The sequence below is a fragment of the Bacillus sp. ISL-46 genome (genome assembly GCF_018613205.1).
On the sequence record NZ_JAGGQR010000041.1, the window covers coordinates 1 to 57,671 of the forward strand.

Here is a 57,671-nt window from a genome sequence, read left to right on the forward strand (position 1 = left end):
CTTTACGGGGTCACTTCATTACTGGGAATCGGCTTTTTTGCTTTATGTAGGGAAATACGAAATAAAAGTAAGTTTTTCTAACATGTATTAAATCGCTTTTATAAAATTTATGTTAGAAACCATTCCACATTTACAGAAAAACTCAAAAAGGTATGCAATACTGACGTTAGAGAAATTAATTATGACCCCATTTATAAAAAAATGGGTGATTAGATTTAAAACCGGGGGGTGAGCCGAATGGTTCGTACTATTGCTCAGTTTCTCACAATATTAGTAATATATTTGATTGGTACAAGGCTCGTTACTTGGCTGGATCTTCCTGTCCCAGGAAGTATTGTTGGTATGGCGCTCTTATTCATTGCATTGCTGTCAGGTGTTTGTAAGCTTAATTGGGTCGAAGCAGCCGCCCAGCTCCATATTAAACATATAACACTTCTATTTATTCCATTTATAGTAGGTGTTTGGCATTTTGCAGGGATTTTTAGAGTAGAAGGTATAAAATTAGCAATCATCCTAGCAGCAAGCAGCCTGGTTGTTCTTCTTGTTACAGCATTTATTGCTGAGTATTTAGAAACTAAAAGAAAAAGGAGTAAACAAAATGGGAACCATGATTTCTAATATATTGTTATGTACCAGCATTACTTTAATGAGTTATGCAGTAGGAAATAAGGTGTTTAAAACTTATAACAAGGCATGGTTAAATCCGTTATATACTGTAACAGTCTTCATCATTTGTTTATTGACGCTTTCTCATGTACAAGTGGCCCAATATTCATCTGGAACAGGAATATTTTCACTTTTATTAGGGACTGCCACTGTGTCACTGGCTGTTCCCTTATATAAACATGTGAGAATTATTAGAAAAAATTTCTTAATTATTTTCGGGGCGGTCATGCCAGGCACATTAACTGGTGTAATTTCAATTGTCTTGTTGACGAAGTATTTGCACATGAATAAGGAAATTATGTTGTCGCTTATTCCAAAATCAGTCACTGCTCCAATTGCCTTATCCGTATCCCAGTCATTAGGGGGAATTCCGTCACTTACGATTTTATTTGTTTGTATTTCTGCGGTTTTTTCTTTAATGGTTGGGCCAATTCTTTTAAATTTTACTCGAATTAGAAGTAGAATTGCTAAGGGATTAGCGTTAGGAACCTCTGCTCAGGCAATTGGTGCCAACCGTGCATTTGAATGGGGAGAAATAGAAGGGGTCATGGGGAGCATAGCGATGATTACCTCCGCATTGATCATGTCTATTATGATACCTCTATTATTGCAACTTTCCTTTATTAAATAACTCTTAATCATAATTAATAAATTCATTACCGTCTTCTTAAAACATTTTAATGAAAATGAAATATTTCTATCTGAAACCAAAAATACCCATCCGTCGTCAAATTAAATAGAAGCAGATAAATAAGGAGGCGAACGGGTGGAGGGGATAAGAAAAATGGCTGTTATCCTATTGATCGTTTTGGTCATAGGATTTGGTCTAGTTTTCAGCAGTTTTGGTTCTGCGATTTTTCAGGAGGGAAATCCATTACCATTAATTATTTCTGCAATGAAGCTTCACTTTTCCGATTCTGAATTTGAGCTGTTCTCAAAAACAGATAAACGAAGCAGATACTTATCCGAAAGTAGTCAAGATAGCAGCTATAATGTTGCAAAAAAATATATGAAATCAAAAGGATGGAAGTTTCAAGAACAAATGGGTTCAGGGTTAATATTTACAAAAAATGGTAAGGATGCAATCGTGGTGGTAAAACAATATTCAAGGAATTACTTTATTTGGGAAATTCAGCAACGCTTATCAAATAATAAAAGCCTTACATACACAAAACAAACCCCTAATCCTTAGATTAGGGGTTTGTTTCTTCCGACTCTGTCACACTATAAAAAGCCTCGATCAATTCATTAAGCTGCCCTAGTTCTTTTTTCCAAAGTGATTCGGGGTTTTGCGTTAATGATAATAGGGCACTTTGAATAAGAAACTTTCTTGGTGATTTTGTATGGATGATTTCCTCATGAATAAAATCCAGAAGTTCATTGTATTTGCTTTGTTCTTCTACATCTTGAATGCTTTTCGTTATCGATGCCCTTAACGTTACCGCTATTTTCATCAGTTGAGTGATTATCTCATGATTGTTTTTTTGGCAGCCAGGGACCCATTTTTCTATAGTTTTAGGCTCTATTAATTGATCCCCTGATTCAGAAACCTCATCCACCATTTTAACCAAACGCGCTACACTGTAGCGGACAACACTGTTTACTTTTTCACCAGATTCATGGGCCATTCTATTGTATTGAACATTATATTGTAATATCCCTTGAAACATAATCGCACAATCTAGCAGGAATGGTTTTTTCTCTTCGCCGAAGATGTCGATAAACCGATTGTAATACCAACGAAGTGAATTTAAACGACACCGTTGGATAAATTGTTTAAGGTCAGCATCATTAGAGGACAATACTTCCTCGTAAAGGGCAATTAATTTATTTTTCCTATTAGAAATCATTTGCATTTCCACTTGCTTTATAAAAATCTCAATACTAGAAGGGTTTTGACCGATTAATAAATCGTTTCGATCCTTTTCGAGCCTATTAAAAATTGTTTTATAAATCGCGATTAATAATTCGCTTTTAGATGAAAAATAATTATAAAACGTTCCTTTAGAAATCCCGCTATAGTCTAAAATATCTTGAATAGATGTCGCTTGGAATCCTTTTTCGATGAATAATTGATGAGCCATATTTACTACATGCTGCTTTCGGTCATTCATAAAATCACCTTTATTTCCATTTGTACTATCAGTATAAAAATATAGTACATTATTTAAAGCATTATTACAAATCCATAATTTTGTAGGTTTTTTTAATTGCAAAAATTAAACTGAGCGTATATTATTATGTAAGTGTGAAACAGGGGTATAAAAAATTGAACATATATTATAGGGGGAAATTTAATGGATCAAACCATAAAAAAGACAGCTGGCCCACCGTATGGCGTTCTTGCCATACTGATTATCGGAGCTTTTATTGCATTCTTAAATAACACATTATTAAATATCGCACTGCCTTCGATCATGACTGACTTAAAAATTGACCCATCAACTGGTCAGTGGTTGATAACCGGTTTTATGTTAGTAAATGGAATTCTGATTCCATTATCAGCATTTTTAATTCAAAAATTTTCTGTTCGGCAATTATTCCTAGCAGCCATGCTTTTATTTACGTTAGGAACTGTATTAGCAGGCTTTGCTCATGCCTTTCCTCTATTGTTATCTGGTCGGATGATTCAGGCTTCTGGGTCAGCGATTATGATGCCCTTGTTAATGAATGTAATGTTAACAAGTTTTCCAGTTGAAAAACGGGGATTAGCAATGGGGGTTTTCGGGTTAGTATTAATGTTTGCTCCGGCAATTGGACCGACTTTATCCGGTTGGATTATCGAACACTATGACTGGAGAATGCTCTTCCATTTTGTCACACCAATAGCGATTCTCGTCGTTTTGCTTGGCTTTTTCTTACTTAAAGATAAAAAAGGTAAGGTTGATATTCGTCTTGATTTCTTATCTGTGGTGTTATCAAGCGTAGGTTTCGGCGGAATACTTTATGGATTTAGTTCAGCTGGAAAAGAAGGATGGGATAGTCCGCAGGTTTATGGTACTCTTGCTGTTGGGCTCATTTCATTGGTAATATTTATTTTGCGTCAATTAAGTCAAGAACGGCCACTTCTTAACTTCCGGATTTATAAATATCCAATGTTTGCTTTATCTTCTTCTATTTCCATGGTAGTTACAATGGCGATGTTTTCAGGAATGCTTCTTCTGCCAATTTATGTTCAAAATATTCGCGGGATTTCCCCGATAGATGCGGGTTTAATGCTGTTGCCAGGGGCAATTCTAATGGCCATTATGATGCCGATTACAGGTAAACTTTTTGATAAGTTCGGTGGTCGTGCTTTAGCTATTATTGGTTTATCGATTACAGTAATAACAAGTTATTTATTAAGTAAATTAACACTGGAAACCACTTATACTCATTTAATTGTTTTATACACGATCCGTATGTTTGGTTTTTCGATGGTAAATATGCCAGTTACGACCAATGGCTTAAACCAATTACCGGCACGGTTTTATCCTCATGGCACGGCGATGAATAATACGATGTCGCAGGTATCTGGTGCCATTGGTACAGCGTTGTTGGTGACGATTATGACAACTCGTGCGAAAACACATGCAACTGAAATAGTTGAGGCTGCAAAGAAGGTTGTACCTAACCCGTCAATAAAGGTTACAGAAGCCATGAAACTAAAAATGCAACATCAAATTGAGATGCAAGCTCTGTTGGAAGGAATTAATGATGCTTTCTTTGTAAGTGTATTTATCGCTGGTCTCGCTTTAGTTCTTGCCTTATTTATTAAACGGGCAAAACAAGCAGAAGATCCAGGTGAGGTAAAGCAGTCCTCTCAAAAGGTAAAAACGAAATTAGCGGAAAATTAAATAGCAATTAGAGGGGTGGCTTTTATATAGTCACCTCTTTTTTTTGCAAAATAACATTATCACATTTGCTTTTTTACACATAAACACTCAATATTAAAATAGAAAAGTGAATCATAGGAGGACATTCCTGATGTTAAAAGACCAAATCAAACAGTACATATCTGAACAGCAAAATAACCCAAACGGCAATAGTATTACCATTTTTAAAGAAGAAAAAGAGTATCTCGAAAAAAATCAGCTGGGTGATAATATCCAATTTGCGGAGAAGGATGTTAGTGTGCGCTTTGCAGACGCCTACATTGAACGTTGTGATAAAGAAACAGAAAATATGCTAAAGAATGAATCGTCTTCATTCTTGACTCAGCCTCTCGATTACTTAAAAATGCATAAAAATGAATTTATTTATTTAGAGTCCAATTGGTTTGATTTAATTGGTGTCGAGGCTGTTTCATTAGAAGCGGATGATGTATTTGGGACATACGATGTAATGTTGGGATTAAAACTACAAAAGAAATTTGAAAAAGCGTTAAAGGAAAATTTAAATACCCAATTACACGGGGATGAAGCAAAATTCGACTTAATGTTCAGCTTGGAAGATGGATTATGGAATTTGAATTTTGCCCTAAACTATGTGGAAGGTTTTAACGAAGAGATATCCATAGGTGAGGCGTTCCAGCTCATTTATAGCTTTCTATTTCAGTTGGTTGAGGCCGTAGAAGGGGAAAGGAAATAAAAATACCCAAAAGCGCATGGATGATATTCCATCCATGCGTTTTATGATTCTTTTGCTATAGCTAAAATGAGAGGAGAGATGGTAGATCATGCGAGTCATTTCCTTGTGCCCTAGTAATACCGAAGTCATGGAATATCTGGGTTTAACACACTTATTAGTAGGGGTGGATGACTTTTCCGATTGGCCCGCCTCAATCGAAAGTCTGCCTAAGTTAGGTCCCGATTTATCGATTAACATGGATTTGGTTGAACACCTTGAGCCAGATATGGTCCTGGCCTCCTTAAGTGTTCCAGGGATGGAAAAAAATGTTGAAGCTCTAAAGAAACGAGGAATCCCCCATCTTGTTTTAAATCCACAATCACTAACAGATATTGAAAACGATTTAATCACAACGGCTGAAGTTCTTGGCGAACGTGAACGGGGAGTGGAGGTGGCACGGCAATTTCGTTCCCGGCTTGAAAAAGTAAAAAAGCAGAGTGCAAATCAAAGTTACCGACCACGTTTGTACTGGGAATGGTGGCCAAAGCCGATTTTCACACCAGGAAAAATAAACTGGCTCACGGAGATTTCCGAAGCTGCTGGGGCAATGAACATTTTTGAGAATGTTGAATTGGCCAGTGTTCAAACGGAATGGGAAGATGTAATAAGTCGCAAGCCCGATTTTATTTGTCTTGCTTGGGTAGGAGTGAGGAAAGATAAGATTCAAAAAAGCCTTGTAAAAAAGAGAACGGGATTTGAAGAACTAGGATTTAAAAGTGATGACCAAATTCTCATTCTTGAGGAAGAACTGTACTGCCGCCCCTCACCAAGACTGCTCGATGGATTAGAAAGGTTAGTAGATTTGATTCATAGATTTAAATGACCACAGAAGCACTTTTTTTATTTTTGGGTAAATGAAAAGACTTCCATTTACCAAGGGATCGTAAATTTTCTCTGTACGGTAAATGAAAAGGGAGGGTTTTACCCCCTCCCTAAAAATCAACTAAAATCCCGCTCTGTAATCGAAATGGCTGAACCCGTTGATGTGTGCTGGTTTACCCAGCCTAGCGATGTTTCCGAGACATTAGTCCAATTGGGTATTTCTTCCTTATGTTGTTCAACCCAACTCATGCAGTACTGTGGGTCAATATTATAATCGAGGCACTGGGCTAGGAAAGATTGAATCGTTTCTTCGTTGCAATTCTCCCATGAACCACAAGTATTACTCCACACATTCTCCATTTTTGTTTGCAGCGATACATCATTAATAAAATTACTAAATTGGAAATCGTTAGTCATCCATGTTCCTCCTTAAAAAATTTTTCACATCCTCAGTATGTCCAAGGAAAAAATAATTGAACAAAAATAATCTATTATATTGACAACTTTATCGTGATCTTCCATATTTACCTCATTGAATTTTGTATCTTCCTTTTAGAGTAAGATACAGAGTCAAAATTATACATCTAAGGATTAATATTCTTCATTATTCACGAGGATTGTGTAATAATCTTAATGATACCGATATAAATAATATCTTATCTCTTTTGTTAAAGAAATTTTGAGATAAATGGTTGGATAGAAAGGGGATATATTGTGAGTATCGGAAATAAAACGGCACTTGTTCTAGGTGCTAGCGGACTAGTAGGAAATGAATTAGTAAAAACCCTCATCCAACAAAATAATTATGAAAAAATCCATTTGTTAGTACGAAGACCGATTGAATTCAATGATCCATCATGTGAAGAACATATTGTTGATTTTGATCAGCTGCATAAATACCAAGAATTGTTTCAGGTAACAGATGTTTTTTGCTGTATAGGAACTACTATTAAAAAGGCAAAAAGCAAGGAAGCTTTTCGAAAAGTAGACTATAAATATCCGGTCGAGGCAGCAAAAATATCATCAAAAAGTGGTGTAGAGAAATTTCTCATAATAACAGCGATGGGGTCAAATTCTAAATCATTGATTTTCTACAATCAAGTGAAGGGACAAGTGGAGGAAGCTCTACGTAAGTTAATTATACCATCAGTTCATATTTTCAAGCCATCACTATTGTTAGGAGAGCGGACAGAGTTTCGTTTTGGGGAAAGAATTGCGGAAAAAGCAAGTGCCATTTTAAATTTACTTATGATTGGCCCATTACGGCCTTATAAAGCGATTGAAGCAAGGAACGTCGCTGCAGCAATGGCAGCCGTGGCCCAGACTGATAAAAGTGGCGTGAACATTTATCCTTCACATGAGATTGAACGAATCGCAAGAGAAAAAAAATAATAAGAATTGAGAGGTTAGTGCAATGGAAAAGGGTTTAACTGGAAAGCGAGTCGTCATTTGCGGTTCGCGAAAAATAGAAGAAATAAGTACGATAATTGGAAAACAAGGAGGTGTTCCTCTAGTCCGTACCCTGCAAGGGACTGTATTTTTAGCAGAAAAGGAAGTGGAACCTGATTTACGCGAATTTGTACAGAAAGGTGCCGATTGGGTGATCTTCACAACGGGGATTGGTTTTGAGACACTTGTGGATTTAGCAACAAAGCTTGGATTAAAAGAGTCCTTTTTAAAGAACCTTCGTGAAGCAAAGATAGCATCTAGAGGCTATAAAACACTATCTGCATTAAAGAAATATGAGATTAAACCAATCGTTGTCGATGAGGATGGAACAACAAAGGGATTAGCTCAATCACTCGAAACCGTAGATCTCTCTGGAAAAAGAGTTATGTTACAACTTCACGGGGAAACAGCACCAGCATTAACAAAATTTCTCAAAGATCGCGGTGCCACTGTCCAGAAGTTACTCCCATACCAGCATATAGCACCTGAAAAAGAGATAGTGGCAAAGTTATGTAATGAACTTCAGTCCGAGGAATGTGACGCGGTATGCTTTACTACGGCAACCCAGGTTCACTCGCTTTTTGATTATGCAAGAGAACATGAAATCTTGACAGACATCATTGATTCCTTCAAACAAAAAACAGTAGCTGCAGCCGTTGGAAAAGTAACCGCAGCAGCATTAAAAGAGCAAGGGGTAGAACGGATCCTTGTTCCTGAAAATGAGAGAATGGGAGCAATGGTTATCGAGTTGTCTAAATATTTTCAGAGTTAAACATGGCTGGGTGTACCTTCAATAAATGGTTGGTACACTTTTTTTTATAAAAAAGGTGTAGATTCCTCCACTTTCGTAGAAAATGTCGAGAAGTTTTTTAAGATTGTTTCATTAGAAGCCAGTGGTCCTTAGAAGGATGATGTATTGTTAGGTAAGTAATACTTTACGGATTAGACTTTAGAAACTGAACAAATAAAGCATGTAAGAAAGATTGACAATTCGATTTCTTTTTACAATATTTTTGGTATCATTGTGTTAAATTGAAAAAGAATTCAGAAAAGTGTACAAGAAATCTGCCCGCTGATAAAACTATATCCAAAATTCTTTATCATTTCCAATTTTCATCTGACAACAATACTCCCCTTGGGTTGCATTCATAGTAAACTACTTTCTTTTTACATAATGATTAATTAAATGCTTGCATCAATTTACAGATTGTTAGGTGAAATGTCTAAAATCAGTCTGTATAATTATAATAAGATGCAGAATTTTCTGCAAAATAGATAATTGACTAAAGGAGTTGGTCCTTTTTTGGTAATATCAGTTTATTAAAGCGCTTACATTTTAAAGATCAGCACTTAAATAATTTATTTATTCCATATGTATTGGCCGTAAACCATTCATATAAGAAGGAGGGCTTCTCTTTGGCGAATGAAAAAATGCAGCGTATTTCCTTATCCAATCTTGATCAGAACTTTCTAGAGGTGGAGCAGGGACTGACAAACCAAGAAGCTGTTGAAGAATCCAATCGATGCCTCTATTGCTATGATGCTCCATGTATAAAGGCCTGCCCGACAGGTATTGATATTCCAACCTTTATTAAAAAAATTGCCTCAGGAAACTTACTAGGTTCTGCTAAAACAATCATGTCCTCAAATCCAGTTGGTGCAAGCTGTTCTAGGGTTTGTCCAACGGATGAACTATGTGAAGGAGCTTGCGTCCTAAATCATTCAACCAAGCCGATTATGATAGGCAATTTACAAAGATATGCTACGGATTGGGCAATGACAAATGATCAAGTACTTTTTCGACCAGGTCAAGCGAATGAACGAACAGTTGCTGTCATCGGCGGTGGTCCGGCTGGACTATCGGCGGCAAGGGAACTGGCGAGATTGGGTTACGAGGTTACGATATTTGAGGGGGCCGAGAAAGCAGGCGGCTTAAATACGTATGGAATTGTCTCTTTCCGTTTACCTCAAAGAATTTCCTTCTGGGAAGTAGAGCAGGTTGAGAAATTGAATGTAACCATTAAAACGAACACAATGGTCGGCAAGGATATTTCAGCGGAAGAAATTACTGAAAATTTTGATTATGTAGTATTGGCAGTAGGTATGGCACATGTTCCAAACCTGGGAGTTGAAGGCGAAAACTTAGCGGGTGTATTTGATGCGATTGAATTTGTCAAGGCAACAAAAAGTGGCCAGTTATCCGAAGAGTTTGTTGGAAAACGGGTTGTCGTAATTGGTGCTGGGAATACCGCGATTGATGGTGCGACTTGTTCCGTTCGGTTAGGAGCTGAAAACGTCAAAATCTTATACCGGAGAACGGAAGAAGAAATGACGGCCTATGAATTTGAATATGATTTTGCCAAACAAGACGGTGTGGAATTCCGCTGGTTAACAGCACCAAAAAGGATTATCGGTGATGAAACCGGGAAGGTAACCGGAATAGAGTGTATCAAAATGAAACTGGGGGACCCAGAAAAAGATGGACGGCGCAGACCTGTAGCAATCGAGGGATCCGAATATGTGCTTCCTGTCGATGCTGTGGTAAAAGCAATCGGGCAAACCAGACACCTGAAATTAATTGAAGGGTTCGATCTTAGCCATGATGGCGGGGTTGTCAAGGTAGATAAAGAAACCTTCCAAACCTCTAATCCCAAAGTGTTTGCATGCGGCGATGTTGTGTTTGGTAAAGGGAATGGGGACGCCATGGTCGTAACCGCTGCGCAACAGGGAAAAGATGTGGCCTATTCCATTCATAAACAATATTCTTATGTCGGAACGGCAAAATAACTTCTTATTTGATAAAAAGGGGAGAAAAATAGATGGCTGATTTACGTATTAATCTTGCAGGGATTAAATCTCCTAACCCGTTCTGGCTGGCATCAGCACCGCCTACCAACTCTGGCTATCAGGTACAGAGAGCCTTTGAAGCTGGTTGGGGTGGGGCAGTCTGGAAAACATTGGGCGATCCTATTTTGAATGTATCATCAAGGTTTGCTGCAATTAGTTTTAACGGACAAAGGGTGGCCGGTTTCAATAATATTGAACTAATCACCGACCGACCTTTAGATGTCAACTTAAAAGAAATCTATGAAACCAAAAAGCGATTTCCTAACCATGCGATCATTGCTTCGTTAATGGTGGAACCAAAGCAGGAAAAGTGGCATGAAATCGTTAAACGTGTGGAGGATGTCGGTGTTGATGGACTTGAGTTGAATTTTGGATGTCCCCACGGGATGGCAGAGCGCGGCATGGGTTCGGCTTCGGGCCAGGTCCCTGCACTTGTTGAGCGTCAGACTTTTTGGGTGAAAGAAGTTGCTAAGACACCTGTTATTGTAAAATTAACGCCAAATATCACTGATATTACTGCAACAGCTGAAGCTGCTTGCAACGGTGGTGCTGATGCGATCAGTATGATTAATACGATTAATAGCCTCATGGGCGTCGACCTAGATTCTTGGAATACCATTCCACATGTGGCTGGGAAGGGAGCACACGGCGGCTATTGCGGACCTGCAGTTAAGCCGATTGCCTTAAATATGGTCGCTGAATGTGCTAGACATCCGCATATTAACGTGCCAATTTCGGGGATTGGCGGTATTTCCAATTGGAGGGATGCCGTTGAATTTATGTTGATGGGAGCGACAGGCGTTCAAATTTGTACGGCCGCCATGCACCATGGTTTCCGAATTGTTGAGGACATGATTGAAGGATTAAGCAATTATCTAGATAGTAAAGGGATTGATTCTGTTTCTGAAATCATTGGGAAATCCGTCCCTAAATACTCCGATTGGGGCAACTTGGATTTAAATTACAATATCGTCGCAAAAATCAATACCGAGGTTTGTATCAATTGCAATAAGTGCCATATCGCCTGCGAAGATACCTCGCATCAATGTATCGATATGTTGACGGACGCAAATGGAAAGAGCTTCCTCAAAGTGAGGGAAGAGGATTGTGTCGGTTGTAATTTATGTTCGATCGTATGTCCTGTAGATGGGGCGATTGATATGGTCGAAGCAGCAAGAGAACTGCCGCCGATGACTTGGAATGAACGACAGGCTGCCTTAAGTGGAGTTGTAGAATGTAAAGCAGATCTAACCAAGTAGAAGATTTGGAGGGAATTATTGATGAAAAAAATTATCAAAAACGGGACCATTGTCACGGCTACAGACACATACCAAGCAGAAATATTAATCGAAGATGGTAAAATATCACTAATCGGGACGAATCTATCAGTGACTGGCGCGGAAATAATCGATGCGAAAGGCTGTTTTGTTTTTCCAGGAGGGATCGATCCACACACCCATCTCGATATGCCATTTGGTGGAACGGTGACAAAGGATGATTTCGAATCAGGGACCATTGCTGCTGCCTTTGGCGGAACGACAACGGTTATTGATTTTTGCTTAACCAATAAGGGGGAGCCGCTGAAAAATGCGATTCAAACATGGCATGATAAATCAGGAGAAAAAGCTGTTATTGATTATGGTTTCCACTTAATGATCTCAGAAATCAACGAGAATGTTCTCAGTGAGCTCCCTCAAGTTATTACTGAAGAAGGAATTACCTCTTTTAAGGTATTTATGGCTTACAAAAATGTATTTCAAGCGGATGATGAAACATTGTTCAAGACACTTATCTCTGCAAAAGAACACGGAGCCTTGGTCATGGTCCATGCAGAAAATGGGGATGTCATTGATTACTTAACGAAAAAAGCCCTTGATGAAGGGAAAACGGCCCCGATTTATCACGCACTAACGAGACCGCAGGAATTAGAGGGCGAAGCTACAGGGCGTGCAGCAAAATTCACGGGACTTGCCAATTCACAGCTATATGTAGTACATGTCTCCTGTGCAGATGCAGTGGAACAAATAGCGATAGCCCGAAGCAAGGGCTTTGATGTCTGGGGAGAAACCTGTCCTCAATATTTAGTCCTTGATCAAAGCTATTTAGAAAAGCCTAATTTTGAAGGGGCTAAATATGTTTGGTCACCGCCATTAAGAGAGAAGTGGAATCAGGATGTTCTTTGGAATGCTTTGAAGAGTGGTCAATTGCAAACAATTGGTTCTGACCAATGTTCCTTTGATTTTAAAGGGCAAAAGGATTTAGGAAGAGATGATTTTACTAAAATACCGAACGGCGGTCCAATTATTGAAGATCGTTTGTCGGTTTTATTCTCTGAGGGGGTGAAGAAGGGACGGATTAGTCTGAATCAATTTGTTGATATTACCTCAACCCGCAGCGCAAAGCTTTTTGGATTATTCCCGAAAAAAGGGACAATCACCATCGGTGCAGATGCAGACCTTGTTATCTTTGATCCGAATATCGAACGTGTGATTTCGGCCGAAACACATCATATGGCTGTTGACTACAATGCGTTTGAAGGTATGAAGGTAACCGGCGAGCCTGTTTCGGTGTTGTCTCGTGGGGAATTTGTTGTTCGCGACAAGCAATTTGTTGGAAAACCAGGTTCTGGCCAATATTTGAAGAGGGCAAAATATAATAAAAATACACTAGTAAACCAAAGTGAAACACTATCTATCTAGCTAATTATCTTAGTTTCACTCAAACACTAATCGAACTACTCCTATTTGCAATTGCTCAGATTTGCTGAGCAATTGCCTTATTAATTGTTTGTTGACCGTTTGTTGAATTTGTCTAGGATTCTAGAAAATCAAACCGAAAACAAGGAGTGTTCACATGAAAAAAAGCCACTTAAAATCACCAGATTTATTACCGATTCACCATAAGGACAGGACAATCACTAAATTAGGTTACTCGTTTATGTGGGTAGGAATGGTGGTCGTACTTGCCACCTTTGCGATTGGTGGAGCAGGGGTTAAGAGTTTATCTTTACCATGGGTCATTCTGGCAACGATCATTGGAAGTCTTGCGATTGGATTTTTCATTTCATTGATCTCAGATATCGGAATTGAACATGGCTTGTCCTTCCCTGTTTATATGAGAGCACCGTTTGGAACAATCGGAACCCATATCCCTTCTATTACCCGAGGAATAACGGCATCGATGTGGTTCGGCGTAAATACTTACTTTGGCTCGACGGCGATGAATGGTATCTTAAATATTTTATTTGGCTTTGATAATTGGTTTGTTTGCTTTCTAATCTTTGCAGCGGTTCAACTGATTAATACTGCACTTGGTATAAAATCGATTGAGCGATTTGCCGATTTAGCCGCACCTATTATTCTGATTATTTCACTATGGATGTATGTGTCATTATCAGATCAGGCAACAGCTGCAGGCAGAGAGGTCTGGAGTTGGGTCGAGTCCCCTGTAACCGGCGGCGCTGCTTTTTCAGCCTTTTTAGTTGTTATTTTTAGTAATATGGGTTTTTGGGCGACATTAAGTGCAGATATTCCCACTATTTCACGCTTCATCAAGGCACCAAAAAATGAAAAGAACTGGTTTAAGCGAAATAGAGCTTCTTTAATGGGGAACCTTGTCGCAATGCCACTTACACAAACATTTATGATTGTCATTGGTGCGGTTTCCTATATTGCCGTATTAAACGCTGATCCAGTGGTCGCACTCCAAAAGGCAGCAAGCGGCTTTATCCTTGCTATATTACTGTTAATGATTGTCCTAGCCCAGTGGTCGACCAATACGGCAGCAAATGTTGTGCCAGCAGCAACCATTTTTTCAAACGTGGGCGGTCCGAAGTTCCCATTTTGGGCAGGGGTCATCACTGCTGGAATTGTCGGAACTATTGTTCAGCCATGGCAGTTGTTTGATGTTATTATTCAAGTTCTTCTCTTTGTCGGAGGTATTCTAGCAGCAATAGTCGGTATATTGTTTGCTGATTATTATCTGCTTCGGAAAAGACGTGTAAATGTAACAGAATTATACGAGAACCATGGCCAATTTAAATATATGGGCGGAGTAAATTTAGCTGGATTTATTGCCTGGATTATTGGGGCAGTAGCAGCTTACTTTGTTCCGAATTATGGGTTTTTAGTTGGTTTTATCATTGGTGCTGGGGTGTATTATGTGCTCGCCAAATACTGGTGGTTCCAAAAGTATCCTCAGGCAGAAATCGTGGATCCGAGCGACGAGAAATATTTAGGTATTTCCGTTGGCCGGGATTGGGTAATTGAAGAAAACGCATTTGAAACAGTAATGGAGGAAATTCCAAATAATGTAGATTTATATTAAACAAAACAGGATATAACAAATAGTTTATGAAATTAAAAGGGGGAGATTGGATGTCAGATTATCAGCAATTTCTAGATGAAAGAGACAAAATTGATTTCTTTATTCAGAAAGGCTATCGAATTAATGGGGTTAAAGAACATTTAAATGGGGCTACTGTTGAATTTTTACATCCCAAAGGAAATGTATTTGAAACACTTTTGATTGGAACAGCAAATGCACGAAAATATTTTACTAGTCTTTTATTGAAACAGAATCACACAAGTTCGTGAGTGCTAAGTGTTAAAAGATAATATTAGGGGTGGGAAGTTTGGAATTCTATTTAAGATCAAAGGATAATGCGTACCCTTGTGTAGTCACAATAGATGAAGACAATGGACGTTATACGATACGAAAATCTGATTCTAGCGGTGAGTACTTCAACTCTCCTAAAGAATTAGTGGCCTGGATCATGGAAAATTGGCAGTCTGAAGACTTTCTAGATCGTAATGAATTTGAGTCAATGCTTAGTGAAATAAAAGTATACTTCCCGATAATACTCTAGAAATATAGTGAAAGGATTGGTTGCAGGACCAATCCTTTTTCACCTATTATTCTGTTTTCACTTTTGCGAGGAGAGCCAAATGATGAAAGAACATTTTCAATTAACGGTGGCAGATATTTTAAATCGAAAGCATTTTGAACATGCACGGGTTATCGCTGGGGAAGACGGTATTCATCGATTCGTCAAATGGGTTCATATCGTCGAGGTCACCAGTATTCGAAATCTTCTTAATGGAGATGAACTTATTCTAGCAACAGGTGTTGCCTGGAAAGATAATACCGATTTATTTGTTTCGATGGTAATGGAATTTCTTGAAAACAATGCAGCTGGTTTATGTATTGAAATGGGGACATACATGACAGCCATCCCAGCGGAAGTCATAGATATTGCTAATGAACATCAATTTCCGATTATTATTTTTACACAGGAAGTTCCGTTTGTGAAAATTACTCAAGACATCCACTCAATCATTATTAACCAGCAATACCAGAAGATTTCAGATTTAGAGCATTACTCGCAAAGCTTAAATAAACGACTTCTAACGATGGAGAGTTATGGTGATATTCTTCAATGCATTTTTTCTGCATTGGATTTACAAATTATTTTCCGCTTAAAGAATCTGGACTATGAATTTGTCCCGGAAATTAGTCAAGCAGAACAAAAAAAACTAATGACCCAGCTTGAAGGGACCGAAATACACCCATGTGATCATATAGCGTCTGCCCCTATATTCTTATTTGGTCAAGAATATGCAGAGTTATTTATTTATTCAGAGGATATCCCTATCAGTGAATACGATTTATTGATTTTGGATCGTACCGCAACAGCACTGGCCCAGCATTTATTAAGGGAAATGTATGTCGAAGAAAAAAAGCGCGTCGAGGAGTTTGAGTGGCTTTACGGCTGGCTTGAGGGTGAACATTCACTCGAAAGCATTAGTGAATATTTTACACAGAACGGGATTAAAACAAAAACGAATGATGCAGTGGTCTTAATCACAAAGCTTATTCCTCTAAAAGAAAGAATAACCCAAGATGTTACCTATTTAAAGTTATTATTTCGCTCGGTATTTGAACAGAATGGCTTCACTGTGTTTCCTGTTGAAAAAAGGAATGAGCTAACATTCATTCTTGTAAATAATCGGACGAAAAAGAATGTAAAGGAACGGATTAAGAAGGCAATTGAATCCATTACCGAATCAGAGTTTATTAGAAAACAGTGCTCAGCAAAAATCTTGATTGCGGTAGGAAATTTTATTGGAAATTTTAATGAAGTACATAGAAGTTATCTCACAGCGAAGGAAACTCAGCGAATACAGCAAAAGATGACCAATAAAGCGACCTATTATTTTTATGAGGATCTGCATTTATATCGTCTTATTTCACAAATGAGTAAACACGTTAACCTAAAAGAGATTGCAGCAGAGTATTTACAGCCTGTTATTCAATATGATCAAAAATATAATGGCAAGCTGCTAGAGACATTAAAGGTCTATTTAGAATGTAATGGATCAAAACAAGAAGCCGCAAGCAAGCTTTTTATTGTCAGGCAAACACTGTACCATCGCCTGCAAAAGCTTGAAAACATTCTGGGAGAAGACTTTATGGATCATGAAAAACGAGTAGCTATCGAATTCATGCTTCTTGTCCAAGATTACTTATCAGCTTCCCAACAAAATACAAGCAATACCAGTTTCAGAAAAACAGAATAAATGTCCAATTACTATTCAAATCGTCAAAGAATTGTTTCGCCTCAATTAACATTTTGTCTAATGAAAGCATGGTTTAGATACGAGATAATGAGATTATAAGGCTATCAAGGTAGAAAATTCAAAACACTATATTAAAAAAATTAGGAGGTTATATATATGAATGTAATAAAAAAAGATACGGCCATTTTAAAGAATTTCATTAACGGTGAATGGGTGAACTCGAACAGCGTCCAAACACTAGATGTACCCAATCCTGCTACGAATGAGCTGTTAACAAAGGTACCTGTGTCAACGAAAGAGGATGTAAATCTAGCAGTAGCAGCGGCTAAGGCTGCTTTTAAGGAGTGGAAAAATGTCCCGGTTCCAAAAAGAGCCAGAATTCTTTTTAAATACCACCATCTGTTAACTGAAAACCATAAAGAATTAGCAAGATTAATTGTGCTAGAAAATGGAAAGGCATACAAAGAAGCTTACGGTGAGGTCCAGCGCGGGATTGAGTGTGTTGAATTTGCATCAGGTGCTCCAACCTTAATGATGGGAGAAACGTTATCAGGTATTGCTGAAGATATTGATTCCGAAATGTTCCGATACCCTGTAGGGATTGTCGGCGGGATTACACCCTTTAACTTCCCGATGATGGTCCCGCTATGGATGTTCCCGCTAGCGATCGCTTGTGGTAATACGTTTGTGCTAAAGCCATCTGAACGCACACCAATATTAGCTAATAGATTAGCAGAGTTGTTCATGGAAGCTGGTGCACCAAAAGGCGTGTTAAATGTGGTCCACGGTGCTCATGATGTTGTCAATGGCTTACTCGAGCATAAGGACATTGCGGCCATTTCATTTGTTGGCTCACAACCTGTTGCAAAGTATGTTTATCAGCGAGCTGCTGCAGAAGGAAAGAGAGTTCAAGCCCTATCTGGAGCTAAAAATCATCATATTGTCATGCCTGATGCAGATATGGATAAGGCTGTCCAACATGTGATAACTTCTACGTTTGGAAGTGCGGGACAACGTTGTATGGCCTGCAGTGCAGTTGTTGTTGTCGGTGATAATGAGCCGTTTGTAGCCGCATTAAAGAAAAAGGCAGATGAACTAATCATTGGTAACGGAATGGATGATGAAGTGTTATTAACACCGATTATCCGGAGGGAACACCGTGAAAAAGTACTTGGCTATATTGAAAATGGGCTTGCGGAAGGCGCTGATTTGATTAGGGATGGACGCAGAGAAATGGATGAGCTCCCAGAAGGAAATTTCTTGGGACCTACTATTTTTGATCACGTCACACCTGAAATGACAATTGCCAAGGAGGAACTCTTTGCCCCGGTATTAAGTCTCCTACGTGCCAATGATTTAGACGAAGGGTTGGAATATATTCGAAAGTCCAGGTATGGCAACGGCGCAACCATCTATACGAACAATGCGAAAGCGATCCGTCAATTCCGTGAAGAAGCAGAAGCAGGTATGCTTGGCATAAATGTTGGCGTACCAGCAACAATGGCATTCTTCCCATTTTCGGGCTGGAAGGATTCCTTTTATGGTGACATGCATGTAAACGGGAAAGACGGCTTAAATTTCTATACGCGCAAAAAAATGATTACCTCTCGTTTTGACGGTTAAGCAAGTGGCAATATTACTTTTGGTGTCAGGCACCATAATTTGAAATGGAGGGAAGCACGATGGTTCAAACAAGTCGTCCTCAGGAAACTTTATTGGAACAGGATGATAAATATGTATGGCACTCAATGAAGCCTTATAACCCTAAAGCCACAATCGTTGCAGCCAAGGCTGAAGGGTCATGGGTGACTGATGCCGACGGGAAACGTTACTTAGATGCGATGGCAGGCCTTTGGTGTGTGAACGTCGGTTATGGCAGGACCGAGCTTGCCGAAGCGGCCTATGAACAACTGAAGGAAATGGCCTATTTTCCACTTTCACAAAGCCATGTTCCAGCAATTAAACTAGCAGAAAAGCTGAATCAGATGTTAGGTGATGAATATGTCATCTTTTTCTCAAACAGCGGCTCTGAGGCAAACGAAACCGCCTTTAAAATAGTAAGACAATACCATCAGCAACAGGGTGAACATAATCGTTACAAAATTGTCTCCCGCTATCGAGCGTATCACGGGAATTCTATGGGGGCCTTGGCTGCCACCGGGCAGGCGCAAAGAAAATACAAGTACGAACCGCTTGCACCAGGTTTTATTCATGTCTCACCACCGGATTCCTACCGGGATGATACGAATGTAGGAGATCCGAAGGAATTGTCTTCCGTCAAAGAAATTGACCGGACCATGACATGGGAGTTAAGTGAAACAATTGCGGCAATGATTATGGAACCGATTATTACCGGAGGTGGTGTCCTCATTCCGCCCGATGGCTATATGAAAGCGGCAAAAGAGGTATGTGAAAAACACGGGGCACTGCTCATTGTCGATGAGGTTATTTGTGGCTTCGGCCGTACAGGAAAGCCATTCGGGTATATGAACTATGGCGTGAAGCCAGACATCATAACGATGGCAAAAGGGATTACCAGTGCGTACCTGCCCCTTTCCGCTACAGCTGTCCGTAAAGACATTTACGAAGCATTTAAAGGCACAGAGGAGTATGATTACTTCCGCCATGTCAATACGTTTGGAGGAAATCCAGCTGCTTGTGCGCTCGCCTTAAAAAACCTTGAAATTATGGAAAATGAAAAATTATTTGATCGTTCCCGTGATTTAGGGGAGCAACTCTTAAATGATTTGAAGAATCTTTTACAAGATCACCCCCATGTTGGCGATGTTCGTGGAAAAGGGTTATTGATCGGAATTGAATTAGTAAAGGATAAGCGGACCAAGGAACCATTGGAGAATGACCTTGTCAATCAGGTTATCGCCAATTGTAAGCAGGAAGGAATTATCATCGGAAAAAATGGCGCAACAGTAGCAGGATATAACAATGTATTAACATTGGCACCGCCATTAACGATTAAGCAGGTAGATTTAACCTTCCTGATCAAAACACTTACGGAGTCACTTCAGAAAATTAGATAAAAATAAAAAAAGAACCCATGTATTTACAAATGTAAATTTCATGGGTTCTTTTTTTCAGAGGTTATCTATTTTTTCTCCTTCTAGGTCGAAACCGGAAATCGTCACTACTTTCATAATCGGTAAAGGTATTAACAACTGGGGCAGCATCCACAAAATTATTTTTCACTTTTTTAGGCATCACAGGCGCCACTTTAACCTCCTTAACTACATCAGCTACTACCACTTCAATATCCTGGTGCGGCTTTTTGTTCTTAGCATTTCCAGTTTCATCTTGGACACCTTCAACATCAATACTCAAATTTTCTAGATCAGTACTAAAAGTTTTAACCTCAGTACTTAGAGTTTCAACCTCAGTACTTAGAGTTTCGACATCAGGACTTAGAGTTTTAAATTCAGTATTAAAAGCTTTTAATTCAGTATTAAAAGTTTTTAATTCAGAACTATTAGTTCTAACTTCAGGTACTTCCTCTTTAATTTCATCCATTACTTCGATCACCTCAACCACCACTTCTTCATCGGCAACATTGTCCTCAATTTCATTACTTAATTCCGCTTCATCCTCAGTTACTTCAATCATTTCGTCATCTTCGATTAAAGGTTGTTGTTTTACTTTTATAATTTTTCCAAGTGCATTTGTTCTCTTAACAGCGATACCAATTATTTCATCAATTAGAGCAGTGAATTGATCAAAGTCCACATAATTTTCACCGCTAGTTTGGATGACTTTTAGAAAATCCTGATGAAATAGATTAAATTCTTGTTCGAACTGTTCGCGGTCCATTTCTCTAAAAGATGTTCCTTTAATACGAATAAATCCATAAATTAATTTACTCAATACCTTAGAAACGGCTTGCAATTCCTCCTCACTTAAATCAGAATCATTCGTTAGATAATAATGGACATCCCGTAGGGTTTGATAATAACTCTTAAAATTCCGGCTTATTTGTAGAAAATCAAAATTACTCATAAGAAATATCCCTCCATATATATTTAATGTATAATATTCGGAAGCAGCGCAATGGTCTTTTTTATTAAAGATATGTAGGGAATATGCATATAGAAGGGATTATTTTTATGAAAGTGATAAATTTTATTAAAGAGTGGCAGCAGGCACTTCAAAATGAAATATTCCATTTAAAAAAATTTGGCAGTAATAAATTTCAAGTTTCAAATGGCAGGTTGCTTTCAACGGAAGGTTCCTATACATACTACTTTGATACCGCTATTTCTATCCGTATACCGATTGGGTCTCAGGTTCGACTTGAATGGGGAAGCATGAAACTGAGTGGACGAGTCCTTTCTTCAGAAGGTAAAGGAGCGATGCTCTCCTTGGAGCAATCTTTCGGAGATTTAATCCATGAAGCGCAGCTTTTTCACGATCCTTGGGAGCTCCTAGAACAGCTCATTGAACGTCTCGATGAGATGAAAAAAAATAAGCAAAAACGAATCAGAGTGAAACGGTTGATGGACCCTTCGATGCCTGCTAAGCATCCGATGGAAAAAAGTAAAAGCAATGTTCATGAGTTAGTTTTACGTTCCAAATACAACCCCGTTACCTTCGTTTGGGGCCCACCTGGAACAGGTAAAACCTACACCTTGGCTCGTGTAGCTGCTAATAAGTATTTTCAGGAAAAAAAAGTGTTGATTTTATCACACAGTAACCAAGCAGTTGATGTTCTAATTAGTGAGATTTCGACCTTTATTAATAAGAAGGGACGTTTCCAAGAAGGGGATGTGCTCCGCTATGGTTTCAATACAGGAGAGCAACTCGCCAATCATGAAGCGGTTACAACAAGTCAACTCCTTCTGAAAGAGGATCCTCAGCTTGCGGAAGATAAAGAAACTTTAATAGAGGAAAGACGGAAATTAAAACAGGATATCGCCCGTTCTTTTAGTAAAAGGGACACAAATCAATTGCTAGAGCTTGAGACCAAGATTGCCAGGGTCCTCGAAAAGATTCGCCATAAGGAACTTGAATTTATCAAGGATGCGTTTATTGTCGGGACAACATTGGCTAAGGCAGCGGGTGATGCAGCCATCTATGAAAAAGAATTTGAGATTGTAATCCTTGATGAGGCAAGCATGGCTTATGTTCCTCAGGCGGCATTCGCTGCTTCACTCGGAAAGCGTGTCATTATTTGTGGCGATTTTAAACAATTACCTCCAATTGCCTCCTCTCGAGATCCGATAGTCACGATGTGGCTAAAAGAGGACATCTTCCACCGGGCAGGCGTTGTCGATTGGGTAAAGAATGGGATGCTTCATCCGCACTTATTTTTATTAAAAGAGCAACGGAGAATGCACCCGGATATTTCTGCGTTTACGAATCAGACCATTTATCATTCGCTTGTGGGGGATCATGAAAGTGTTCTAAAAAGTAGAAAAAGAATCGTCGACCTTGCGCCTTTTCCAGGGATGGCAGCGGTACTTCTTGATACAAGTCATCTTGGGGCACATTGCATGACAGAAAAGGGGTCAAATTCACGGTTGAATTTGTGGCAGGTATTATTGTCTTTTCAATTAATTCATGAATCCTACCAGGCTGGGTCAAGATCGATTGGATATGCCACACCATACCGCGCTCAAGCCAATTTAATGGAGCTGATTCTATCAGATTTATATGAACAAGAACTCTTAGCAGCCGATATTATTGCTGCGACCGTACACAGATTCCAAGGCAGTGAGCGTGATGTCATGGTTTTTGACACCGTTGACAGTGAGCCACAAACACGGGCTGGGATGCTTCTAACTGGCAAGGATAGTGAACGGTTGATCAATGTTGCGATCACAAGAACGAAGGGAAAGTTCATTCATGTCAGCAATCAATCCTTTATCCGGAAGCATGTCTATAATCGTAAAACAATGCGTCAGCTTGTAGAACATCAAGAAAGAAATCAGCAAACTATCGGGACAAAGGATATTGGAAAATGGATAAAGGATCAGCACCCAAGATTGCAATGGATCCATGCACTTAAGTTAGAGAAAGTATTCAGAGACATTGATTCTGCTAGATCATCGATCATTATTTCTTTACCAGAACAAACATTTCTTTCCGCACAATGGAAGGATAAGCTGAAAAATAGGAGCCATTCTGTAAAATTAACTGTCTTTTCAGGAGAGCCTTGGACGGAGTTGCAACCAAATCAATTGCTGAACGAAAGCCTGTCGTTTCCATTTATCATGATTGATGAGCAGCTTTTGTGGTTAGGTTTACCGGTGGAGGCGGCAAAAGGAGTACAACCGCCTTATATTGCAGCCAGACTCAATTCAGAGAAGGTATGTGAGTATTTTATGGGACAGTTTCAGGCTCGGGAGTAGTTGTATTATAAGTTTGAGTGGAGGGGAGTCCCTCCACTTTTAAATAACCAGAATGATAATTTCACTAAATGAACTAATCTGTCTATAGTTTGACATAATAACCTAATTTAATTAAAATTAGATTATATAATCTAATTAATTTGGTTAAAGGGGATAAAAAATGAATTATCCTATATCTATTTTTATTCTGGATGTAAGCAATTCCTCATCAGAAAAAATGGGGGAGGAACTCACTGTATATTTGGATGAGTTAGTCGACAGGATCACTTGTTGGACAAAGAATATTGGTCCTTCCCAAATAAAGCATCGTGCTGGAGATGAAATTATTTTTGTTGGACCTGGTTATTCAACCGCTTATACGATTGCATTTTTTGTAAGCAGGGTATGGAGATACAAGGATCATATGCCTTATTTTGGCTTGGCTTTTGGTGATATTGAAAAAGAGTTAAAGGAAGTGGATCTTGAAAAATGGATCCATCCATTAGTCAAACAGGCAAGATATGCAAATGATTTAATAAAACAAGAAAAGAACAGAACGCTATTTAAGTTTGAACTGGACCAGTTTTACCCAAGTGATATGGATTACTCGTTACCTTATCACCAGTTCAGAAATGAATTTGAGAAACTGATGAATACGTTATTAAATTTGCAGCTAAAATTTATTAGGAGTCAAACGGAAATTCAGGAGCTCGTATGTTCGCTCTACCTTATTTTAAATCAGCAAAAGGCGATTGGTAAGCTTCTAGGGAGAACGGCTCCTACAATATCGAGCCATTTTAAAAAGGGAAATAGTGAAGAAATCCTAGATACTTTTTCAAAAATTATTAGTATACTGCATTCATTACAGGAAAAGGCCTACCCTGAATTTACAAACATTCCACAACAGATAAATGAAAAATTAACCAAAAGCATCCAGAATGATTTGAAGGGAAGAATAAATACACTCATTGATTCTTAGATTCCAGCATAGAGAGAGGAGAAACCATGTTATTTTTCTGTCTAGTTATTGCACACTTAATTGCTGATTTTTATTTACAAACAGATGACATGGTCATTGAAAAACGAAAGAATTTACGAAAGCATTCCGTTCACCATTTTTTCATGACTGCACTTGTCCTTATCAGTTTCTGGATTTTCCAGTTCAATGTTGAGAATGTCCTTAAAAACCTATTAATCCCCTTGATTGTTATCGTGCTGACGCATCTTTTGGTGGATTTATTAAAGATTAAACTGCTTGAAAATATAAAAATGAATAACGAAGAAAACATGAAGCGGTTAGGTTTCTTCGTTCTAGATCAGTTACTGCATCTAGGAGTAATTATTTTAGTATGTGAGTTGTGTTTTGATTTTAAAATTGAACGTTTTTTTCAGAAGCAATCGGACTTGAATTTTATTGATTCTGTGCTATTTATAGTCATCATTGTCATCTTAGCAACAAGTGTAAGCGGGCATATGATCAAAATTCTCCTAGGAACCTTACCCAACCAGCTTTTAACCTTTGAGGGGAAATATACATTTAAAAATGAACGAAATGAAGCAGAGATTGTACATAAGGGGAAAAACGGATTAACTGAGGTATACAATTATACTATTTTTAGTAAGCATGAACTTTCGCGTGGCAAATTAATCGGCTATATTGAGAGATTACTAGTTTTATTGCTAACGTTTTATAGTGCCTATCCAGCAATAGGATTTATTGTCACTGCCAAATCGATTGCACGATTTAAACAAATGGATGACAGGGACTGGGCAGAATATTTTCTGCTGGGAACACTTTCCTCAATGTTTCTAGGAATCACACTTGGTATTTTGTTAAAAGTAGTAATTACGTAAGCATTGAGTGGGTGCTTTTTTATTATTTATCGAAAGGTTTCAAAAAAGTTGACGGAAAAATCATTTAGTATTACTATTATCTCGTATTCGAGATATTTTTAAAAAAGATGAACATTTTAGGACGATTAGGAAATGACCAAGTTTCTAACAATAACTGTAAGGAAACTTTTTAGCTTGAGGAAGGGGACGGACGACGATGAAACATATTTTTCAAAAAGGGAAAGTCGCAAGCAAACCAACTTTTTTATTGCTGCATGGGACAGGCGGAACAGAATTAGATTTGATTCCTTTAGCAGGTAAAATCGATGAGGAGGCTTCTTTTCTAAGTGTGCGTGGAAATGTCCTTGAAAATGGGATGCCGCGTTTTTTCCGAAGATTAGCGGAGGGTATTTTTGATGAAGAGGATCTTATTTTTCGCACAAAAGAATTATATGAATTTCTAGATGATGCAGCTAAAAAATATGAATTTGATCGAAACAATGTCATTGCGATTGGGTATTCAAATGGTGCGAATATTGCTGCCAGTTTGTTGTTCCATTATCAAGATGCCTTAAAAGGAGCAATTCTCCATCATCCTATGGTTCCTTTAAGAGGGATTTCTTTGCCTGATTTATCAGGAACATCCGTATTTATTGGTGCTGGAACAAATGATCCTATTTGTTCACCATTGGAATCAGGTGAACTCGAAAAGATGTTGGAGCAGGCTCAGGCGAAGGTCCATCTTCATTGGGAGCATAATGGACATCAATTAACCTTTGATGAAGTTGAGGCAGCAGCGCAATGGTGTAAAAAACTCATTTAAAAGAGCTAATCTATTTAGCTCTTTTTTCAATAATTTAAAATATTCTATTGACTTTTATCCAATTTCTAAGGATAATCAAAGAAATATAAATCGAAAACAGTTTGGGATTAGTAAATCTTTGGAACGTGATAGAGAGTGAAACCCGTTGGCTGAAAGGTTTCTCACGGAAAAAAGTCTGAACCTGCCCTCACACGCTGCTTATGCAAACATAAGCCGTCACCCTCGTTACGGGATTAAAGTGGGTGCATGGCATCAATAAAGGTGGTACCGCGGAAACGACTTTCCGTCCTTTTTTTTAGGACAGAAGAGTCGTTTTTTTATTTTACAAAAAGAAAGGTTCGGAATGCTATGAAAAAACAGCTGGTGGTTGTTAAGATTGGGAGCAGCTCGCTCACAAATGCCTCAGGAACAATTTCTGAAGAGAAAATACGAGACCATGTAGAGGCACTTGCCTTTTTGAAAGAGCAAGGGCATGATGTTCTCCTTATTTCATCCGGAGCAGTTGCAGCAGGATTTGGCTCACTTGGATATCCATCTCGTCCAAAGACAGTTGCTGGTAAACAAGCGGCCGCAGCTGTGGGACAAGGGTTGTTGATGCAGAATTATATACAGTTATTTAAAGAGTTTGCGATAGTGCCAGCCCAAATCCTATTAACTCGTGAAGATTTTTACAGCCAGGTTCGGTTCCATAACCTCTTTAATACCATTCATGAGTTACTTCAAAAAGGTGTTTTACCGATCATTAATGAAAATGATTCGGTTGCGATTGAGGAATTGACTTTCGGTGACAATGATATGCTCTCAGCGCTCGTTAGTGGGTTTTTACATGCGAATGCATTGATTATTTTAACAGATGTGAATGGTTTATATGATGGCAATCCAAAATCATCGAAAGAGGCAAAAAAATATCATTTTATCCCTGAAATATCTGAAAAACTCCTCGGTGTTGCCGGAGAAAGCGGTTCTTCTGTTGGAACAGGTGGAATGAAATCAAAATTACTAGCTTCAAAAAAAGCTCTTTCCCTTGGTGTCAGTGTTTTCGTCGGCACTGGTACTGGAAAGGAAAAACTGGTTGATATTTTAACTGGTAAGGGAGATGGGACGTATATCGGCGGACCATTCCAGACGCAAATGCAAATGAGAAAGCAATGGATTGCTTACCACTCTCAGGTCGGTGGTGTGATCGAAATTGATGATGGCGCGGAAAAGGCCGTTGTGTTCCAGGGCAAAAGTTTACTTCCAGTGGGTGTCACAAATGTCATTGGCGAGTTTAACGCCTTAGATGTAGTCGTTGTCCAGAATCAAAAAGGCAAAATTGTCGGAAAAGGACAAATTTATTATTCTTCTAAGAATTTACTAAAAGTAAAAGGCTTGCCAAGTGAACAATCGAAGGATTATTCCATTAATAAAAAAGCAGAAGTCATTCATCGTGACAATTGGGTCACAATGCCAAAGGAGTGAAACGGAATGAGTGAGTTGTTAGAAAAAGCCAGTAAATTAAAAAAAGCTGCTAAACAATTGGGAATGCTGTCAGCGGAAGAAAAAAACAATGCGTTATTGATGATGGCTGACCATTTATTAACTGAAAAAGAATGGTTAATTACTGAAAATGCCAAGGATATTGAAGCGGGAAAAGAAAATGGATTGTCACCGTCCCTTTTGGATCGACTTATGTTAACAGAAGAAAGAATCGAGCAGATCGTGGATGGAGTTCGTCAGTTAATTGATTTGAAGGATCCAATTGGTGAAATAATCGAAACATGGGACCGTCCGAATGGTTTACAAATAGAGATGATCCGTGTCCCGCTCGGGGTGGTCGGAATGGTGTATGAAGCACGACCCAATGTTACCGTTGATGCGGGAAGTCTTTGCTTAAAAGCTGGAAATGCAGTTCTTTTAAGAGGGAGCTCTTCCGCCATTCATTCCAATAAGGCACTTGTCCATGTAATGCGCAAGGCACTTGCAGAAACGGCTATACCTGTCGATGCCGTACAACTATTGGAGGACACGAGCCGTGAAACAGCTTCAGACATGTTTAAATTGAATCAATACCTAGATGTTCTCATACCACGCGGCGGAGCGGGGTTAATTCAATCAGTGATCCAAAACGCTACGGTTCCAGTATTGGAGACGGGTGTAGGCAACTGTCATGTTTTCATTGATGAAACAGCAAATGAAACGATGGCAATAGATATCGCAATTAATGCAAAATTGCACCGTCCATCTGTTTGTAATGCAGCCGAAACTGTAATTATTCACAAAAAGTGGCCTTTTGCATCTGAATTATTAAGTTCGCTTCATGACCATGGGGTGGAGTTGCGTGGAGATGAAGAATTAGCTTCTGCCTATTCATTTGTAAAACAAGCAACAGAAGAAGATTGGTGCTCAGAATTTTTAGCACCAATTTTGGCGGTAAAACTGGTAAGTGATGTGAAGGAAGCAATTGACCATATTGATCAATATGGAACAAAACATTCTGAGGCAATTATCAGTGAAAATCCTGAAAATGTTGGTTTGTTTTTTCAGGCAGTTGATGCAGCGGTGTTATACCATAATGCATCGACTCGGTTTACCGATGGTGAGCAGTTTGGATATGGGGCAGAAATTGGAATCAGCACACAAAAGCTTCATGCTCGAGGACCAATGGGACTCCGTGCACTCACAACGACAAAAGCGATTGTCCGTGGCACTGGACAAATTCGGTCATAATCATTTCAAGAAAAGAACAAGTAAGGAGGCTGGTTAGTCCTTACTTGTTTTTTTATTTATGGGATGGTTACGATCCATTCAAGAGGAAAAACTGGTATAATAATAAAAGCAAACATATATTCTTATGAATGATTTTCTAGTAAGTTGGTGGTTTTAGTGTCCGACGCTATTTCTATATCAGTAAGAACGCTCGTTGAACATGTTTTCATGAGCGGCAGTATTGATTCACGTTTCCGCTCTCAATCGACGCTTCTGGATGGGACAAGGATTCATCAAAAGATTCAAAAAACGTATCAAGAAGATGATCAAAAAGAAGTGTATCTCCACGCGGAAGTCCCATTTGATGAGCTTTCCTTCTTTATTGATGGCAGGTGTGATGGGTTATTGTTTCGTGGGGATGAAGTGATCATCGACGAAATCAAATCATTTTCACAGATGTCAGAGCAGATACAAAATGGAGGGTATCCTGTGCACTGGGCGCAGGCAAAGATGTATGCCTATATGTATGCCAAGGACAAGGTGCTAGAGGAAATCTTTGTCCAACTTACCTATGTCCACGTTGAAACAGAAGTGAAAACATTTTATAAAAAGAAGTGCCCGATTTCAGAACTTGAAGCATTTGTTGGTCAGGTAATAGAAGACTATGCACCATACGCTAAGCTGCTCCATGAGAATCGGGAAAAACGAAATGGAAGCTGTAAAGAGCTAGCCTTCCCATTTGATTCCTATCGCGAGGGACAGCGGAAATTAGCTGGAGTGGTTTATAAGACGATTTTAGATGAAAAAAATCTGTTCACTAAAGCGCCAACAGGAATCGGCAAGACGATATCGACACTCTTTCCTTCGGTAAAAGCAATCGGGGAGGGGCTTCTGAATCGAGTTTTCTACCTTACGGCTAAAACGATTACCCGTACAACTGCCGAAGAGGCGTTTAAAAAAATGCGCTCTTCAGGTCTTTGTATGAACACGCTGACCATTACGGCCAAGGACAAGGTTTGTTTTAAAGAGGAAACTATTTGCCAAAAGGATTATTGTGAATTTGCAAATGGCTATTATGATCGGATCAATGACGCGATTCATGATATCCTAACACATGAAACCGGCATGACCCGTGAAGTAATTGAAATATATGCAAGGAAACATACGGTCTGTCCATTTGAATTTTCGATTGACCTTGCCTATACAGTGGACTGTATCATCTGTGACTACAATTATATTTTCGACCCGCGGGTATCGCTAAAACGTCTGTTTGAAGAGCAAAAAAAACATACCGCACTCCTAGTCGATGAGGCACATAATCTGGTGGACCGGGGGCGTGAGATGTTTTCAGCAACCTTAAACAAAGAATTATTTCTCCAATTGAAAAAGGATTTTAAGGGTGTCAATAAAGCAATATATGAGTCTGCAACCAAGCTAAATGCTTGGTTTATTTCTCTCAAAAAAGAAAATCTAGATAAAAATGAATTCACCATTGATCATTTGGATGAAGAATTAATTGAACAACTGATTCAATTTGTAGAAAGCGCAGAACAGGTTCTTCAAACAGAAACGTCACAATCTCTTTTGGAAGCATACTTTGTGGTAAATAATTTTTTAAAAATTACCGAGTTGCTTGATGAACATTATGTCGTTTATGCCGAAAAAATTAAAAACGATTTACTCGTGAAGCTTTTTTGCATTGATCCTTCAAAGCTTCTTAAACAAATGGGGAAGGGCTATCGATCAAAACTATTCTTTTCGGCCACATTGTCTCCTTTATCCTATTATCAAGAAATCCTTGGTGGGCAGGACGATGATTATGCAATATCCATCCCTTCACCATTTTCAAGCGATCAAGTCGACGTCTTTATCAATCCATTATCTACTCGTTACCGAGACCGGGAACAGACAAAGCGTTCAATTGTATCTGCAATCCAAGCCCTGATTAAAAACCGGCCTGGGAATTACTTTATCTTTTTCCCATCCTATCAGTATTTACTTATTGTTTATGACCAGTTCAAGCAACAAGACCAAGAAACCAATACGATCATCCAAGCATCAGGAATGACCGAAACTGAAAGGGAAGATTTCTTGGCGGCATTTAAACCCAATCAAACAGAAACATTACTGGGCTTCGCTGTCCTCGGCGGTATTTTTTCGGAGGGTGTCGATTTAATTGGAGATCGTTTAAATGGGGTGGTGGTGGTTGGTGTAGGATTGCCACAGCTGTGTTTTGAACGGAACCTTATTAAGGATCATTTTATTAAGAAAAACAAAAACGGTTATGACTATGCCTATGTATATCCTGGGATGAACAAGGTTTTACAGGCAGGAGGGCGCCTGATTCGCTCGGAAGAAGACCATGGAACCATCGTATTAATCGATGACCGATTCCTCCAGCGACAGTATCAAATGCTCATGCCGCTGGAATGGCAGCAGTATACGGTTGGTTCTCCACAAACACCTCTATTAAAAGGCAAATAAACCCTTATGGAAAATATCCATAAGGGCTTTTTTAGTTAAATTTTTGATAAAATCCTAGTTTCCAACACACAGAATATATTTATTTTTGCATAATAGGTGACAATTTTGGAAATTAAACATATAATGAATTAAAAGTTGCACAAGGTAAAAACTTTGAAGGAGGGGAAAGAGAGATGGATAACCCTAACATTATCAAACTGGTAAATGGTGAAAAAGGCAATTTAATTAAAATTACTTCTTTAAATCTGGACGGTGTGATGAGAAGAAGATTATTAGACTTAGGATTTGTGGCAGGTGCATTAGTTGAGGTCATGCGTAAAAGTCCGTTGGGAGACCCGATTGCCTTTCGTGTCAGTCAAACGACGATTGCTTTGAGGAGTGAAGAAAGTTCAAGAATAGAAGGGGAGCTGTTGTCAAATGGGGAATGAATTTCGAATTGCTTTAGCTGGAAATCCTAATACTGGTAAAAGCACATTGTTTAATGCCTTAACGGGACTAAGACAGCATACCGGAAATTGGGCTGGAAAAACCGTTTCACTTGCGCAAGGGACTGTTCAGCATAAAGATAAAACGTTTAATTTTATTGACCTGCCTGGCACCTATTCGCTTTTCTCGAATTCAACGGATGAAGAAGTAGCGCGAAATTATATCGTTTTTGAAAAACCAGATGTGACAGTTGTGGTACTTGATGCGACTTCATTAGAGCGGAATTTTAATCTTGCGTTGCAGGTATTAGAGATGACAAAAAATGTTGTCATTTGTATCAATTTAATTGATGTTGCGGAAGAACAAGGAATTCAGATTAATGAACGATTGTTGACCAATCGGTTGGGGGTTCCTGTTATCAAGATTTCTGCCAGGAACAAAAAGGGATTCCCTATGCTCTTAGATACCATTGATCGCATTGTGACAGGGGTGATTGAATGCAACCCGGTTCAAGTGTCCTATCCTGCTGAGATCGAAGCCAAGATTAAAATAATTGAACCTAAAGTACGTGAATTTGTTGGAGATCAACTATCCGCTCGTTGGGTTTCTTTGAGATTGCTAGATGGAGATGAAACATTACTGAATGAAATTAGTAACCGAGTTGTTACAGGAGGTGGTTTAGAGAATGAGTATTCAAAAGCTTTATGCTGAAGCTCAGGAGCTGTCGACACCAAAGCTGAGAGATGATATTGTTCAAAACCTTTACGATCGCAGTCATAAATTATGTCATGAAGGAATTTCCTATACAAAATCGAAAAGAGACACAAGGACGGAAAAGCTGGACGCGATTTTTACTTCACCTATTTTTGGTTTTCCCATCATGATTACTATGTTAGGAGTACTATTTTATTTAACAATCGCAGGAGCAAATATCCCATCCTCCATGTTAGCTGAGTTTTTTGGTTTCTTAGAAGGGTATATTACATCATTTTTTACCTTCCTGCATGCTCCTGATTGGCTTCATGGAGTTCTTGTTCTCGGATTATATCGGGGAACGACTTGGGTTATCAGCGTCATGCTGCCGCCGATGGCCATCTTTTTTCCAACCTTTTCACTTCTTGAAAATTATGGTTATCTACCTCGAGTAGCGTTTAATATGGATCGTCTCTTTAAAAGGGTTGGAGCGCATGGTAAGCAGTCGTTAACAATGGCGATGGGATTTGGCTGCAACGCTGCCGCCGTTATTTCAACAAGGATTATTGAATCTCCAAGAGAGCGGATGCTGGCCATCCTTACAAACAACTTTGTTCCATGTAATGGACGATGGGGAACTTTAATTGTTTTAGCTTCGTTATTCATGGCTGCCAATTTTACAGGTGGGGCAGCATCACTTGTTACCACAGGGGTCGTTGTCGGTATTGTTTTATTTGGTATAGTGGTTACCTTTTTTGTTTCTTGGGTTCTGTCGAAAACGGCCCTTAAAGGAGTACCAACTCACTACACTTTAGAACTACCGCCTTACCGTAAACCGAAGATATTTGATACTGTGATTCGTTCGTCTTTAACAAAGTCCTGGTCTGTGTTAGTTCGTGCCGTTAAAGTTGCCGCTCCAGCAGCGATATTAACTTGGGTATTCGCAAATATTTACATTGGTGACACAAGTATTCTCATGTATGCCGTCGAGTTTTTGGATCCGTTTGGCAAAATGCTTGGCCTTGACGGCTACATCATGATGGCATTTATTTTAGGGTTACCGGCAAACGAAATTGTGCTTCCGATTCTGTTAATGGGTTATTTATCAACAGGATCTTTAACCGAAGTTGATAGCATGGTAGATTTGAAGAAAATCTTTCTTGATCACGGTTGGACGTGGCTCACAGCATTAAATATGATGCTGTTTTCACTTCTTCATTATCCATGCGGAACGACCTTACTTAATATTTATAAAGAAACGAAGAGTAAGAAATGGACCTTCCTAGCCTTTTTAATTCCGACGGTTATCGCGATACTTGTTCCACTTATTATTACACAGACTGTGAGATACTTTGGCTTATTATAATCTTTAAAAGGGACTGACATTTTTGTCAGTCCCTTTACTCATTTTGGAAGATATTTGTTCCTTGGTTAAAAAGTAAAAGGGCTTGATGGGATTTGAACCCACAAGACACTCTGCAGTCAACAAGAAGGACTACAGGTTGCTCTACCACTTGAGCTACAAGCCCTGATTTTATTTTGACCATGTTTTTGAAAAATATCCAATTCATTTAACAAATTATTTCACAATCCCAGTTTGTTTGATATCTACCTTTACATTTACATGCACTTTTGTAGTGGGATAAAGTCGATTCCATTTTTTTTCATTAAAACTGCGAGAATGCTCTTTAAAAGTAGCACCTAAACCCAAGGGGTCCACCTTATGATTTTGAAATTTCCGAATCATTTATAGTGCTTTTTTCTAGTAATAGGAACAATGACTAGATTTGGGGAACCATCCACTGCAATGATAATTTTCCCTTCAGTTAAACCTGCAGCTACCCGATCTACTCGCTCAGTTGATATGGATTGGGGAAATAAAGAATTTGAATTGTCTTCAATCATGGAAGAAACATAGGCACTGTCCTGAATATGATCATTTTGAACATCGTTTATACTTTGAACCACCGTGTTAACATTTTCTGAATCGGCGACCCCATCCAAATATATAACCGCAATATTTGTTTTTGAAAGTTCGCCAACTTTCATTTCGATTATAAGCAGTTCAGGCACGGGTAAGCCAATTTTCCTCGTCGGATTTATGTGAATTTGTTCCCATGTCAGGTTGTTCTTCCTTAGGTGTCATTGATATCCCTCAAAATACTTTTTTCTAATTATGTGTAGAATAGGAAATTTTATGCAAATTATCCATGATCATTAAGAAAATGCAAGGAAAGATTAACAAAAGGAGGAATATCAAAAGTAAAAAATGAGAAATTAAGTATATGCAATGATTATCTTTGAGCGAATATTATTGAAAGTTGGTGAAAAGCTTGAGAATATTCATGATAATTCTATTTTCTATTTTATTAGGAGGCTGTTCAGCTGGAAATTTAAGTGACCAAAATCAAGTCCAACCCACTTCACCATCAAAAATTGAAGATAGTACAAATCAAAAAGACAAAAAAGGAACCATGAATTTTCTGTTGATTGGGAGTGATTCAAGAGGCGAACCTCATTCCTTCTCAGATGCAATCATTATAGCCCAATATGCTCCTAAAGAAGGTAATATCAAGTTAATTTCCTTAATGAGAGACAGTTATGTCAAAATTCCTGGGCATCGAAAAGGTTATGATAAGCTCAACATGGCCTATTTTATTGGCGGAAATGAATTATTAAAAAAGACTATTTATCAAAATTTCGGAATTAAAGTGGATCACTCCGTTTCCATTGATTTTGAAGGGTTTGCGAACTTCATTGACCTGATTGCTCCAGAAGGTATAACTGTGAATGTTAGTCAAAAGATGATTGACGATTTCCAAATGAACGTAAAGCCTGGAGAAAATGCACTGAAAGGAAGAGAATTGTTAAAATATGTCCGGTTTAGACATGATGACGAGAGTGATTTTGGCCGAGTGAAACGACAACAGGAAGTCATTGTCAAGGTAAAGGAACAATTAAAAAATAAGTTTAGTCATTTTGAGTCGTTAGCAGCTCTGCCAGATTTTGTGGAGGAGAGTTTAAATCATGTAGAGTCAGATATGGACAAAGGAGAGATATTATCAGTATTATCTAAATTGGTCTTTTATCCAATCAAGAATATCGATAGGTTACGGATCCCAATCCAAAATAGCTATGTAAATAAAACCTATCCTCATGCTGGAGTCGTTCTTGAAATAAACATGGAGGCAAATAGAGAGGCTTTAAAGGATTTCTTACTGAAGCCTTCACCAGTTAACAGAGAGTATCATTATTAATAACAAAAAGCAGACATAAGCTCGGTAGCATGTCTGCTTTTTTTGTTATATCAGTCGTGAAATTCTGCACAAAAACCTTTCTAATCTGCACAAAACCACCCAAAACTCACACAAATCTTATTTTCTCAGTTTGTTTATCTCCTCCGTAACAATTAAAGCCAGATCATCGTTGCCAAACAACGCTAATACACCGAGCAACGTCTGGTCACCTACTTCTCCCGCTTCTTCTTTCGAAACGGTTAGCTCAATGGCTTCTTTTAAGGCAGGATTGGAGGACTGATTCGGATAGGCTTGCAAATATAAATCTTCCGGATCCAGATCATGATTCACGCACCATTGAGCAAATACAAGAATCATCATTTTCTCTTCACCGCGATAGTTTTCGATAATCTTTTCTTCTAACTGTTTTTGATTCATATAAAATCTCCTTAAAATGCATTATGAACTAATTATATAAGATTTTTGTCGAATAAACAGTGGTAATACATTTTTTCGAATTAAACCTCTTCTTTTTAGGGGATACTATGATAAGAATATACTTTTTATATGAAAGGGGAATGTATAGATGAGTAAAGTTGAAGTAGGCGAAATTTTTACTATCAGTGATGAGAACGATGAGGAACAAGAAGTTGAAGTGCTAGGGGTAATGAATATAGAAGGAAATGACTATGTTGCAGTTGGATTTGCCGAAGATGTTAGACAAGAATCTGATGAAGATATTGATATTTTTTTTCTAAAGGTAGATGCAGATGGTGATTTTTCCGCCATTGAAAGTGATGAAGAGTTCGACAAAGTTTCAACTGCGTTTGATGAAATGATGGACGAGGAAGAAGGAATGGAAGAGTAATATACTTGGGGTCAAGTGGAGGGATTAATGAATCTCTCTTTTTATTTTCAATGACTTGAAATTGGGAAAATTATGTATGTATAGGAACTTCCATGGCATACTATTTATGATGAATACCTAAAAAGGAGCAATGTAATGTTAATAGAAGAAGGCATGAAATATCAAATTTCTCAAGGTATTAAAGGTTTTTTCAATTCCGCTGAATCTTTGACGGTCAAAAGTTATAACGGAGTCACCGTCCAATTCACTCTGGCTGATAGCAAAGGTCATGGCTCCATGCCTATAGAACACTTAAGTTATTTATTGAAAAAATCAAACTTAACGCAAATTCCAAATAAAAGAATCTTATTACATTCGGATAATTCTGAAGAGCAAATTAGCTAAAAAACTCTGGAGTGGAAACTATATGGAACTTAAGAAACTTACTCTTAATGATTCATCGATCGCATACATAGATAAAGGTGAAGGGAAACCAATTGTTCTTTTGCATGGTTTTTGTGGAGGCTCCGGATATTGGGAACATGTCATCCCTGCGCTGTCAACAGACTATCGGGTGATTGCCCCTGATCTCCCTGGACATGGACAGTCAAGTCCTCTAAAAGGTAAGAGCACGATTGAAAATATTGCGGATCAAATGAAAAAACTTTTGGATCAATTAAGCCTATCGGAAGTAACGATGTTTGGTCACTCATTAGGCGGATATATCACCCTTGCCTTCGCAGAAAAGTATGGCGGTCAATTAAACGGGTATTCGCTTATACATTCAACGGCCTTTCCAGATTCGGAAGAGGCGAAAAAAGGCAGGCAAGCCAATATTGAAAAAGTCAACCAGTCGGGAATCTATTCACTAATTGACGGTTTAGTACCAAAACTATTCTCGCCGGAAAATCAAGATGAGAATTATGTCGGAACAGCAATGGAGATAGGCTATTCTACTTCAGCAGAAGGCGCAATTGATGCACTACATGCGATGAAGGACCGGCCAGACCGCAATCGTGTTTTAGAAACTTCTGAAGTGCCGATCCTTTTAATCGCGGGAGAACAAGATCAAATTATCCCATCAGAAAAGACATTTTCGGTTAGCAAAGCCAATATTAAACATTCATTAATAAAAGATTCGGGACATATGAGTATGTATGAAAATCCTTTGGATCTTATTTCAGAGATTCAGGGATATTTATCGACTATCTAAGTCTTCTTAGAGGAACCAATTCGGTTCCTTATTTTATTTGTGTTTACCAATAAAAAACATAATTCTATATTAAAGAAAAAATAATTGACAATCTGGTTAATTACTTGTTATCCTATAAACAACAAAAGTTCATATTTAAAAACAAAAACCATTTTAATAAACATACTCGTGATAAGAAGGGATGAGGAAATTGAATTCACCGATGATTTATGAACTTCGTCGACCAGCACAAACGGAACCAGGTAAAACATATCCTGCCTTATTTCTAATGCACGGAATCGGCAGTAACGAGCAGAATATGCTGTCTTTAGTTAATGGACTAGAAGATCGCTTTTACATTTTCAGTGTTCGCGGGCATCTTTCACAACCACCAGGATTTGCGTATTTTACGATTCAAGGATATGGAAAACCACATCGAGAAGTGTTCGATGAAGGAATCAGTAAACTTACTACCTTTATTGATTATGCATGCAGTGAATACCCTATCGATGAGAGTCAATTGTTCTTACTTGGCTTCAGCCAGGGAGCAATCCTATCGATGACCCTAGGATTAACACTGGGAAATCAAATTAAGGGCATTATTGCTTTAAGTGGCTACATTCCCGCTTTTGTAAAAGAAGAATACAACATAAAGCCAGTTGATAAACTATCGTTATTTATTTCCCATGGCGAGATGGATCAGGTACTTCCATTCGAATGGGGTTTGGCAAATAATGAGTATTTTCATGAGTTGGGGGCAGATGTCACCTTTATAACTTATCAAGAAGGACATACAGTTTCATTGGAAAACCATAAGGATTTTATGAACTGGTTATTGGAAAAAGTAGAATCTTAAAAAACAACTAAGGGGAAATGAAAAATGTTAAATAAATTCGAAGCTAGTACATTAATTTTAAGAGTTATGTTAGGAATTACGTTCTTTGTTCATGGGTTAGTTAAATTCCAAGGCGGAATAGAAAATATCGTTGGCTGGTTTGACAGTATCGGGTTACCAGGAGCCTTAGCATATGTAGTTGCTTCAGTAGAAATGATCGGTGGGGCTGCATTAGTTTTAGGTTTAGGCAGTAGAATCGTTTCAGCTTTATTGGCTTTGTTAATGATTGGTGCAACAATCAAAGTGAAACTAGCTATAGGCTTTTTAGGGAATGGACAAATGGCTGGTTATGAATTAGATTTAGCTTTATTGGCAATGGCTTTGTTTATTGCGATTAATGGAAGTAAAATGTTTGCATTGGATCAACTTATTTTCAAAAGTCAAAAGGAAGAAACTAAATCTTTTTCGAAAAGTTATAATAACTAAATAAGGGGAAGCAATATGTTGCCATCTTTTTTTATTGCTCATGGAGCACCGCTATTAGCGATTGAGAATAATGAATATACGCAGTTTTTAAGTCAGCTTGGGCAAACGCTGCCCAACCCAAAGGCGATAATCTTGTTTTCGGCCCATTGGGAATCATCTATGCAAAAAGTAAGTCAGGTCGACAACTATGACACCATTTATGATTTCGGTGGATTCGACCCGGAATTATACCGGATCAAATATCCAGCTCAGGGTAATCAGCAGATTTCTCAAGAAATTAAAGATATGTTCACGGAAAACGGTGTACCATTCGAAGTTGAAACGAAACGCGGACTTGACCATGGAGCATGGGTGGTTCTTCGTCTACTTTATCCAAATGCCGATATTCCGGTTATTTCGATGTCCGTCAATCCAAAACTTAAACCAGAAGAACAATATAAAATCGGGAAGAGTTTATCTGCATTAAGAGCCAATGATATTTTAATTATTGCGAGTGGAGGAACCGTGCATAATCTCAGAGCAGTGAAATGGGCAGATAACGAAGTCGATCAATGGGCACTTGAGTTTGATGATTGGTTGGCAACCCATCTGAAGAATTGGGATTTGGATTCCTTATTTAAGTATGATTCACTTGCTCCAAATGCTGAATATGCCGTACCTCGCTATGGCAATGAACACTTCATTCCGATTTTCTATGCGATGGGAGCAGCTGACGATAGTCAAAAAGCTACTTTGCTGCATCGCAGTTTTCGATATGGAAACCTCAGTCATAGTGTTTGGCAGTTTGGGGATAAATAGCGGAAATAGCTCCTCCCTAAATTGATCGAATGTAAAACTAAAAAATTCCCAACCTAATTGGTTAGGAATTTTTTTTATTATTCCATATCGGGTGCAGGTCCAACGTAATAACCATTTACAAAAGCACGTCTTTCTATAATTCCTTCTTTATTTGTAAAAAGTACTCCAACCGCGGTAACGCCCTCAAATTGATATACTTCGATAGAATTTGCACCATTCCATTTATATCCGTCCTCTTGAAGATCTTTTTTCGCTTCCTTGAACACGTCACTGCTAATTAAATTTGCAACAATCTTATTTCTTTCTGCACCCTGAAGTGGTAAAAGATTATGACAGGTGCAATCTTCATCTGGACCTGCAGCTTTTGCCGTATTCCCAGTAGTCACAAACAATGATAATGCAATAATGATTCCACATAAAACGGTTAGCAATTTCTTCATATCTATTTCCTCCTTTATTTAACCTCCTAACTTGATTCTCTCTTTTTCGACAATCTCCTTCAAAAAGTTTGGAAAAATCTTCGACAAATACCAATATTTATTACAATTTCGTGTCAAAATGGGTGTCAGGCACCTAGTTGTTGATTATCCTTAACATGAATGTAGATTATGTGGACCAGATTTATTTTGGAAAAAATGTAGAAATTAAAACATGTATGAAAAGAATAGTAAATTCGAGTTTAGATCTGTACGAAGAGATTCCCAGGAAATTAATTCGGTTATGTGCAAAGGGAACTGCAAACTATGTGAATTTTAATTTACAGACCCAGAAATCCGAACGGATCCCGTTCATATCAAACAGGAATTAGAAAACATTTATACGTATAGAGAAGAGTTGGAATTAGAATAGTAAAAAAACTCATCATTTGGTGGTGACTGCAATGTATGAAGAAAGGGAACGAGGCAACAATCGAGGGTATAAGGGTTATTGAAGACCGAAACTATGAAAAAAGTGAAGAAAAAGTAGCCAATAGGGCTTATTGGCGACCAAAACTATGAAAAAAATGAAGAAAAAGTAGCCAATAGGGCTTATTGGCGACCGAAACTATGAAAAAAATGAAGAAAAAGTAGCCAATAGGGCTTATTGGCGACCGAAACTATGAAAAAAATGAAGAAAAAGTAGCCAATAGGCCTTATTGGCGACCGAAACTATGAAAAAATGAAGAAAAAGTAGCCAATAGAAGTTATTGGTTAATGTGGACCGGCTCCACTCCTATAAACGATTGCAAATGAAGCTCACCTTTCATGTTAAAAGGCTGTTCCCTCCAAAAATCGAGAGAACAGCCTTTTATTATTATATTAGTAACCTTTTGCTGTATAGTATTTTACTGGTTCTTTACTTGAATTCTTTAATTCTGTAAAAATTGTCCCTGTCAGACTTTGTGATCCTTGTGCATCATGACCAATTTCCCACATCATCATGCCGCCAAAGCCGTGATCGAGGGCCAGACGTGTTTTTTTTATCATCGTAACACCGCCATTATAATGGTAGGTCGTACCATTCATCTGAATAGTGTCCTTTCCAGCATTGGCAGGATTATTGTTAATTATTGCCGCAAAGGATACCTGTTTGATTTTAGGATCTTCCGGTTGGGCGTAAGACGGGACGCCCAATACTAATTTTTCCTTTGAAAGTTTCTGAGTTTCAAATAGGTTCGTCCAATAGTTTACGATTTTCTCTGTATATGGATAGGGCGATAAATTTGCGGCATTGTAACTGCCGTCATACTGACCATCATACGCCATAATATTAACATGGTCTACCGTTTTGAACATAGATGGATCATACTGAATAGCAGCTACTTCCGTTAACGTCACCGCATGAATCTTTGAATAAACAGCAATGGATAGCTCTTTCTTTTTTGGATGAAGCTGGGCACTTAACTCTTTCGCAAAAGCAGAGAGATTTTGTGCATCCTCTGTTGAACGAGGGTGTTCAAAATCGATATCAATCCCATCCAGCTTTTCACGGACTGCGACATTAGTAAGCTCTTTAACTAGCGTTGCTCTAGATTTAGGATCAGAGATCGCCGGTTTAAAATAATTATAGGATTCTCCGCCCTTGATGTGGGACCATCCACCAATCGCCAGAATCACCTTCGTGTCATGCTTTTTTGCATTTTTAACAACATCTCTAAGGTTTTTTAAAGCTGGATCACCATTAAATAAAATTCCTCCATCCTTAGTAGGATGAACAAAGGAGAAAATGACATGTGTTAATTTGGAATAATCAACCATGTTTGGATCACGAAAATCCTGAACATAGCCGATCAGCACCTTTGATGATGCCTTCTTCAATTTAGGGAGTTCTTTTGAATTTGGCTTAATGGCCGATTTAGGTGCATCTTCTAATATTTGCGTATTGGGACGATCTTGCATTTCATTATTTTTAGTGAAAATGACTCCAGTTAGTATTCCTCCAATGAAGGTAACCGCAATTACCAGACCAAGGAGGAGATGACGTTTATTCATAGATTGTGTTCCTCCTTATTATTTCTCAATATAAAAAATTGTAACAGAAAAAACGAGGAAGAACGGTTGGTAATATCAACCTATGTAGGTACAGCAGCCTTCGGAGAGTAAAATAATTTGAATTTATTTGTTGGTTTTTGCTATAATCATAAGGTTAATGTAAAAAACTAAGTATTTAATATATATAAAATTGTAAGGTGGTAACCATGAATCAAGACTATAGAGTGTTATTGTATTATAAATATGTCTCAATAGAGAATCCTGAAGAAGTGACCCAGGAACATCTTAACTACTGTAATGAACTAGGTCTCAAAGGTCGAATTATCATTGCGGGTGAAGGGATTAATGGAACGGTGTCAGGCACTATTGAACAAACTGAAGCTTACATGAAATATATGGATGAGCATCCACTTTTTGCAGGGACTATTTTTAAAATAGATGAAGCCTCCGAGCATGCCTTCAAAAAAATGAAGGTAAAATTTAGACCAGAGCTTGTTACTTTGCGTTTGGAAGATGACGTGAACCCCAATTTGCAAACCGGTAAGCATTTGAAACCAAAAGAATTCTTTACGGAAATGCAAAAGGAAGATACGGTTGTCATCGATGCCCGAAATGATTATGAATATGATTTAGGTCATTTTAGAGGGGCTGTAAGACCGGATATTCTTAACTTCCGTGACCTCCCACAATGGATAAGAGAAAATAAGCAGGAGTTTGAAGGCAAAAAGATTCTTACCTATTGTACGGGTGGCATTCGTTGTGAAAAATTCTCAGGCTGGTTATTGAAAGAAGGATTTGAGGATGTATCGCAACTAGAGGGCGGAATTGTTACCTACGGAAAAGACCCAGAAGTTAAAGGGGATTTATGGGATGGTCAGCTCTATGTTTTCGATGAGCGAATAAGTGTTCCTGTTAACCAAAAAGAGCATGTAATTGTTGGGAAGGATTATTACACTTGTGAGCCTTGCGAGCGCTACGTGAATTGTGCCAACCCAGAATGTAATCGAAAAATCCTTTGCTCTGAAGAAAACGAACATAAACACTTACGAAGCTGTTCGCATGAGTGCCGGGTTCATCCTAGCAACCGTTATGTTGCACAGCATGGTTTAAGCGAAGATGAGGTAAAGGAAAGATTAGCAGTGATTGAGAAAGAATTAACCCTATAAGTATTATTTAAGAAGTAGGTCAAAATTAATGGCCTGCTTTTTTTGTTCTTCTTTTTTAAGGTTTGCGAATAGGAATTTAAGAATAGATTTATTATGATAGAGAGTATAAGCTGATTGTAATTTTTTACATTGAGAGGAGCGGATTGGACAAATGGTAACCTATACCAATCGAAAAGAAGTCCCAGCGCATGAGAAGTGGAACTTATCTGATATCTATTCGGATATCAAGAAATGGGAAGAAGATTATCTGCTAATTGAAAAGATGGCAGCTAAGCTAAAACAATATGATGGAACCATTCAAGACGGACACTCACTTTATCAATATCTTAAGCAAAGAGAAGAGTTATCTTTTCTATTCAACAAAGTTTATGCCTATGCCATGTTGAGTGTAGATGAAAATACTAGGGATACCCAGGCACAGTCCCACTTAGACAGAGCAAAACAACTGAGTGTTAAGGTTAGTGCTGCCACCTCTTTCTTTATGCCTTATTTATTAAGCCTGGATGAAGAAACATTAAAAGCATACATATCAGCAGAAAAGGAGCTAGAATACTTTGCAGAGGATTTATGGGAGTCGTTTCGATACAAGCAGCATGTATTAACAAAGGAACAGGAAGCAGTTCTTTCCCAATTAGGTGAAGCACTCTCGGCCCCAGGTAATATCTTTGGAATGATGAATAACGCTGATATTAAGTTTGGGGAAGTAACCAGTGATAACGGGGAACGGGTGGAATTAACAAGGGGCATGTATTCAAAATTAATCGAAGAAAAAGATCGTGAAAAGCGAAGAGAGGCCTATAAAGCTTATTATCAACCATACTTGCATTTGAAAAATTCGATTGCCGCCACCCTATCCGCCGCCATTAAAAATAATGTGACAACTGCTAAAATCCGTCAATATCCTTCTGCATTAGAAAAGGCATTATTTGGGGATAAGGTACCAAAAGAGGTTTATGAGAATCTAATCAAAACAACCAAACAAAATATCGGTCCGCTCCATCAATATTCACGCATCCGCAAGGAAAAGTTGGAGCTAGATGAACTACGTCAATATGATATGAGTGTCCCGCTTGTCAGTGGAGTCAAACAGGTGATTTCATATGATGAAGCCTATGACACGATGTGTAAGGCTTTAGCTCCACTCGGAGAGGATTACATCAATATCCTGAAGGAGTTTAAAAACGCTCGTTATCTAGATGTCAGAGAAACACCCGGGAAGCGGTCAGGTGCCTACAATCTTGGTGTCTATGGGGTCCATCCCTATATCCTTTTAAATCATCAGGATGATTTGGACAGTTTATTCACGCTGGTCCATGAATGTGGGCATGGTGTCCACAGCCGGTGGAGTTCGCAGTACCAGCCACAGATTACGGCTCGTTACAGCATCTTTGTGGCCGAAGTGGCGTCAACCGTCAATGAAGTTCTGTTAATTAACTATTTACTTAACAATGAGAAAGATCCTGATGTGCGAAAACATTTAGTTAATCATTTTATCGATCAATTTAAGGGGACATTTTTCACACAAGTCATGTTTGCCGAGTTTGAGATGAAGACACATGAAATGGCTGAAAAGGGGCTGCCTTTAAATGTGGAAGTATTTAATCAAACCTATGAGACACTATTCCGGGAATACAACGGGGATGAGGTTGTCTTTGATGAGGAAGTAAAATTTGGATGGTCAAGAATCCCTCATTTCTACCGCCCTTTTTATGTTTACAAGTATGCCACAGGATTTGCATCTGCGATTCATTTGGCGACTAAGATTCTTGAAGGCGACCAAGATACGCTAACTTCCTATTTGGAATTCTTAAAGAGCGGTAGTTCAGATTATCCGCTTGAACTGTTAAAAAAGACCGGCGTCGACCTAACCACTCCATTTCCAATTGAGAATTCAATGAAACGGTTTGGTGAATTGGTAGAAGAATTCTCACGCTTGTAAAAATAACCTACTCCAAAAAAACCCATGTTGTCTTCCTAATGGAGACAAACGTGGGTTATTTTTTTATAGAGCTATGGGTGAACTTATTGTAGAATTAGGAAAGTTAAGTAAATAAAAGGGGTAATTGGTACTATGATGAGTAGAAAAGACAAAAAACGAGGAAAGTCATCCCCATGTAGTCCAAGGGATTGAAGAATATAAAGGGAAATTTATAGTCTATAGTCTAGGCAACTTCATGTTTGGCGGGAATAGAAATCCAAGTGACAAGGATACGTTTGTATTTCAACAAACCTTTCATTTGAAAAATGGAGTACTTTCAGATACAAAAGAAATTAATGTTGTTCCATTTTCGATTTCCTCGGTTTCCTCGAGAAATGATTATCAACCTACGTTATTAACTGGCTCAGAACGGGAAAGGGTCAAGCAGAGGATAATTGATGGTTCTAACAAAATCAATGGCTCTGCTTGGCTTGTATATGAAAATAAAGATCAAGTAGTGAAAAAAGAGAATTAGTCTTTTTCTAGTGGCTTAATAATAAAGTTTAAAGGGACAGTAACCACTGTCCCTTTATTTTATGGAAGATATTTTTAAGCCAACGTTCGAGTAGGTGGTATTGTAAAAAGTAAAATCACGATTCTTATATTGATATTGGTTCTTACTTTGAATGTGTTTTCTGATATTAATTTTTAAATAATCATTGAAACGTAGAAAGATAGCATAATTTGATGACGGATAATGGTTTAGTAGTTCTAAATCCAACTCTAATATCCCATTCCCACTCTTATCAACCTTCACAGGCAGGGAAGATTCAAGCAGGCCATTGTTTGTATCACGAATCAGTCCATGTGTGAGTGAATCCAGATGATCACCAAATACCTTAAATTTAAGATAATATTTATTCTTATCAACATATTCTTCTTCAAATGTCGAATGCATTGGAATTCTTATATATTTGAATGGGTCTTCTAGAAAGGGGACAACAACATAGGGAAGATTATCTTTAATGATAACATCCTTTATTTTTTCATTCTTATCCCACGCAAAAAGGTTCTCAAGTTGCTTATATTTTCGATCAGTGTACAAGTTATATACTACTTTGTTCATTGGTTGAAAGAATTCCCCTGAAAAATCATAATTTAACTTTTTCGTTGTTTTTAACACTTGATTAAACTTATAGTAATAGACGCGCTTAAGCCTTGTTTTTTGAAAATGAGGTGTAGTGAAAAATCTCGTAATTGAATCAAATTCATATAATCGATTTAAAACCATCTTCTTTTTTTCTATTTCTAAATTCTTGTTGATAATATGGTTAATCACTTTAAGATTACAATTTGTCTTTTGGATAATGTTTGTCTGATTTGACAAACGAGTGTTTTGATTATCGATTCGATTCAAATAATAAATTGGATGATGTGTCGTGGAAATTGACTGACAATGCGTTAAAACGTCAATGAAAAATTGTTTGTCTTCAGCAAATTTCATTTCAGGAAAAAAAATCTGATTGTCCTTTATTACACTCGTTTTTATCATTCGTGCCCTGGGTCCTAAATGATGAAAGATATGTGGGATCGAAAATGGTGATTCACTTCTTCTTTCTTTACATGATTCATGCTCTCCGATAATAATTGTCTTACCTTTTGCTTGAATTTGAATGGTTTTCCCAACTGCATAATCATCACTTGTTTCCTCTAAAATGGTCGATAATACTTCGAGTCCATTGGGTTCAAGCCAATCATCCGCATCCAAAAAAGTCATATATTTGGAGCTAGCCAATTGAATACCGATATTACGCGGACGGCCAGGTGTACCAGTATTTCTTTTAAGAAAAACGACAATGATGTTATCAAATTTTGAAGAGTATTCTAATAAAATATCTCTTGAGGAATCGGTAGAACCATCATCGATTAATATATATTCCAAATTTTCCATGCCAAGGGATTGATTTAGGACAGAGTTAATCGTTTTTCTTAGATATTTTTCAGCATTATAAACGGGGGTAATGACAGAAACTAATGTGGGATTCCGCTGGTTGTTTAATTTTTGATCAACGATATAATATCCTTCAGCGTTATAATTCATTATTTGCTGCTTTTGTTTCCATTTCCATAGCATGTTTTATACCTCAACTTTCTGTCCCTCTTTTTCTTACTTTTACTAATATGTAAAAAGCAAAACCATTATTTATTCTTTGACAAAAATTACAATATTATTCGAAAAACAGATCTCCTACGTAAAATTACTTTGGAAGCAGTCCATAATTTACGTTCTTTGACAACTTTTTACACTAAATATATCTGAATAATGTTAAAATAATTCTTATTGATAATTATTCTAGGAGGATATTAGCGGTGGATAAAAAGTTTTCTAGCCCAAAAGGTTTTGGAGAAATACTCGATCATACTTTTCATTTAACTAAAAATCGCTTTAAGGACTTTTTTATGATTTTACTGATTTTCATGGGACCGGTTTACTTGCTTCAAGCGATACTCCAGCTCATGGCTGGAACCAGCTTTTTTCGAGAGGTTGGCAGCGATGGTGCTTGGTTTGAGCAAATACTTACGAGCTTTGAAGAATCAGGAACCTTCGATTCCAGCAGTTTGAGCTCAGACATCGGATTAATCGTAGTTGGCTTGATTAGTGCCATTTTGGCACCTGTTGCGGAGGCGGCGATCCTATTTACTATCAATCATGTTCGAAAAAATGAAGAATATACCGTCGGTTCCGTAATTAAACAAGCCTTTTCACGATTTTGGCCGATGATTGGCAGCAGTATCTTATTCTTTCTTATTACCATGGGGATTATCATTATTCCACTCGCGATCGTCGGAGTCACCGGTGGTGTGGTTGCGACGACAGTGAATCCGGTTTTAGGGATCCTTTTAGGAGTTGTCCTATTTCTGGGGTTTGCCCTTGGAATTGGACTATTATTAACCCGCTGGAGCTTTTATTTTGGCTCTGTAGTGCTGGATAAGGATTCACCTGGTTTAGGAAGAAGCTGGAGATTGTCAAGGAAGCGTACATGGGTGTTGATGGGTCTCTATATCGTGTTTTATTTTATTATTTCAAGTATCAGCTTTGGTGTCCAAGTAACGTTTGGAATGGTTTTAGGTAATAGTGTGTTATTAACCTTGATTTCAAACCTTGTCACTTTAGTTACGACAATGATTTTCTCCGTGGGCTATGGGGTTATGTATCTTGATTTAAAAACAAGACACGATGCGGATGATATCAAAGAGATGCTAGAAGACTATAAGACTGTTCAATAAAAAACCTATTATGTTAGGTGATGATTATGTTAGATGCAAACAAGGCACGCGATGACCTTGAAGAAATATTAAAAACAAAAGAATACAAAGTTTATTACGAGTCAAAGGGTTTCATTGCAACATGGTGGGATCATGCCAAAGACTGGATCGCAGCACAGCTCGAAAAATTGTTTCCTGCCATCGATTCAGCAAGCGGAGCTTCCGGTCCGATTCTTATTTCAATCATAGTGGTTATCATCATCCTGTTAGCTTTATCTACTTTTTTTCTCATCCGTCATACTCGCCGAACTCGGCTCCTTCGCAATCAAAAGCCGCTTCAATCGATGAAGGAAATGAATTGGACGTATCAAAAACATCTGGAAGAGGCAGAAAAACAAGAGGCGTTAGGAGCATATACACTTTCCACCCGCCATTTGTTTTTAGCACTGCTTCTTTACTTTCATGAGAAGGGATTGCTGGAGGCTAGAATTTGGAAAACGAATTGGGAATATTATGATGAACTAAGTAAAGTAGATTCACAAAAGGCAGAACTCTTTTTTAAGCTTGCACACTTCTTTGAGGAAGTGACCTATGGGGAACGCAACGTACAGAAAGAAGAATACTCCCATTTTCATCATGAAGCAAGAAAAGTACTTGGCGATACAGGGGAGGAGAATATTTTATGAAATCTCTTTCCAAAATACGCACTTGGATCGGGCTGGTGATCCTGCTCAGTTTATTTCTAGTCTTCAGCTATTTTAGCTATTCGCCTAAACCGCAAGTTTTCCCAGCATATGTTACTGATTCACCTTCGCCGACTGGTGTGAAGGCATTTTATACATATTTAAAAAAAGATAAAGCAGGTAAAATCTGGAGCTATTCACCAGAATTGCTATCAGCAACTTCAGATCACCAATTGCTTGTCATGGTCGAACCTTCGTTTATTCCTGAAAAGGAAGAGATGAAGGCTTATATCAATTTTATGAAGGCCGGAAACACCATCTTGTTATTACAAAACGATCCACAAGGGATGTTTGACGTAAAAACAGAATCAGTTGACACACAAGAAACAATGAAGGTTTACACTCAAGGTCATACTTCCTACCGTGCTCAAATCGATTCAGTCATCCGTTTGCAGACCAAGAAGGAAGAGGAAGTATTAATATTTGATAAGGCTGGTCCCATTGCGGTTAAACAATCATATGGAAATGGTCATTTAATTGTAGCGATTACCCCTAGGTGGATGACAAATGGGGATCTATTAAAAAAAGACCATTTACGACTTCTTCTCTATCTGATCAATGAAGGGTCCACGGACACGATTCTGTTTGATGAATACATTCACGGTGGAGAAAATGCGTCTACTTTTTTGAATGTGTACCCGATGTGGTTTTTACTCCTTGTTTTGCAAGGGGGATTATTGATGATTCTCTGGTTATGGTCGAAGGGAAAGCGTTTCGGACCTATTTTCGTCCCAAGGGAAGAGTCGGTTCGTTTTAGTGATGAGGGAATCCAAGCAGTTGCTGCCTGGTTTCTCCGCGGCAAACGCTATCGTGATTCAATAATCATCCAAGCAGACTATGTCAAACTGCTTCTCCAGGAACGATGGCAAATTCCATATAATCGGGAATGGAAGGATTTATCGAGTTATTTTGAAAGAAAATGGACTAAAGTGCCTGCAAATGAGATTAGACCTTTTCTTATAGGGTTAGTAAACATCCTCGAAAAAGAAAAAATCACAAAACAGGAATACTTATTATGGTCGAAAAAGCTTGAGCAATTAAGGAGAGAGGTTGAAGAATGAAAACAGAATTAACATCCTTTTTGGAAAAATATGAAGAGAGGATTTTAGGTCAGAGTCTAAATTTAAGACTCCTTTTATCCGCTATTTTAGCAGGGGGGCATGTCCTGCTAGAAGGAGTGCCTGGCACCGGAAAAACTCAAATGGTACGTACTCTAGCGAATCTTTTAGGAGGCACCTTTAACCGGATCCAGTTTACACCTGACTTATTGCCAAGTGATATTACCGGAAGCACGATTTACAATATGAAGGAAAACACTTTTCAAACGTTAAAGGGACCAATTTTTACAAATATCCTTTTAGCTGATGAAATAAATCGGACACCTGCAAAGACCCAGGCTGCCCTATTAGAAGCAATGGAAGAAAAGCAGGTGACCATCCAAGGTGAAACATATCCGTTACCTGAGGTGTTTTTTGTGGTCGCTACCCAAAATCCGATTGAATTTGAAGGTACCTACCCTCTTCCAGAAGCACAGCAGGATCGATTCCTTTTTAAGCTGAAAATTGAATTTCCAAGCTATGAGGAAGAGAAAAATGTCTTAAAACAAGTAATTGAAAACAGCTTTGACGAAAAGGTTGTTTCACCCATCTTAGATATGGAAGATTTTTTAAGGATTAGAAAAGAAATCGAAAAAGTTACTGTTAGTGAGAATGTATTAGATTACATGATGAAAATTGTCAGAAAAACGCGTGATGCAGATGCCATCCGATTTGGTGCCAGTACCCGAGCAGGAATATCGATAGGAAAAGCAGCACAAGCATGGGCCTACCTTTCTGGACGGGATTATGTGACTCCAGACGATATCAAAATAGTCGCCAAACCGGCCCTGCGCCATCGCATTCAGTTATCCCCGCATGTAGAATTGGAGGGAGAAACCGTTGACCAAATCATTGAAGAGCTGGTGGGCTCGGTTCCTGTTCCAAGATAGAGGGATTTTACCAACTAAACGATTACTGCTTGTTTTCCTAATCCTATCTTTTGGATTAGTTCTCGGTACGATTTGGGAAATTTCTTGGGGTTTTGTTATTACTACTAATATCATTGTGCTTTTCATTAGTCTGACAGACTTGTTTTTTTCACCCAAAAAGAAGCAACTATTCTTTCAACGATTGATGGCGGAAGAGTTTGAAAGAGGAATTTCATATACCATAAAGATTGAGGTTCAGAATGACTCTCCTTATCCTTTTTCATACCGAATGGTCGATGGTTTGCCGCAGTCCTTCGAAAGGCCGTTTCCTATCATTGGATCAATATCAAAAAAATCAACGGTCGAAATTTCGTATAGTACGAGTGCGATAATACGAGGAAAATACGAAATCAATAAGCTTTATTTTCGATATGCGAGTTTGCTGGGTTTGTGGGAAAAGCAAATGACAGTTGAATTAGCGGATTCAGTGAAAGTCATTCCTGATTTAACCGAGACCAAGCAGTATTTAGAAAATGCACAGAAGTATTTGGTTTACGATGGGTTAAAGATTCGGAGACAGCGAAGTGGAGTTGGCGAATTTTCCAAGATTAGAAATTATGTCGTCGGGGATGATCCGCGTAAAATCAACTGGCGCCAAACAGCGAAGCTTCGTGAAGTGATGACGAATGAATATGAACCGGAGCATGGAAAGTATATTACAATCTTAATTGATTGTGGAAGAATGATGGGGGCAGAATTATCTAAGGGGAATCGTTTAGAAAAAGCATTAGAAGCGGCATTAACCGTTACAGCGGCAGCACTCCAAAATGGAGATTATGTGTCGGTACTTGCCTTTTCAAAGGACATAAAAGTCTTTGTGCCCCCTGCCAAAGGGATAGCCCATCTACAGACCATCCTTCAAGCAATCTATTCATTAAAAGTGGATGAAGCCGAGTCTAATTATGCTGCCATCCTGCAATATTTAGAAATGGTTCAAAAGAAACGAAGTCTGCTCCTATTATTTAGTGATGTCCGCACCTTTCTTCATGAGGAAAGTGCTCTTATGCTATTAAGACGTCTAAGACAACGGCATTTATTTTTAATGATTGGGATTGAGGATCAGACACTTTTAAGAAGAGTCAAAGAGGAGCCGAATACGGTCCAAGCAGCGATGCGAAAAAGTATTTCACAGCAGCAAATTCTTGTTAAGAAAAGAGAAAAAATCAAATGGGAAAAACAAGGCCTCCAAATGATTGAGGCCCGTGAGGAAAAGTTGGCGATTACAGCTGTTTCGCATTATATTGACATTATCAATCAGAATCTTTTATAACCTTTGTAAGTTTTAGATTTCCAATCACAATATAAAGGAGCAACCCGATTACCGTTAAGAAAGCAACACTATACTTTGCTTCTAATGAAATATCTGCTGGTGTGATAAACCCTTCAATGATGCCAGCAATAACAAACAAGGGAATCGTTCCAAGCAGAAGTTGAACGGAGCGCATCGCTTGCTGCTTTAATTGAAAACTCCTTGAATATTGCCCTGGGACAAACAGCTTATAGCCCATTAAAAGACCAGCTCCTCCGGCAATAAATATGGCTGTAAGCTCAATCATCCCATGGGGAACAATAAATGCCCAAAAGTCATACGATTTACTGTGATGCCAAAATAGGGCAGCGAGCGCACCAATGATGATGCCATTGTAGACCATCAAATAAACGGTCACAAGCCCAAATGTAATACCACCGGCAAAAGCAAAGATCGCGACCTTGATATTATTTGTCATAATGCTTGCCGACATGAGGGATGAGTCCACCGCATCATGGCCCTTCCCAAGTTGTTCCGGGTCCACACCTTTAGCGATTTCGGCTGGGAGAATGGAATAGATATGCAGAGGGTCATTCATGACTGAAAGAAAGCTCCCCAAAGCACCAATCATAAATAAGATCATTGCAAACATGACAAATTTCCATTGCTCTAACAAGAGCCCAATAAATTTTTCACTAAAAAAATGACGGGTTTGTTTGATGCTTGATACCTGGTCTTTATACAATAGATTATGTGATTTAGCTACAAGTCCGTTCAAATATTGGGTGACTTCATCATTAGGAAAATAAGTTTGACTGTAGGAAAGATGTTGGGCCGCCTTTTGATAGAGACGATGGTATTGAGTGATTCGGTCACCTGTTATATTATTTCTGTGCTTGCTTATCGTTGTGATTAACTGTTCGAGCTGTTTCCATTCTTCACGATGTATTTTTACAAATTGTTTTACATTCATCCTGGCACCTACTTTAATGGGGCTATGTATTAATTTTGTCTTTATTCTCCTTATTATAGTAATATTGTAGAAAAATAGAAATAGAAATAATCAACCATGTGACGGGGGAAGCTTATGAATGAAGATCATGTAGAAATAAAAACACCCGAATTCGTGTCGATTCAGTTTCAAATCGCTGGTTTAGGCAGCAGGTCTGCAGCCTTTATCATTGACCAGTTACTATTAATGGCTTTTAACATTTTGACCTTGATTGTCCTTTTTTTCATCCTGGACGGGATGTCAAAAATGGAATTTGTTTTGATCGGGAATTCACTGCCTATTGCAATAACGATTATCATGTTGTTTCTCGTTAATTGGGGCTACTTTTTTGCGTTTGAGTTTTTCTCGGGAGGGAGAACGCTTGGGAAGAAGTTAATGGGAATCCGAGTCATTCAGGAAAACGGTCATAGCATCACGTTGCTTTCCAGCTTTATCCGGAATCTGATCCGAATCATTGATTCCTTGCCGACAGCATATTTTCTAGGTATTATTATGATCTTTTTCCATTCTAAACATAAACGGCTCGGCGATCTTGTCGCTGGGACGATTGTCGTTCATGAGCGCAAGGCAAAACGGAATAAGAAACAATCACCTCTCGAAGAAGAAATCAACAACAGAGGGCTTACCAGGGAAGATCTCACGATTGATGAATGGACGCTGAAATCATTGGGAACAAAGGATTGGAAGCTCGTCAGTACATATGCCAGCCGTTTTCAGCAAATACCATTAGTTGAAAGAAAACAACTAACGGAACAAATTGCCGAACTGTTATTTCCGAAAATCGGCCTGGATCCGGCAGGGGAAAAAACTTCTGATCTCGAAAACACCCTTCTTGTCCTTTATTTAATTCTAAAGGATGAATGGGAGTTTGAACTGTGAGGATGAATATAAAACCACGAAAAAAGTAATGCATTCGTACCTGCATTGCTTTTTTTCGTGTAGTAATTTTATAGAAAAGGAGGTTCGATTTGTCAAATCCATCCGACTTGTGTCTCATTTAGTCGGTTTTAATCGAAATATTTATATTTAGGATGTATAATAGGGAATTGTGGATTGCTATGTAAAAAAGGAGGAAACTAATATGATGGAATGGACTATAATTCTGTTGATTGCGATATCAGCTGTGTTGCTAATCGTTTCAATTATATCGAATCGCAACTTAGAAAAACAAAAACATAAGGAAATTGATATGGTTCATGTTTCTGTTATGAAAGATATCAATAACGTGCACGAGCAAATTCGCAATTTGGAACTTGATATAGAAGTGGTCACAAAGGAAGCAGGCGTTCAACTGACTCCAGAAGAAATGATATTTAAGCGTGAAGTACTAGATTTATATAAACGCAAATATTCGATTGAAACCATTGCTCAGAAAAAACAAGTTTCAGAGAGTGAAATTAACCAATTCCTTGCACCTTATCTAGCAGCAAAGGATGAAAGGAGCAAAATAGCAAATGAAATTTAATGTAGTGAGCAGCTTTGCGGCCGGAATTCTTCTAGCTTCGACCATTTGTGGTGCTGTTTACTTCACTGAAGATCCTGCAGTCACAAAAGCAGCTCCCAAACCGACCAAAAGCGAGCAGAAAACAGTCGTTCAGCCAACTGAAGCAGAGATGAAAGATAAGCTTTTAACAGCTGGGTATATTGTTCAACCGAAGGCAGACTATGATAAGATAATAGAAGCAACCAAAAAAGCGGCTTCAGCAGCTTCAGCCAATAATAATTCTAAAAAGATCGTCTATCGAGCAGTTATTTCAGTAACACAAGGGATGACCAGTATCGATGTCGGTAGAATGCTTGAAAAAGCAAAAATCGTACCTGATGATTTTAAATTCTCAAGAGATGTAGAGAAAAAAGGTGTTGAGAAAAATTTGCGTCCGGGTACATTTACAGTCGATACAGAAATGTCCTATGATCAAGTCATCGCGACTATTTTTAAAAAGTAACCATCTATAAAACAAAGACGGACAGGATCTTACGATGCTGTCCGTTCTTTATTTATTATTAGTTTTTTTTAACGAATTCTTGGACCATTTCACCCGTAACGGTTTGCCTCGTTGGAATAAAGCGCAGGTTGATTTGATTAATACTTTTGGTGACTGCATTGATTTTATCGGTTGAAAAAGGTTTACCTTGTTTACATAACTCAATCGCTTCTTCGATATATTGTTCCCGTTGTTGGTCGAGCGCTAAGAATTTTTGATAGGTTTCATGTTGATTTGCCGCGTGTTTAATTAAATCTTTATGTACACTCATGATTTCACTCCTTAAATAATTAACTTATACAATCATACCATAATTGATAATTTTTATCAGTTCAATAAGATTTTATGTTGAAGCTCCAGGAGAGAAGTATGGTAAAATATTAGACTCACATCGAAAGTCAGCATCGATTACGTGGGGGTGAACAAACCCGAAGACGGAGGGAGCTAAATTAGTTTTATTAAGGATATGTTAATGTTAAAATCTAAAATAATCTTTATAAAGAATTAGGTGTACATTTTAGTAGAGGGAAGTGGAGTCGAAAATGAAACAATACAATACGCGAGCCATTATGGCGTCGCTGCTTATCTGCGGTTTCGTTGGCATGTTCAGCGAGACGGCGCTCAACATTGCGATTAGTAATTTAATGGATGTGTTCCAAATTTCAGCTGCAACCGCACAGTGGTTGACAACAGGGTTCTTACTTACACTCGGCATTCTGATGCCGATGACTGGGTTACTGCTACAATGGTTTACGACAAGGCAATTGTTTACTGGTTCTCTTACGAGCTTGATTGTCGGCACTTTAATTGCGGCGCTCGCATTCAATTTCGAAATTCTTATGGTCGCTCGTGTTTTACAAGCGGTCGGAATGGGCCTATTGATTCCGCTCATGTTCAATACGATCCTCGTCGTGTATCCACCTGAGAAACGTGGGGCGGCGATGGGGTTTGTCGGACTTGTCATCATGTTCGCACCGGCGACCGGCCCGACTGTAGCTGGTCTCCTAATTGAATACTTATCATGGCATTATATATTTTGGCTATCACTGCCATTTTTGGTGATAGGGCTTTTGGTAGGGTTGAAGTATTTGGAAAACGTCACAGAGGTGACGAAACCTCGCATTGATCTATTTTCAGTTGCATTATCAACGATCGGCTTCGGTGGCGTCGTCTTCGGCTTCAGCAAGGCAGGAGAAGGCACCGAAGGCTGGACCAGCCCGGTCGTGGTCACTTCAATTATCATCGGGCTAGTCGCACTCGTGTTGTTCACGCGGCGGCAGACGGTTATGCGTGAACCCATGATGGACTTGCGCGTCTTCAAGTACCCGATGTACAACGTGGGGCTGCTTTTGGTACTGTCATCTATGATGATCATCTTGTCTAGCATGATTATTCTGCCAATGTTTCTTCAGAATGGTATGAACCTGTCACCGTTTGCCGCTGGACTTATGCTGTTGCCGGGCAGCGCGTTGAACGGCATCCTGTCGCCGCGCATGGGGAGTTTGTTCGATAAATATGGGCCAAAGTGGCTGGTTATTCCCGGTCTCATCGTCGTCGCGATATCGATATGGTTTCTTTCCGACATATCATCTGCATCTTCGATTGCTTTTATCGTCTCGTTGCATATCGGATTAATGGTCGGTATCTCAATGGTCTGGATGCCGGCGCAGACTAACGGGCTGAACGAGCTGCCACCGGAGCTTTACCCACATGGTACGGCAGTCATGAACACACTTCAGCAGGTCGCAGGAGCAATTGGAACAGCGATTGCCATTATCATCCTTACAAGCGGTATGGATAAGTATTTGCACAACTCCCCAACGCCAACGAAACAGTCTGAGATGGCTAACGCGATGACGTTCGGCTCACAGAACGTGTTCTTGTTCACGTTGACAGTTACGCTAATCGGTCTTGCTATGGCGTTCTTCATCCGCCGCGTTGTCGTCAAACATGCGTCGATGAATTCGATCCATTAATGTTCGAAAAGGGAGCCTGGGTCAAGTAGCTGTTTCCATCGGTGTATCAGTATCAACAGCAGGAAAGCTTATTACCGCATTCGCGCTCGCCAACGTGATTGGATACTTTCTGGCATATTAAATCGGATTTAATAAAAAATGGGTTAGCCTATGTAGATTAGTGTAATTAAATATATATTAAAAAAACAATCCGTGTAAATGGTGGATTTATA

At 38.6% G+C, this 57,671-nt stretch carries 55 protein-coding genes, 1 tRNA gene and 1 pseudogene; 45 read left to right on the forward strand and 12 right to left on the reverse strand.

Features of this window, described 5'->3' with window-relative positions; translation table 11 throughout:
• The first annotated feature begins 237 nt into the window (after window positions 1-237).
• The 3 genes from J7E67_RS19340 to J7E67_RS19350 all read left to right on the forward strand — a co-directional run bounded on the left by J7E67_RS19340 (window position 238) and on the right by J7E67_RS19350 (window position 1,858).
• A complete protein-coding gene (locus J7E67_RS19340; RefSeq protein WP_214714806.1) occupies window positions 238-618 on the forward strand; it encodes a CidA/LrgA family protein in 381 nt (126 codons plus the stop codon).
• The gene (locus tag J7E67_RS19345; RefSeq protein ID WP_214714808.1) at window positions 599-1,297 is read left to right on the forward strand and encodes an LrgB family protein; all 699 of its coding nucleotides are present in this window, start codon (window positions 599-601) and stop codon (window positions 1,295-1,297) included. The genes J7E67_RS19340 and J7E67_RS19345 overlap by 20 nt, the downstream gene beginning before the upstream one ends.
• Window positions 1,298-1,432: 135 nt before the next feature.
• Window positions 1,433-1,858 carry a hypothetical protein gene (locus J7E67_RS19350; protein WP_214732671.1) on the forward strand — a complete coding sequence of 142 codons (426 nt, stop codon included), beginning with the start codon at window positions 1,433-1,435 and terminating at the stop codon, window positions 1,856-1,858.
• Between the two features lies 1 nt (window position 1,859).
• Here J7E67_RS19350 and J7E67_RS19355 read toward each other — a convergent pair whose 3' ends face one another.
• Window positions 1,860-2,780 carry a TetR/AcrR family transcriptional regulator gene (locus J7E67_RS19355; protein WP_214714811.1) on the reverse strand — a complete coding sequence of 307 codons (921 nt, stop codon included), beginning with the start codon at window positions 2,778-2,780 and terminating at the stop codon, window positions 1,860-1,862.
• A 183-nt stretch (window positions 2,781-2,963) separates the two neighbouring features.
• On the opposite strand from J7E67_RS19355, the gene J7E67_RS19360 reads away from it, so the two are divergent.
• From J7E67_RS19360 to J7E67_RS19370, 3 genes are all read left to right on the forward strand, one after another.
• Window positions 2,964-4,502 (forward strand): DHA2 family efflux MFS transporter permease subunit, encoded by a 1,539-nt coding sequence (locus J7E67_RS19360; RefSeq protein ID WP_214732672.1) that lies wholly within the window; start codon window positions 2,964-2,966, stop codon window positions 4,500-4,502.
• Window positions 4,503-4,632: 130 nt separating this feature from the next.
• Window positions 4,633-5,235, forward strand: coding sequence for a branched-chain amino acid aminotransferase (locus J7E67_RS19365; protein ID WP_214714815.1), 603 nt, complete (start codon window positions 4,633-4,635; stop codon window positions 5,233-5,235).
• A gap of 88 nt (window positions 5,236-5,323) precedes the next feature.
• Window positions 5,324-6,097 carry a cobalamin-binding protein gene (locus tag J7E67_RS19370; RefSeq protein ID WP_214714817.1) on the forward strand — a complete coding sequence of 258 codons (774 nt, stop codon included), beginning with the start codon at window positions 5,324-5,326 and terminating at the stop codon, window positions 6,095-6,097.
• 116 nt (window positions 6,098-6,213) lie between these two features.
• Here the strand turns inward: J7E67_RS19370 and J7E67_RS19375 are convergent, their stop codons facing one another.
• A complete protein-coding gene (locus J7E67_RS19375; protein WP_214732673.1) occupies window positions 6,214-6,513 on the reverse strand; it encodes a hypothetical protein in 300 nt (99 codons plus the stop codon).
• A gap of 303 nt (window positions 6,514-6,816) precedes the next feature.
• On the opposite strand from J7E67_RS19375, the gene J7E67_RS19380 reads away from it, so the two are divergent.
• The 10 genes from J7E67_RS19380 (at window position 6,817) to J7E67_RS19425 (ending at window position 20,008) form a co-directional block, all read left to right on the forward strand.
• Window positions 6,817-7,488 (forward strand): NAD-dependent epimerase/dehydratase family protein, encoded by a 672-nt coding sequence (locus tag J7E67_RS19380; protein WP_214714935.1) that lies wholly within the window; start codon window positions 6,817-6,819, stop codon window positions 7,486-7,488.
• Window positions 7,489-7,510: 22 nt separating this feature from the next.
• Window positions 7,511-8,317 (forward strand): uroporphyrinogen-III synthase, encoded by an 807-nt coding sequence (locus J7E67_RS19385; protein ID WP_214714822.1) that lies wholly within the window; start codon window positions 7,511-7,513, stop codon window positions 8,315-8,317.
• A gap of 659 nt (window positions 8,318-8,976) precedes the next feature.
• On the forward strand, window positions 8,977-10,332 hold the full coding sequence (locus J7E67_RS19390) for an NAD(P)-dependent oxidoreductase (RefSeq protein WP_214732715.1): 1,356 nt from the start codon (window positions 8,977-8,979) through the stop codon (window positions 10,330-10,332).
• A gap of 32 nt (window positions 10,333-10,364) precedes the next feature.
• Window positions 10,365-11,651: an NAD-dependent dihydropyrimidine dehydrogenase subunit PreA gene (preA, locus tag J7E67_RS19395; protein ID WP_214714824.1), complete on the forward strand. Its 1,287-nt coding sequence runs from the start codon at window positions 10,365-10,367 to the stop codon at window positions 11,649-11,651.
• A 21-nt stretch (window positions 11,652-11,672) separates the two neighbouring features.
• Complete coding sequence (gene hydA / locus J7E67_RS19400; protein ID WP_214714826.1) at window positions 11,673-13,091, forward strand: dihydropyrimidinase; 1,419 nt, start codon at window positions 11,673-11,675, stop codon at window positions 13,089-13,091.
• A 154-nt stretch (window positions 13,092-13,245) separates the two neighbouring features.
• On the forward strand, window positions 13,246-14,718 hold the full coding sequence (locus tag J7E67_RS19405) for an NCS1 family transporter (protein WP_214714828.1): 1,473 nt from the start codon (window positions 13,246-13,248) through the stop codon (window positions 14,716-14,718).
• Between the two features lie 50 nt (window positions 14,719-14,768).
• Entirely contained in the window at window positions 14,769-14,987 is a 219-nt protein-coding gene (locus J7E67_RS19410; RefSeq protein ID WP_214714830.1) for a hypothetical protein, read from the forward strand.
• Between the two features lie 354 nt (window positions 14,988-15,341).
• Window positions 15,342-16,970, forward strand: coding sequence for a PucR family transcriptional regulator (locus tag J7E67_RS19415; RefSeq protein ID WP_214732716.1), 1,629 nt, complete (start codon window positions 15,342-15,344; stop codon window positions 16,968-16,970).
• 156 nt (window positions 16,971-17,126) lie between these two features.
• A complete protein-coding gene (locus J7E67_RS19420; protein ID WP_214732674.1) occupies window positions 17,127-18,593 on the forward strand; it encodes a CoA-acylating methylmalonate-semialdehyde dehydrogenase in 1,467 nt (488 codons plus the stop codon).
• A gap of 59 nt (window positions 18,594-18,652) precedes the next feature.
• Window positions 18,653-20,008: an aspartate aminotransferase family protein gene (locus J7E67_RS19425; protein WP_214732675.1), complete on the forward strand. Its 1,356-nt coding sequence runs from the start codon at window positions 18,653-18,655 to the stop codon at window positions 20,006-20,008.
• A 61-nt stretch (window positions 20,009-20,069) separates the two neighbouring features.
• Here J7E67_RS19425 and J7E67_RS19430 read toward each other — a convergent pair whose 3' ends face one another.
• Window positions 20,070-20,975: a hypothetical protein gene (locus J7E67_RS19430; RefSeq protein ID WP_214714837.1), complete on the reverse strand. Its 906-nt coding sequence runs from the start codon at window positions 20,973-20,975 to the stop codon at window positions 20,070-20,072.
• A 107-nt stretch (window positions 20,976-21,082) separates the two neighbouring features.
• Between J7E67_RS19430 and J7E67_RS19435 the strand changes: the two genes are divergently transcribed.
• The 10 genes from J7E67_RS19435 to J7E67_RS19480 all read left to right on the forward strand — a co-directional run bounded on the left by J7E67_RS19435 (window position 21,083) and on the right by J7E67_RS19480 (window position 33,618).
• Complete coding sequence (locus J7E67_RS19435) at window positions 21,083-23,326, forward strand: AAA domain-containing protein (RefSeq protein ID WP_214732676.1); 2,244 nt, start codon at window positions 21,083-21,085, stop codon at window positions 23,324-23,326.
• Between the two features lie 160 nt (window positions 23,327-23,486).
• Entirely contained in the window at window positions 23,487-24,284 is a 798-nt protein-coding gene (locus tag J7E67_RS19440; RefSeq protein ID WP_214732677.1) for a hypothetical protein, read from the forward strand.
• A 26-nt stretch (window positions 24,285-24,310) separates the two neighbouring features.
• Window positions 24,311-25,159, forward strand: a complete 849-nt coding sequence (locus tag J7E67_RS19445; protein WP_214714843.1) for a DUF3307 domain-containing protein — start codon at window positions 24,311-24,313, stop codon at window positions 25,157-25,159.
• A gap of 196 nt (window positions 25,160-25,355) precedes the next feature.
• Window positions 25,356-25,961 (forward strand): alpha/beta hydrolase, encoded by a 606-nt coding sequence (locus J7E67_RS19450; RefSeq protein WP_214732678.1) that lies wholly within the window; start codon window positions 25,356-25,358, stop codon window positions 25,959-25,961.
• A 348-nt stretch (window positions 25,962-26,309) separates the two neighbouring features.
• Window positions 26,310-27,422 carry a glutamate 5-kinase gene (proB, locus tag J7E67_RS19455; protein WP_214714846.1) on the forward strand — a complete coding sequence of 371 codons (1,113 nt, stop codon included), beginning with the start codon at window positions 26,310-26,312 and terminating at the stop codon, window positions 27,420-27,422.
• Window positions 27,423-27,428: 6 nt separating this feature from the next.
• Entirely contained in the window at window positions 27,429-28,670 is a 1,242-nt protein-coding gene (locus J7E67_RS19460) for a glutamate-5-semialdehyde dehydrogenase (protein ID WP_214732679.1), read from the forward strand.
• A gap of 156 nt (window positions 28,671-28,826) precedes the next feature.
• On the forward strand, window positions 28,827-31,133 hold the full coding sequence (locus J7E67_RS19465) for an ATP-dependent DNA helicase (RefSeq protein WP_214732680.1): 2,307 nt from the start codon (window positions 28,827-28,829) through the stop codon (window positions 31,131-31,133).
• 173 nt (window positions 31,134-31,306) lie between these two features.
• Window positions 31,307-31,561 (forward strand): FeoA family protein, encoded by a 255-nt coding sequence (locus J7E67_RS19470; RefSeq protein WP_214732681.1) that lies wholly within the window; start codon window positions 31,307-31,309, stop codon window positions 31,559-31,561.
• A complete protein-coding gene (locus tag J7E67_RS19475; protein WP_214732682.1) occupies window positions 31,551-32,270 on the forward strand; it encodes a FeoB small GTPase domain-containing protein in 720 nt (239 codons plus the stop codon). Before J7E67_RS19470 ends, J7E67_RS19475 begins: the two co-directional genes overlap by 11 nt.
• Window positions 32,245-33,618 carry a nucleoside recognition domain-containing protein gene (locus J7E67_RS19480; protein ID WP_214732683.1) on the forward strand — a complete coding sequence of 458 codons (1,374 nt, stop codon included), beginning with the start codon at window positions 32,245-32,247 and terminating at the stop codon, window positions 33,616-33,618. The genes J7E67_RS19475 and J7E67_RS19480 overlap by 26 nt, the downstream gene beginning before the upstream one ends.
• 77 nt (window positions 33,619-33,695) lie before the next feature.
• On the opposite strand, the gene J7E67_RS19485 is transcribed toward J7E67_RS19480, so the two are convergent.
• The 3 genes from J7E67_RS19485 to J7E67_RS19495 all read right to left on the reverse strand — a co-directional run bounded on the left by J7E67_RS19485 (window position 33,696) and on the right by J7E67_RS19495 (window position 34,325).
• A tRNA-OTHER gene (locus J7E67_RS19485) sits at window positions 33,696-33,781 on the reverse strand.
• A gap of 50 nt (window positions 33,782-33,831) precedes the next feature.
• Window positions 33,832-33,999, reverse strand: coding sequence for a Ger(x)C family spore germination C-terminal domain-containing protein (locus J7E67_RS32330; protein WP_374223932.1), 168 nt, complete (start codon window positions 33,997-33,999; stop codon window positions 33,832-33,834).
• Window positions 33,996-34,325, reverse strand: a complete 330-nt coding sequence (locus tag J7E67_RS19495) for a spore germination protein (RefSeq protein WP_214714852.1) — start codon at window positions 34,323-34,325, stop codon at window positions 33,996-33,998. The genes J7E67_RS32330 and J7E67_RS19495 overlap by 4 nt, the downstream gene beginning before the upstream one ends.
• 272 nt (window positions 34,326-34,597) lie before the next feature.
• On the opposite strand from J7E67_RS19495, the gene J7E67_RS19500 reads away from it, so the two are divergent.
• Window positions 34,598-35,509 carry an LCP family protein gene (locus tag J7E67_RS19500; RefSeq protein ID WP_214714853.1) on the forward strand — a complete coding sequence of 304 codons (912 nt, stop codon included), beginning with the start codon at window positions 34,598-34,600 and terminating at the stop codon, window positions 35,507-35,509.
• A 117-nt stretch (window positions 35,510-35,626) separates the two neighbouring features.
• On the opposite strand, the gene J7E67_RS19505 is transcribed toward J7E67_RS19500, so the two are convergent.
• Window positions 35,627-35,926 (reverse strand): hypothetical protein, encoded by a 300-nt coding sequence (locus J7E67_RS19505; protein ID WP_214732685.1) that lies wholly within the window; start codon window positions 35,924-35,926, stop codon window positions 35,627-35,629.
• A gap of 148 nt (window positions 35,927-36,074) precedes the next feature.
• Between J7E67_RS19505 and J7E67_RS19510 the strand changes: the two genes are divergently transcribed.
• From J7E67_RS19510 to J7E67_RS19535, 6 genes are all read left to right on the forward strand, one after another.
• Window positions 36,075-36,356, forward strand: a complete 282-nt coding sequence (locus tag J7E67_RS19510; protein WP_214714855.1) for a DUF1292 domain-containing protein — start codon at window positions 36,075-36,077, stop codon at window positions 36,354-36,356.
• Window positions 36,357-36,491: 135 nt separating this feature from the next.
• Window positions 36,492-36,740 carry a hypothetical protein gene (locus tag J7E67_RS19515; RefSeq protein ID WP_214732686.1) on the forward strand — a complete coding sequence of 83 codons (249 nt, stop codon included), beginning with the start codon at window positions 36,492-36,494 and terminating at the stop codon, window positions 36,738-36,740.
• Window positions 36,741-36,762: 22 nt separating this feature from the next.
• Window positions 36,763-37,548: an alpha/beta fold hydrolase gene (locus tag J7E67_RS19520; RefSeq protein ID WP_214732687.1), complete on the forward strand. Its 786-nt coding sequence runs from the start codon at window positions 36,763-36,765 to the stop codon at window positions 37,546-37,548.
• A gap of 181 nt (window positions 37,549-37,729) precedes the next feature.
• Window positions 37,730-38,383 carry an alpha/beta hydrolase gene (locus J7E67_RS19525; protein ID WP_251026872.1) on the forward strand — a complete coding sequence of 218 codons (654 nt, stop codon included), beginning with the start codon at window positions 37,730-37,732 and terminating at the stop codon, window positions 38,381-38,383.
• 24 nt (window positions 38,384-38,407) lie between these two features.
• Window positions 38,408-38,848: a DoxX family protein gene (locus J7E67_RS19530; RefSeq protein ID WP_214732688.1), complete on the forward strand. Its 441-nt coding sequence runs from the start codon at window positions 38,408-38,410 to the stop codon at window positions 38,846-38,848.
• A gap of 15 nt (window positions 38,849-38,863) precedes the next feature.
• Window positions 38,864-39,646, forward strand: coding sequence for a dioxygenase family protein (locus J7E67_RS19535; protein ID WP_214714861.1), 783 nt, complete (start codon window positions 38,864-38,866; stop codon window positions 39,644-39,646).
• A gap of 77 nt (window positions 39,647-39,723) precedes the next feature.
• Here the strand turns inward: J7E67_RS19535 and J7E67_RS19540 are convergent, their stop codons facing one another.
• Both J7E67_RS19540 and J7E67_RS19545 read right to left on the reverse strand, forming a co-directional pair.
• Window positions 39,724-40,086: a hypothetical protein gene (locus J7E67_RS19540; RefSeq protein WP_214732689.1), complete on the reverse strand. Its 363-nt coding sequence runs from the start codon at window positions 40,084-40,086 to the stop codon at window positions 39,724-39,726.
• 858 nt (window positions 40,087-40,944) lie between these two features.
• Complete coding sequence (locus tag J7E67_RS19545; RefSeq protein ID WP_214732690.1) at window positions 40,945-42,117, reverse strand: glycosyl hydrolase family 18 protein; 1,173 nt, start codon at window positions 42,115-42,117, stop codon at window positions 40,945-40,947.
• Between the two features lie 206 nt (window positions 42,118-42,323).
• On the opposite strand from J7E67_RS19545, the gene trhO reads away from it, so the two are divergent.
• From trhO to J7E67_RS19560, 3 genes and pseudogenes are all read left to right on the forward strand, one after another.
• Window positions 42,324-43,283 (forward strand): oxygen-dependent tRNA uridine(34) hydroxylase TrhO, encoded by a 960-nt coding sequence (gene trhO, locus J7E67_RS19550; RefSeq protein ID WP_214732691.1) that lies wholly within the window; start codon window positions 42,324-42,326, stop codon window positions 43,281-43,283.
• 151 nt (window positions 43,284-43,434) lie between these two features.
• Window positions 43,435-45,222, forward strand: coding sequence for an oligoendopeptidase F (pepF, locus tag J7E67_RS19555; protein ID WP_214732692.1), 1,788 nt, complete (start codon window positions 43,435-43,437; stop codon window positions 45,220-45,222).
• A gap of 166 nt (window positions 45,223-45,388) precedes the next feature.
• Window positions 45,389-45,736: pseudogene (locus J7E67_RS19560) on the forward strand (CapA family protein); the annotation flags it as partial.
• Between the two features lie 54 nt (window positions 45,737-45,790).
• Here J7E67_RS19560 and J7E67_RS19565 read toward each other — a convergent pair.
• Entirely contained in the window at window positions 45,791-47,335 is a 1,545-nt protein-coding gene (locus tag J7E67_RS19565; RefSeq protein ID WP_214732693.1) for a glycosyltransferase family 2 protein, read from the reverse strand.
• Window positions 47,336-47,571: 236 nt separating this feature from the next.
• On the opposite strand from J7E67_RS19565, the gene J7E67_RS19570 reads away from it, so the two are divergent.
• Genes J7E67_RS19570 through J7E67_RS19590 form a run of 5 tightly spaced genes read left to right on the forward strand, consistent with a single transcriptional unit; the run spans window position 47,572 to window position 52,507 of the window.
• Window positions 47,572-48,489 (forward strand): hypothetical protein, encoded by a 918-nt coding sequence (locus J7E67_RS19570; protein ID WP_214732694.1) that lies wholly within the window; start codon window positions 47,572-47,574, stop codon window positions 48,487-48,489.
• 26 nt (window positions 48,490-48,515) lie between these two features.
• On the forward strand, window positions 48,516-49,154 hold the full coding sequence (locus J7E67_RS19575) for a DUF4129 domain-containing protein (protein ID WP_214732695.1): 639 nt from the start codon (window positions 48,516-48,518) through the stop codon (window positions 49,152-49,154).
• Window positions 49,151-50,272 carry a DUF4350 domain-containing protein gene (locus J7E67_RS19580; RefSeq protein WP_214732696.1) on the forward strand — a complete coding sequence of 374 codons (1,122 nt, stop codon included), beginning with the start codon at window positions 49,151-49,153 and terminating at the stop codon, window positions 50,270-50,272. Before J7E67_RS19575 ends, J7E67_RS19580 begins: the two co-directional genes overlap by 4 nt.
• Window positions 50,269-51,198: an AAA family ATPase gene (locus J7E67_RS19585; protein WP_214714879.1), complete on the forward strand. Its 930-nt coding sequence runs from the start codon at window positions 50,269-50,271 to the stop codon at window positions 51,196-51,198. The genes J7E67_RS19580 and J7E67_RS19585 overlap by 4 nt, the downstream gene beginning before the upstream one ends.
• The gene (locus J7E67_RS19590) at window positions 51,149-52,507 is read left to right on the forward strand and encodes a DUF58 domain-containing protein (protein ID WP_214732697.1); all 1,359 of its coding nucleotides are present in this window, start codon (window positions 51,149-51,151) and stop codon (window positions 52,505-52,507) included. The genes J7E67_RS19585 and J7E67_RS19590 overlap by 50 nt, the downstream gene beginning before the upstream one ends.
• Here J7E67_RS19590 and J7E67_RS19595 read toward each other — a convergent pair.
• The gene (locus tag J7E67_RS19595; protein WP_214732698.1) at window positions 52,488-53,459 is read right to left on the reverse strand and encodes a stage II sporulation protein M; all 972 of its coding nucleotides are present in this window, start codon (window positions 53,457-53,459) and stop codon (window positions 52,488-52,490) included. The two genes, J7E67_RS19590 and J7E67_RS19595, sit on opposite strands and share 20 nt — an antisense overlap.
• A 114-nt stretch (window positions 53,460-53,573) precedes the next feature.
• Here J7E67_RS19595 and J7E67_RS19600 point away from each other — a divergent pair, with 114 nt between their 5' ends.
• The 3 genes from J7E67_RS19600 to J7E67_RS19610 all read left to right on the forward strand — a co-directional run bounded on the left by J7E67_RS19600 (window position 53,574) and on the right by J7E67_RS19610 (window position 55,444).
• The gene (locus J7E67_RS19600; RefSeq protein ID WP_214732699.1) at window positions 53,574-54,377 is read left to right on the forward strand and encodes an RDD family protein; all 804 of its coding nucleotides are present in this window, start codon (window positions 53,574-53,576) and stop codon (window positions 54,375-54,377) included.
• 202 nt (window positions 54,378-54,579) lie between these two features.
• The gene (locus tag J7E67_RS19605) at window positions 54,580-54,963 is read left to right on the forward strand and encodes a hypothetical protein (protein ID WP_308160574.1); all 384 of its coding nucleotides are present in this window, start codon (window positions 54,580-54,582) and stop codon (window positions 54,961-54,963) included.
• Complete coding sequence (locus J7E67_RS19610; RefSeq protein ID WP_214732700.1) at window positions 54,953-55,444, forward strand: endolytic transglycosylase MltG; 492 nt, start codon at window positions 54,953-54,955, stop codon at window positions 55,442-55,444. The genes J7E67_RS19605 and J7E67_RS19610 overlap by 11 nt, the downstream gene beginning before the upstream one ends.
• Window positions 55,445-55,502: 58 nt before the next feature.
• On the opposite strand, the gene J7E67_RS19615 is transcribed toward J7E67_RS19610, so the two are convergent.
• A complete protein-coding gene (locus J7E67_RS19615; RefSeq protein WP_214732701.1) occupies window positions 55,503-55,754 on the reverse strand; it encodes a DUF2533 family protein in 252 nt (83 codons plus the stop codon).
• A gap of 271 nt (window positions 55,755-56,025) precedes the next feature.
• Between J7E67_RS19615 and J7E67_RS19620 the strand changes: the two genes are divergently transcribed.
• Entirely contained in the window at window positions 56,026-57,459 is a 1,434-nt protein-coding gene (locus J7E67_RS19620) for an MDR family MFS transporter (RefSeq protein WP_214732702.1), read from the forward strand.
• The last annotated feature ends 212 nt before the right edge of the window (window positions 57,460-57,671 follow it).

Bases quoted from the DNA above. Each gene is read 5' to 3' on its own strand.
- J7E67_RS19475 (WP_214732682.1), top strand. From the start codon at position 31,551: ATGGGGAATGAATTTCGAATTGCTTTAGCTGGAAATCCTAATACTGGT.
- J7E67_RS19575 (WP_214732695.1), top strand. From the start codon at position 48,516: ATGTTAGATGCAAACAAGGCACGCGATGACCTTGAAGAAATATTAAAA.
- J7E67_RS19605 (WP_308160574.1), top strand. From the start codon at position 54,580: ATGATGGAATGGACTATAATTCTGTTGATTGCGATATCAGCTGTGTTG.
- J7E67_RS19500 (WP_214714853.1), top strand. From the start codon at position 34,598: ATGATAATTCTATTTTCTATTTTATTAGGAGGCTGTTCAGCTGGAAAT.
- J7E67_RS19445 (WP_214714843.1), top strand. From the start codon at position 24,311: ATGTTATTTTTCTGTCTAGTTATTGCACACTTAATTGCTGATTTTTAT.
- J7E67_RS19615 (WP_214732701.1), bottom strand. From the start codon at position 55,754: ATGAGTGTACATAAAGATTTAATTAAACACGCGGCAAATCAACATGAA.
- J7E67_RS19595 (WP_214732698.1), bottom strand. From the start codon at position 53,459: ATGAATGTAAAACAATTTGTAAAAATACATCGTGAAGAATGGAAACAG.
- J7E67_RS19420 (WP_214732674.1), top strand. From the start codon at position 17,127: ATGAATGTAATAAAAAAAGATACGGCCATTTTAAAGAATTTCATTAAC.
- J7E67_RS19430 (WP_214714837.1), bottom strand. From the start codon at position 20,975: ATGAGTAATTTTGATTTTCTACAAATAAGCCGGAATTTTAAGAGTTAT.
- trhO (WP_214732691.1), top strand. From the start codon at position 42,324: ATGAATCAAGACTATAGAGTGTTATTGTATTATAAATATGTCTCAATA.
- J7E67_RS19370 (WP_214714817.1), top strand. From the start codon at position 5,324: ATGCGAGTCATTTCCTTGTGCCCTAGTAATACCGAAGTCATGGAATAT.
- J7E67_RS19355 (WP_214714811.1), bottom strand. From the start codon at position 2,780: ATGAATGACCGAAAGCAGCATGTAGTAAATATGGCTCATCAATTATTC.
- J7E67_RS32330 (WP_374223932.1), bottom strand. From the start codon at position 33,999: ATGATTCGGAAATTTCAAAATCATAAGGTGGACCCCTTGGGTTTAGGT.
- J7E67_RS19610 (WP_214732700.1), top strand. From the start codon at position 54,953: ATGAAATTTAATGTAGTGAGCAGCTTTGCGGCCGGAATTCTTCTAGCT.
- J7E67_RS19365 (WP_214714815.1), top strand. From the start codon at position 4,633: ATGTTAAAAGACCAAATCAAACAGTACATATCTGAACAGCAAAATAAC.
- J7E67_RS19390 (WP_214732715.1), top strand. From the start codon at position 8,977: ATGCAGCGTATTTCCTTATCCAATCTTGATCAGAACTTTCTAGAGGTG.
- J7E67_RS19545 (WP_214732690.1), bottom strand. From the start codon at position 42,117: ATGAATAAACGTCATCTCCTCCTTGGTCTGGTAATTGCGGTTACCTTC.
- J7E67_RS19385 (WP_214714822.1), top strand. From the start codon at position 7,511: ATGGAAAAGGGTTTAACTGGAAAGCGAGTCGTCATTTGCGGTTCGCGA.
- J7E67_RS19505 (WP_214732685.1), bottom strand. From the start codon at position 35,926: ATGAATCAAAAACAGTTAGAAGAAAAGATTATCGAAAACTATCGCGGT.
- J7E67_RS19440 (WP_214732677.1), top strand. From the start codon at position 23,487: ATGAATTATCCTATATCTATTTTTATTCTGGATGTAAGCAATTCCTCA.
- J7E67_RS19515 (WP_214732686.1), top strand. From the start codon at position 36,492: ATGTTAATAGAAGAAGGCATGAAATATCAAATTTCTCAAGGTATTAAA.
- J7E67_RS19435 (WP_214732676.1), top strand. From the start codon at position 21,083: ATGAAAGTGATAAATTTTATTAAAGAGTGGCAGCAGGCACTTCAAAAT.
- J7E67_RS19600 (WP_214732699.1), top strand. From the start codon at position 53,574: ATGAATGAAGATCATGTAGAAATAAAAACACCCGAATTCGTGTCGATT.
- proB (WP_214714846.1), top strand. From the start codon at position 26,310: ATGAAAAAACAGCTGGTGGTTGTTAAGATTGGGAGCAGCTCGCTCACA.
- hydA (WP_214714826.1), top strand. From the start codon at position 11,673: ATGAAAAAAATTATCAAAAACGGGACCATTGTCACGGCTACAGACACA.
- J7E67_RS19460 (WP_214732679.1), top strand. From the start codon at position 27,429: ATGAGTGAGTTGTTAGAAAAAGCCAGTAAATTAAAAAAAGCTGCTAAA.
- J7E67_RS19415 (WP_214732716.1), top strand. From the start codon at position 15,342: ATGAAAGAACATTTTCAATTAACGGTGGCAGATATTTTAAATCGAAAG.
- J7E67_RS19580 (WP_214732696.1), top strand. From the start codon at position 49,151: ATGAAATCTCTTTCCAAAATACGCACTTGGATCGGGCTGGTGATCCTG.
- J7E67_RS19425 (WP_214732675.1), top strand. From the start codon at position 18,653: ATGGTTCAAACAAGTCGTCCTCAGGAAACTTTATTGGAACAGGATGAT.
- J7E67_RS19585 (WP_214714879.1), top strand. From the start codon at position 50,269: ATGAAAACAGAATTAACATCCTTTTTGGAAAAATATGAAGAGAGGATT.
- J7E67_RS19620 (WP_214732702.1), top strand. From the start codon at position 56,026: ATGAAACAATACAATACGCGAGCCATTATGGCGTCGCTGCTTATCTGC.
- J7E67_RS19410 (WP_214714830.1), top strand. From the start codon at position 14,769: ATGTCAGATTATCAGCAATTTCTAGATGAAAGAGACAAAATTGATTTC.
- J7E67_RS19510 (WP_214714855.1), top strand. From the start codon at position 36,075: ATGAGTAAAGTTGAAGTAGGCGAAATTTTTACTATCAGTGATGAGAAC.
- J7E67_RS19375 (WP_214732673.1), bottom strand. From the start codon at position 6,513: ATGACTAACGATTTCCAATTTAGTAATTTTATTAATGATGTATCGCTG.
- J7E67_RS19360 (WP_214732672.1), top strand. From the start codon at position 2,964: ATGGATCAAACCATAAAAAAGACAGCTGGCCCACCGTATGGCGTTCTT.
- J7E67_RS19525 (WP_251026872.1), top strand. From the start codon at position 37,730: ATGAGGAAATTGAATTCACCGATGATTTATGAACTTCGTCGACCAGCA.
- J7E67_RS19535 (WP_214714861.1), top strand. From the start codon at position 38,864: ATGTTGCCATCTTTTTTTATTGCTCATGGAGCACCGCTATTAGCGATT.
- J7E67_RS19530 (WP_214732688.1), top strand. From the start codon at position 38,408: ATGTTAAATAAATTCGAAGCTAGTACATTAATTTTAAGAGTTATGTTA.
- J7E67_RS19470 (WP_214732681.1), top strand. From the start codon at position 31,307: ATGGATAACCCTAACATTATCAAACTGGTAAATGGTGAAAAAGGCAAT.
- J7E67_RS19345 (WP_214714808.1), top strand. From the start codon at position 599: ATGGGAACCATGATTTCTAATATATTGTTATGTACCAGCATTACTTTA.
- J7E67_RS19540 (WP_214732689.1), bottom strand. From the start codon at position 40,086: ATGAAGAAATTGCTAACCGTTTTATGTGGAATCATTATTGCATTATCA.
- J7E67_RS19520 (WP_214732687.1), top strand. From the start codon at position 36,763: ATGGAACTTAAGAAACTTACTCTTAATGATTCATCGATCGCATACATA.
- preA (WP_214714824.1), top strand. From the start codon at position 10,365: ATGGCTGATTTACGTATTAATCTTGCAGGGATTAAATCTCCTAACCCG.
- pepF (WP_214732692.1), top strand. From the start codon at position 43,435: ATGGTAACCTATACCAATCGAAAAGAAGTCCCAGCGCATGAGAAGTGG.
- J7E67_RS19565 (WP_214732693.1), bottom strand. From the start codon at position 47,335: ATGCTATGGAAATGGAAACAAAAGCAGCAAATAATGAATTATAACGCT.
- J7E67_RS19340 (WP_214714806.1), top strand. From the start codon at position 238: ATGGTTCGTACTATTGCTCAGTTTCTCACAATATTAGTAATATATTTG.
- J7E67_RS19450 (WP_214732678.1), top strand. From the start codon at position 25,356: ATGAAACATATTTTTCAAAAAGGGAAAGTCGCAAGCAAACCAACTTTT.
- J7E67_RS19405 (WP_214714828.1), top strand. From the start codon at position 13,246: ATGAAAAAAAGCCACTTAAAATCACCAGATTTATTACCGATTCACCAT.
- J7E67_RS19480 (WP_214732683.1), top strand. From the start codon at position 32,245: ATGAGTATTCAAAAGCTTTATGCTGAAGCTCAGGAGCTGTCGACACCA.